Raw genomic sequence first — 56,099 nt, 5'->3', positions numbered from 1 at the left:
ATGTTGCATTGTCACCCATCCCGTAAGATATTTTTTTGGTGTTTTTATTATCTGTTAAATAATTATTTAATGTCCCCGTAGGAGTTTGCTTAACAATTTTTGTAGCAGTATCAGACTTTCCATCTAAATATCCATAAGCAGAAATTTTATTTTTAGCAGTTAGATATTTTCCTGATGGTAAAGAAAATGAATAAGTTCCATCGCTGCTTGTTTGAGTATGATATAAGTTTGAATTTGAACTAGATTGTCCCTTTAATGTTCCCTTTGGAATTGCTGGATCACCAGAAAATCTGATGAATGATCCAGGTCGTGCATGTCCTTTAATGATTTGACTATTTGGATCTTTGTGAACGGATGTTAAATCATTATCAATAGAAATATCTATATCAGGAATGTATGTGAATAATAGTCTTGAATAATTATGAGGTTTAAAAGTATTCTTAAAATCACTGGAAATTGAATGATCAGTACTATCTGCTGTTATTGAACCATTTATATCTGATTTTTTAAATGGAACGTTTACGTTAAAAATATTAGTCCATTCTTTACTAGACTTATCACTTTGATTATCTCTAATCCAAGCATAAATATGTTGAATTTTTGATTCTAATGATCCAGAAGTCATATAAATTAAATCAGTACTTGGATTTGTATTATTTTGTGCATTTAAATCTACTCGATTTGCATTATTTATAATGAATTTAGAATTACTTGCAAAATTTAGTAAGTCGTAGTTTGTACTACCAGAAGCATTTATTTCAAAATTTCCATTGTCATCAATATCAAATGTACTCCCTGAATTTGCGTTGATAATACTTCTTTTTCGTTTCGAGTCTAGATGTGTGTTTAATTTGAAAGTAGCATTATCGCTAACTAAAAATTTAGTGTTTTTAGCTAGTTCAATATTATTATTTAAAGTTCCTTTATCTGTACCATTATCATCAATGATAACGCTTGAATGTTTATCCATTTTAAATTCATTAGGTGTGTTTTTATTACCAGAACTTAAATCTATTGCAGATTGGATACCATTAGGTTTAGTTTTTATGTTTAATTGAGAATTCCTACCTGTTTCCAAATTACCTTGTAATGTTAGTGCAGCTTTTCCATATTCCCCTCCTTTATTTAGACCAATTTCTTCTCCACCAGAAGTTAGATTAACCTTGGAATTATCACCTAATGTTAATTTTCCGTCATAATATAAATAAAAAACTCCAGCATTTTCTGTTGATCCATTATAAGTTGATCCTTCATTGAAATTGATATTTGTTGCCTTAATATTTACTTGGTCTTTAAGAGTTGAATAGTACTTTTTATCAAAAGGTGAAAGATAATTATTAACAGATGTATTATTATTACCATCAAAATTTACTGTATATTTATATGAAGCAGTTAGTTGAGATCCTATGTAATTAACATTTTTAAATGTCATATTACCATTACCATAATTGTTGTTTTCATTTTATGTATAACCATTGGCTTGAAAAGGGCCATAATAATTTTGTCCATACATATTAACGTCATGAATATCCCAATTAATTGAGGACCCTTTTGGGACAGAACTCAAATTTGAAAAACATGTACCTCGAAAATCAATTGTATGATTATTACCATTAAAATCAATTGATCTTAATGGTATAAAATTACCTACTAATGAGCTTGTACTCTTATCATCATTAACAATATCGTTTTCAATATTCACTTTTGTAATAGTTTTATCGTTCATAGCTTCTTTTAATTGAGTTCAATTAGTAACATCTGATTAATAAGAACAGAATGGAAAAAGGGGGGGAGGTAATTATTTGAGATTAATATCAAAAATATTTTTCTGTTTCTTATTTGCATCGTCATATTCTGTTTGTGAGGGAGAATTGATTTCCGCTTCTGATTCAGCAGTTACATATGGTCATATAGGATTTAAAGATATTACACCGAACAATCTGGTGAATCCAGTTAATCCAAATATACCAAATTATGATGATACATTTAAAGATTTTTATTCATCACTATCAAAAGGTCATCAATATATTCAAGTTACCGATAAACGAACAAATGCAAATGGATGGGCTGTATCTGCTAAATTGCATAATGGATTTATAGATAGTGCAGAAGGTAAGCAAGCATTGACTGGTGCTTCAATTAATATTCCAAGTGGAACTGCAACAAATTCTCGTTATAATTCAGAAACTCAAGGTAGCAATAATTTAACTTCTAATAAAAATCTAGAATTAAGTAAAGATAGTGGTAGTCAAACAGTTATGCAAACAAGTAATGATAATAATGGTGTTGGTAAAGGTACATCAACTGATTACTGGGATGCAAAGGATGTCTATTTGAGAATTCCAAGAGATACAGCTAAAAGTGGTAAAACTTATACTACAACAATTGACTGGTCATTAACTGCAGGTGCTTAATAGTATGAATAAAGTAAAAAAAAATAATACCACTTTTTTTAAATTTATTATCTTGTTGTTAGTATCTATTTTTATAATATTTTTTAATAATTTTAATATAAATGCTAATAATTTAAATAATTCTGGTATTGGTTATAGTGTTTCTAAAATATCTACTAATCAAAAAGCAGATAAAAAATCTTCTTTTTATAATTTAAAATTGAAACCTAATAATACAAAAAGAATTTCAGCTAGAGTTTATAATTCAAAAAATAAGTCAATAGTAGTAAATACTAAAATATTAACAACTTTTACAAATGATAATGGTGCAATTGAATATACTAGTTCATTAAAAAAAGGTCAAAAATACGATAAAAGTTTAAAATATAAAGCTAGTGACTATATTAAAATTGATAAAAATGACCAAAAAATAAAAATTCAACCTAAAAGTAGTCGAGTTGTTCATGCAACTGTAACTATGCCTAAAAAAGCAACCGGAGTAATGCTTGGATCTTGGTATTTTAAAAATAGTAATCAAAAAAGTAAAACTAAGAGTAAAGGAGTAAGTATTAATAATGTTTACTCTTACGCTTTAGCGATTAAAATGAGTTCAACTGTTGAACCGATTCAAGTACCAGAATTGCACCTATTAGGTGTTAGTGTAGGTTTAGATAATTATAAAAAAGCTGTCTATGCTCAAATTCAAAATTATCGTCCCAATTTAATGAAAAAATTAAATGTTGATACAACTATTTTTAATAATACAACTGGAGAAAAAGTTCTTACTTCAAGTAAATCTGGAATGTCGATGGCACCAAATTCAAACTTTAAATATGCAACTTATGCTGGGGATTATCAGTTAAAAGCTGGTCAATACACAATGAAATTTCATGCAAGTAATAAAGGAAGAAATTGGTATTGGACTAAAGGATTTACGATTACTGATAAGCAAGCAAAAGATTTGAATAAAAATTCAATTAATGATCCAAAACCACCAATTAGTATTTGGTGGTATGTATTAGGAGTTATTTTATTAATGATTTTTGTTGCACTTATTACATGGTTAATTGTCTACCTAGTAATGAGAAAAAAACGTAAGGAGTAATATAATGCAATTAGCTAAGTATAAAAAAATATTTTTTTTATTGTTTACTCTAAGCATGATTTTATTTTTAAATCAATCTTTGATTGAGGCTGCTGATAAAACTACAACTAATAACATTGGTTTACATGGTTGGGGTGATAATCCAACTGATAAGAAAATGGCTGTTTATAATCGAAAACCAATTTATTTATATCGAAAAGCTAATTTTAATCAAAAAGATAGAATAACTTTTTATAGTAATAAACCAATGATTAATAAACCAATGTTTGTTACATTGAAATATGTTACTTCTTCTAAAAATAATGGTAGATATAAGGTTAGAGATGTAAACCATAAATCAGAGACTTATGGCAAAGTTGGATATATTACTGCTAAGAGTAGTTATGTTAGAAATGTTTATTATAATAAGCTAATTAAGCATAGAATTACAGTAACTTCGGCAAATGGAATCAACAGTTATCAAATTAAAGGATTGCAATCCAAGAATAAGCATTATTGCCAGGGAACAAAATTATCAGTAAAAAAAATCGTTAAGCATAATTTAACGACCAGATTAGTTTTAAAAAATGGTAACTATGTTACTGGTAATAAAAAATTAATTAGTTTTAATCAAAAAGAATATTCTAAAAAAGTTAAAACTAAAAGTAAAATTAATTTATATAAAGATGCTGATTTAAAGTATAAAAAAGCAACTATTAACAAAAATAAATTAATTAAAATTAATAAGACTTTGTATTCTCATGAGAATGATATGGGAATAAAAGGTACCAAACGTTACCAAGTTTCGAATGGTTATATTACTGGTAATAAAAAATTTTTCAATAAAAAGTAGTTCATTATAATGAACTACTTTTTTGCTTTATTGCCGAAAATGATTGAATTATGTAGAATTAAAAGCAGATTTTAAATTGAAGAAAGTGAGTATGTTAATGGAACGAGTTAAAAAGATTATTTTAGGAATTATCTTAGTTAGTTATTTTGTAATTATTCTAGATGATTCAATTATTTTCACAGCAACAGTTAAAATGGCATCAACACTTGATTTATCAAGTGTACAAATTGCGTGGGTTCAAAATTCATATGCTTTATTTTTTGGTGGATTATTGTTACTTGGTGGTCGAGTTGGTGATATGTGGGGTCGAAAAAAAATCTTTGAATTAGGACTGATTATTTTTGGAGTTAGTTCTTTGTTAATTGGATTTTCTTTTGATGGAACTTCGTTAATCATTTTTCGTGCTTTACAAGGAGCAGGAGCAGCAATTGTAGCTCCAACAACATTAGCTTTAATTATGGATAACTTTACTGGTTATGAAAGAACTAAAGCAATTTCTTGGTATGGGTCGATTGTTGGAATCGGTGGAGCTATTTCAATCGTTTTAGGTGGAATATTTGCTGCTAGTAATTGGCGAATTGGATTTTTTATTAATTTTCCGATTTGTTTAATTATTTGGTTCCTTTCTAGAAAATATTTACAAAATAGTGTTACACAAGCAGGTATGTTTGATTGGTGTGGAGCAATTGTTTCAATGATTGCGTTTTTCTTATTAATTTATACCATTGTTGGATCTGATAATTTTTGGTTAACTTTTAGTTTAGCAATTATTTTCTTTATTGTTTTATACTTAATTGAAAGAAAACATCAAAATCCTTTATTACCTTTAAGTCTTTTTAAGAATAAAGTTAGATTAGGAGCTTATCTTGGTAGAATGGGTTTTACTGCTTCTTACATGTCATTTTGGTTTTTTACACCAATGATGTTACAGAATTATCTTCATTTAGGTTCGATAGTTACAGGAATGGCATTTTTACCATTAACAGTTGTAACTTTTATTTTATCTATGCAAGTTCCCAAATTAACTAAAAAATTTAATAATGGAAAAGTTATGTTATTCGGTTTAACCATTTCGTTAATTGGAATGTTTTGGCTAACTTTTTATCAAGATGGATATTGGATTAGTTTATCAATTCCAATGATGGTTTTAGGAATCGGACAAGGTTTAGCACTTGCTCCATTAATGTCTGCAGCTTTATACCAAACTAATCAAAAAGATGCAGGGGCAGCTTCTGGTATGACAAATGTTACTCAACAATTAGGTGGAGCAATTGGAATTTCATTAGTTACGTTTGCGACAAGTCATTTGAGTGATCCTTTACTTAAATTTCAATCAGGGATGAAAGTTATTTTTGCTTTATTAGTATTTTCATTTTTATCAGCGTTAATTTTGGTTTTACCAACATATTTAAAAAAGAGATAAAAACTAATGTTCTTATCTCTTTTTTTTAAATAAAATTAACTAATAAAATATAAATTACAGTTCCAGAAAAGATAGATAATAAAGAATTCCTTTTCAATAGATATGTAATAATGACTATTAATGATGCAATAATTACATAAATTGTATGATAATTTAAATTTAATAACTCATCTTTAACAGCGTAAATAACCAACATTCCCATAATTGCAGCTGGTAAATATTGACCTAATTTTTGAATCAATTTTGAAGGATTACTTTTATAAAATAGAATAAATGGTGTAAATCTGGTAATCATTGTTCCTAAAACGGCAGCAAAAATAGTGATTATTTGTTCAGTGATTGTCATAAGTTTGGTCCTCCTTTTTAAAAGTAATCATTAAAATTACAATAATAATACTAATAAGCATAAATAGATTTTCACCAAAAATAAATAAAGAAGCTAAAGCTAATAAAAAACCAGTATATGAAAATAAATGATTTTTTTCTTTTAAGACTTGTTCTAAGAATAAAACAATGAATAATGCTGCCATGACAAAAGATAGTCCTTCAATTTTAACAGCAATTAAACTACCTAATAGACCACCTAAAAAAGCACCAAAAACCCAATAAAAATAATTTAAAATTGTAACTAATAAATAGATTTTATCCTTATTAAGTTTTTTTGGAGGATCAATGGAATAGTTAATTGAGAAAGTTTCATCACATAAAGCAAAAATCATGAAAAATTTTTTAATTCCTTTTACATTTGAATACTTATTTAACATGGATATTCCATAAAAAATATGTCGAGAATTGATTAGTAGAGTTAAGAAGAAGACAAAAAGTGGATTAAATTTAGTTAATAAAAGATTAGCCACTAAAAATTCAATGGAGCCACCAAAAATACTTGCAGCCATTAAGGTTGGATATAAGAAATTGAATCCTTCTGAGTTCATATAAATTCCATATGTAATACCTAAGAATAAAAAGCCAGTCATAACTGGGATTGTTTTTTGAAATGCAAATTTGAATGTTTTATCAAACATAATAATCACCTCTAAATTTTGAATTATAATAAGCATAAAGTCGATAAGGAATACAATCAATGATAAAATTGTATTCAACACAATTATTTAGGAGGTTTTTATGGATTTAAAATTAACTAATCAATATCCCTTAACTTGGAAACCTAAAATAGATAATTTGAAAAAGCCACTTTATCAATCATTGGTAACAAAAATGGAAGCAGATATAGAAGAAGGATTATTACTACCCCATTCAAAATTGCCACCACAAAGAGAACTTGCATACTATTTAGATGTTAGTTTTTCAACTATTTCTAGGGCATATAAATTAAGCCAACAAAAAGGTTTAACTTATGGAACAATTGGAAAAGGAACTTATATTTCTTCAAATGTTAATCAAAAAAATGCTAATTCAAGAAATAAAAATGAAGAAATTGATGATTTAGGATTTGTTTCTTCATTTGAGGAAACAAATTCATTGTTAAAAAGCACAATTAAAGAAAGTATGAATCAAAATAAGATTGAAGAACTATTAAATTATGAGAGCCCAACAGGTCTTGATAAGCATAAAAAAATTGCGATTAAATATTTAAAAAGAATTGGGATGAATTGTAATTACGAAAATACAATTATTTCCTCTGGAGGATTAAATTCGATTGCTATTGCATTGATTGGTTTGTTTCATTATGAAGATAAAATTATTGTAGATAAATATACCTTTGTTAATTTTATTAATTTATCACAATCATTAGGAATTAAATTAATTCCAGTAGATAGTGATGAGCATGGAATAAAAAGTGAGAAGATTGAACAATTATGTCGGTTATATCAGATTAAAGGAATTTATTTAATGGCTAATTATAATAATCCAACAACTTTTTCGATGTCAAAAAATCGCAAATTAGAAATTGCTGATATTATTAAGAAAAATAATTTAATTTTAATTGAAGATGATTATGCTAATTTTGTTAATGTATTTTCTGATACAAAAAATACATATATTAGTTCACTTGTTCCAGAACAATCAATTTATATTTGTAGCATGTCAAAAACAATTGCTTCTGGATTAAGAGTTTCTTTCATGCGATTTGCTAAACAATTTAAGAATAAATTAGAAAATACGATGTTTAATACTAATGTTAAAACGTCATCATTGAATGTAGATATTGTAACCAGAGCATTAGAAAATGGAATTGCCAATAAAATTATGCTGCAAAAAATAAAAATGGCTAAAGCAGCTAATCAAATATTTGATTCAATTTTCAATTCAAAAGAAAAGATTACAGAAAAGCATTATTTTTTCCGGATAATTCCAGTTACAAATGAAGTTGATAAGAATGATATTGAACAACTATGCTTAAGCAATAATATTAGAGTATTTCATTCAGATAATTTTTTAGTTGGTGAGAAAAGTGATAATGATCAATCATTTCTAAGAATTTCACTTGCTTCATATTCAGATAATGTAAAATTAAGAGATGTATTACGTAAATTGCATGATTTATTGGGAAAAGAAAATTTATTAATCTAAATAATGTGAGGTGGTATTTTGAATCAAAATGAAATTATGAATGTTGCAGCTGATACTGGCTCATTAATGCTTTTAGGTGGAGCTGAATCATTTCGGATTGAAGAAACAGTAGAACATGTCGGAAAATCTTTAGGTTTAGAACTTTCATGTTATGTTACTTTAACGGCTGTTTTTGTTTCAGCGGATGATTTGCCATTAACTAAAGTGGTAAAACCTAAATTATCAGGATTCAATTTACAAACAGTTGATGAAGTTAATTCGATTTCACGTAAATTAGAAAGTAAAGAAATTACTCCAGAAGAATATAAAAAAGAAATAAATAATATTCATCATTACGTTAAAGATTATTCGAAATGGTCACAATATTTAGCCGCTGGATTAGTATCAATGGCTCCCGTGTTTATTAATCAAGTTAAAATGATTGATTATCCGATTATGGCTATTTTTGGGATTTTTGGATTTATGATTTATAAATTTATTTCTAAATATTCTGAAACTCCTTATGTTGCTGAATTTATGGGAGGATTATTGGTGGCTATCTTTTCAATTATTTTAAATCAATTTGAATTAGTTGATCATTATCAATTGATTATGGTAGGAGCATTAATGCCACTAGTTCCTGGGACTGCAATAACAACATCAATTAGGGAAATAGTATCTGGTCATATGCTTTCTGGAATTGTTCGTTCTTTAAATGCAATTATTTCATTGTCTTCAATTGCTGCTGGTGCAATTGTTGGATTAGAAATGATTGAACATCTATTTAATTAAAGGAGGTACATAATGCAAAGTCTATTATTGAGTACAATTTTAGCAATTATTTCAAGTGTTTCCTTTAGTATTATTGCTAACGTTCCTAAACGGGCATTAGTACCAGCAGGAATTACTGGAGCTCTTTCATGGATAGGATACTATCTTATAAATGTTAATTTTCATAGTATTATGATTCCTAATTTGATTGGTGGATTGATTGTTGGAATCGTTGGAATGTATTTTGCAAAAAAAATTAAAGTCCCAGTTATTATGATATATATTGGATCTTTAATTTCTTTAGTGCCTGGTGGAATGGCTTTTTCTTCATTAGTTAGAATTCATCAATCAGGATTGGTGACAACATTTGGTGGTTTATTTAATGCTTTGATTGTAGCTATTGGAATAACTGTTGGTTTGGGAATCTCGACCTTTATTAATAATTTAATAAAATTTAAATTTAGTAAAAATAAGCAGTCTAAGTAGCTATAAGGACTGCTTTTAAAATATAAAAATTGTTATATTTTTAACAATTAGATAAATTATTTATATTTAATCTGGTTCATATATCTTGATTTAATAAGGTAATGTATTACAATATAATTGTGAATAAAAACACAATCTTGATTTGCTAAATTAAATTTAGGAGGAAAAGTTATGAAAGCAGCAGTTGTAAGAGATAATTCAGATGGTTATGTAGATATTAAAGATGTAGAGTTGAGACCTTTAAAACATGGTGAAGCATTAGTAGATGTTGAATACTGTGGTTTATGTCATACTGATTTGCATGTTGCAGCAGGTGATTTTGGAAAAGTTCCAGGTCGTATTATTGGACATGAAGGTGTCGGAAGAGTATCTAAAATTGCTGATGGTGTTACCAATTTAAAAATTGGTGATCGAGTTTCAATTGCATGGTTCTACAAAGGCTGTGGACACTGTGAATACTGTATTAGTGGTAATGAAACACTATGTAGAAATGTTGAAAATTCAGGATTTACAGTTGATGGTGCAATGGCAGAACAAGTAATTGTTGATGCTGATTATGCGGTTAAAGTTCCAGAAGGATTAGATCCAGTTGAAGCAACTTCATTAACTTGTGCTGGTGTAACTTCTTATAAAGCATTAAAGATTGGTGATACTAAACCAGGTCAATGGACTGAAGTTGTAGGTGCCGGTGGACTGGGGAATCTTGCCGTTCAATTAGCACATAATGTATTTGGTTCACACGTTGTAGCAGTTGATGGGAATGAAGATAAATTAAATGCCGCAAAAGAAAATGGTGCAGAATTATTAATTAATCGTCATGATGATGATGTTGATAAACAAATCCAAGAAAAAGTTGGCGGAGTTCATAGTTCAATTGTTACAGCTGTTAATAAAGATGCTTTTTCAACTGCTGTCAATGCATTGAGGCCTGATGGTACGCTTGTAGCTGTTGCTCTTCCTCAAGGTAATATGGAACTTAATATTGCTAAAACAGTTTTAGATGGAATTAAAGTTGCAGGATCACTTGTTGGAACTAGACAAGATTTAGCAGAGACTTTCCAATTTGGTGCAGAAGGTAAAATTAAGCCAATTGTTAAAACATGTAAGTTAGATGAAATTAACGATGTAATTGATTTAATGAAGCAAAATAAGATTGTTGGTCGTGTAGTTGTCGATTTTACTAAATAAATAAAAAGAACGTAATTTTATAAAATTACGTTCTTTTTATTTATTTAGGTTGTACTTAAAAATTAAGAATAAGTACTTTTATACAATAAGTTATGGAGGTATTGTATATGTTATTTTATTATTTTTGGTTTCAACAACTAAATTAATTATATCACAATATCTATTGAATTAATAATAAAATTTATGCTTATTTTTTTATGTTTATTTATATTAATTATTATATTGTGATTATTAAAATTAACTTTAATCAATCAAATATTTTAACAAAATATCATGTTGGTGATATTATAAAGATGTAAAAAGATGGAACGCAGAGGTTGAGTCTTCGGTTCCTAATCATTAATGATTACCTTTTAACCAACAAATTTTTGTTTGAAAGGAAGTTTTTGATTATGTCTAATGAATTACAAAGTCGTCGCAATTATGGTTTGGGTTTTGATCCATTCTTTGGTACTCTACAAGATAATTTCTTTGATTCATTTTTGTCAAAGGAATCAAGTCAAAGTTTGAAAACTGATATCCAAGAAAATGATCAAAATTATGAAGTTCAAGTTGAATTGTCTGGTGTTAAAAAAGATGATATCAATATGAACTACAGTAATGGTGTTTTAAATATTGATGCTAAGAAAGATTCTTTTACTGATCATAGTGATAAAGATGGAAACATGATGCTTTCAGAACGTAATTATGGATCATTAAGTAGAAGCTATCGTTTACCTAATGTTAATTCTGATGAAATTAATGCAAAATTTGAAAATGGTGTTTTGAAAGTTACATTGCCAAAGTTGACCAAATCACAAAATACAAATAATATTGAAATAAATTAGTTTAATTGTTTATTTAAAGAGAGTTATTACAAGTATGTTTTTTGTAATAACCCTCTTTTTTTACTGAATATTGTTTAAGTATTACATATTTACAAAAAGCTATTTTTATTTAAAGTTACTGTTATTCTTTTGTAATTTTCTGTATGGCATAATATGAAACAACGAATGAAAGACATCTAAATTTTACGGAAATAACTAGGAGGAATTTATTATTTTAAAATCAAAAAGTATTAAATCAGTAATTACATTAGGAACAGCTGCATTAGGATTATTCTTAGTAAGTGCAAATGCAGAAGCATCAACAAACCAAGTAACAGTTAAATCAGGAGATACAGTTGCAAAGATTGCTAATGCAAACAATGTTTCAATTGATTCAATTAAAAATGCCAATAATTTAAAAGATATCAACGTAATTTATGTGGGAGAACAATTAAACTTAACTAGTGAAGCTAGTCAAGCACAACCAAGTCAAAATATTCAATCACAAAATACGCAACAAACTAACCAAGTTCAATCAAATTAAACACAAACAAAGTATTCATCAAATGTATCTGGATCAGATAGTTCAGCTAAAGCATGGATTGCAAACCGTGAATCAGGTGGATCATATTCAGCCAGAAATGGACAATATGCAGGTAAGTATCAATTATCATCATCATACTTAAATGGTGACTATTCAGCAGCTAACCAAGAAAAAGTTGCAGATAATTATGTAAATAGTCGTTATGGGTCATGGAGTGCAGCTAAGTCATTTTGGCAAGCTAATGGTTGGTATTAATAAATTAAATAAAAAGATTCATTCTTATTGATTATAGGAATGAATCTTTTTTTGATGTTAAAATAATCTTATAGTTGAAATGTTCATAGAATATTTATTATTACTTTCTTCGATAATTCTAACACCACCATATATAAAACTAGATTCTCTTAAATCGTTTAAAGCGAAGTTGATATCATGTTCAGAATAAACATCTCTGAAGTAAGAAACTACATCTGCCACTTCAATAGATGAATGAGGACAATTATCTATGTATTTTATGCAGGATTCTAGACATTTTTCGTTGATTTTAAACATTTTAGGTTCTCCTATTTTTATATTTAGAGAGTTTTATGTTGAAAATTTATTTTTTAAAATAAAATTAGGATTTTGAACCATTATGGCGTTTTTAATTTTAGATATAAAAAATAGTTTTATATAACTAAAATTAAGTATAACAAATATTATAATAAATTATTATTATTTGAATTATATTTTTTATTTAATTTTAGTTATGCATGTTATTATTACAATAAAGGAGCGTTGCTATATGAATGATACTTTGAGGATAATTGGAGTTATTATTATAACTATCGGTCTTTGTGTATTCTTTTTAGGAAAACAATTTATTTTAATTAGATTGTTTTTTAAAGATCGAAGTATGTTTTCTCAATTATTTTGGGGAGCAATAATTTCTGCAATTGGATTATTTGTTTTATATTGTAGTGGAATATTCAACCAATAAAAAAGAGTCATCATGGGTTAGATAATTGAATCTAACTCATGATGACTTTTTTAATATTTCCATTTTTTATTAACATGATAATTTTTCTTTGTATAATTTATTTCTGGGTATGGAATCTGCATATTTTGATTAATTTTGCTTCTTCCAGTTGCATAATCAAAATCTAAATCAGGTTGAACGTTATATAAGAAACGATTGAAGTGTAACTTTTTATTTGTTGACTCAGCTTGTACTAAGACTCCACGAGCCATTAATTCATTACCACGATAAATAGGGGTTGCTCGATAAACTACTTTATAATTATTTTTTAATGCATTTCGAACTTTATTTTCTGTAATTTGCATTACTCTTTGATTAGAAAATGCAGTCTGTGTAAATAAGTTTTTGGGATTATCAATTGATCCGGTTAATCCGCGATGATAATTTCCATTGTTATCAAGATTGAAACTAAAAGTATAAGCAATTAAATGGCCACGATTGACAGGGAAGACACGAGTTCTATTTATTTTTTTAGGTTGATTAAACCAACCAGTTGGTTTAAAAGTTTGGGATTCTCGCCCTTTGGATTTACCTAAATTTTGTTTAGTTAGGTATGCAGTAGCACCTTTTGCTCGATTTAAATAATCTAATTTTTGATAATTTATATGTGGAACTTTATATTTGAATTCAGGTAATTTGGCATAATCATTATCAATAATTTTATAAGCTTGAGTTTTAGGTCGATATTCTAAATCTGCTAATTTTTTGGTGTTATTATTTTTATTTTGTTCAGTATTTTGAGGTAATAAATCATTGATCCAGACTTTGATATCGTCAAAATTATAGATAACAAAGAAAAGAATAATTATGATAATTGAAATAAATGATTTTCCTTTTGATTTCATGAATGAGAAGTCCTTTCGGGAATATTTTGCAAATACTTATTATAAGGGAATTATTTATTATTTTAAATAAAAAGAATTGACTTAGAGTTAACTTTAAGTTGTAAATTAAAAATAATCAATTGGAAGGGAGGCTTTTTGATGGATGAAAAACATTATTCAATTGGTGAATTTGCAAATATGACAGGATTATCAACGTATACACTTCGATATTATGAGCAAGAAGATTTGATTGTACCACAAAGAGATGAAAACAACCGAAGATATTATACAGTGCTCGATTTGAAATGGATTGGTTTTTTACTTCATCTTAAAGGGACCGGAATGACGATGGAACAAATTGAAGATTATGTTTCTTTAAGAAAACAAGGAGATCAAACAATTGATGAAAGAATTGATCTATTAAAGAATGTTCAAAAAGATAGTTTGGCAAAAATTGAAGAAATGCAGAAAAATTTAAAAGTATTAAGTGACAAAATTAATTGGTATGAAGGTAAAAAAAATAACACGATTAATGATGATTTTGAAACATACCAAAATAGAATTAATCAAGGAGATCAAAAAGATGAATGAAGAATTAAAACAAGGAAATATTTTTGGATTTGGAGCACCAAATGAAGCTTATGCCAAGTTTTTTATAGGAAATAGTTTTTTAAAGACCTTAGTTGCAGATGATGATATTGATGTTTCAGTGGGTAATGTTACTTTTGAACCTGGATGTCGAAATAATTGGCATGTTCATTTTGATTATCAAATTTTACTTGTTACTGGTGGAGAAGGATGGTATCAAGAAGCTGGTAAAGAAGCACGTAAATTAGTTCCAGGAGATGTAGTCGTTACAAAAAGTAATGTAAAACATTGGCATGGTGCTACTAAAAATAGTTGGTTTGAACATATTGCAATTACAAAAGGGAAATCAGAATTTTTAGAACCAGTTAGTGATGATGAATATAATCAATTGGAGGGATAAATATGAAAAAACAAACTGCAGGTTATGATAATTTTAGCGACGTTGCACCTAAATTTGCAGAATTGAATGACGATGTTTTATTTGGAGAAGTTTGGTCCAGAGAAGAACAATTATCATCTAAAGAAAGAAGTCTAATTACTTGTTCAAGTTTATTAACTCAAGGAATGTTACCTCAATTAAAAGCTCATTTTCAGATTGCAAAAGATAATGGGGTTACAAAAGAAGAAATGGTAGAAGTTGTTACACAATTAGCTTTTTATGCAGGTTGGCCTAAAGCATGGGCGGCGATGAATTTAATTAAAGAAATTTATTAATAAAAAGATTATTTCGTTTTCGAAATAATCTTTTTTATATTCTAAAAGTGTTAATAATATCACAAATAAGTACTTGTATATTTAAAATATAATAAAAGAAAGCCTATTTAATGCTTGATTTATTTTATAAATGCGATATGATTAATGTGAAATGTTGAACAATGTTTCGCAGGGCATCTAAAATAATAGGAGGCTTTTATTATGGCAAATGAAGAAAAAGTTTCAAATAATGTAAATCAAAATATTGATGAAATGGTAGATAAAGCAAAAGAAGCTTTAGAAGTTATGAGTCATTTTGATCAAGAAAAAGTAGATCATATCACTCATGCAATGGTAATGGCTGGAGTTAATTACCATCAAGAATTAGCAGAAATGGCCTTTGAAGAAACTGGTCGTGGTGTTGCTGAAGATAAAGCGGTTAAAAATTTGTTTGCAACTGAAGAAATTTGGCATTACATCAGAAAAGATAAAACAGTTGGAATCATTGATGAAGATTCAGAACATGATTTAATTAAAGTAGCTGAGCCACTTGGTGTGATTGCGGGAATTACACCTGTTACTAATCCAACTTCAACAACTTTATTTAAATCAATTATTTCAATGAAGACTAGAAATGCAATTATTTTTTCACTTCATCCACAAGCAATTAAGTCATCAATAAAAGCTGCTCAAGTTATGCAAGATGCCGCTGTGAAAGCTGGAGCACCAAGAGCAGCAATTCAATGGATTACAACTCCAAGTCGTGAAGCAACCAGTTATTTAATTAATAATCCCGGTGTTGATATTACTTTAGCAACTGGAGGTCCTGGATTAGTTAAAGCAGCATATTCTGCTGGTAAACCAGCATTAGGAGTTGGTCCAGGTAATGGTCCGGTCTATATTGAAAAATCAGCTAATATCTCACGTGCTGTAAATGATTTAGTTTTATCAAAAACATTTGATCATGGAATGATTTGTTCAACTGAAAATAGTGCGGTTATTGATAAAGAAATTTATGATGATGTTAAACAAGAATTAATTAAGAATAAAGTATATTTTGTGCCAGAAAATGAAAAACAAAAACTTACAGAAGCAATGTTTGACAGTACTAGATTAAGTGTTAAAGGACCTGTAGCTGGTGCATCAGCACAACAAATTGCAGATATGGCTAAAATTGATATTCCAGAAGATACTCAAGTATTAGCTGTAGAAATGACAGGAATTGGTCCTAAATATCCAATGTCTGGTGAAAAATTATCACCTGTAGTTTCAGTTTACAAAGCACAAAGTAGAGAAAATGCTTTAGAAATTGTTGAAAAATTATTGAACTATGGTGGTCTTGGACATAGTGCTGGAATTCAAACAACTGATGATGATTTAGCAGTTGAATTTGGTAAAGAAGTTAAGGCTTCTCGAGTAATTGTAAATTCACCTTCTGGATTAGGTGGAATTGGAAATCTATATAATAATATGACTCCATCACTAACTCTTGGTACTGGATCATGGGGACAAAATTCAATTTCGCATAATGTAACTGACTATGACCTATTAAATATTAAAACAATTGCTAAAAGAAGGAATAATATGCAGTGGATTAAGCTACCAAAAATATACTTTGAAAAGAATTCAATTAGATATTTAACCGATATGCCAGATGTAACCAAAGCATTTATCGTAACAAGTCCATCAATGGTAACTAATCATTATGTTGATAAAGTTTTAGAAGCTTTAAATCGTAGAGATAATAAAGTTGAATATTATATCTTCGATGATGTTCATGGCGAACCAACAATTGATACAGTAAATGCTGGTGTTTCTGAAATGAATACATTTAAACCTGATACGATTATTGCTTTAGGTGGTGGATCACCATTAGATGCCGCTAAAATGATGTGGTTAATGTATGAAAATCCAGAAATTGATTTCTTTGATGCAAAACAAAAATTCTTGGATATTAGAAAAAGAGCTTATCGTTTTGAAAAAACAAATAAATCACAAATGGTTGCTATTCCAAGTACATCAGGTACTGGTTCAGAAGTTACACCATTCTCAGTTATTAAAGATGATAAGTTAAATATTAAATATCCACTAGCAGATTATTCACTTACACCAGATGTTGCAATTATTGATCCTCAATTTGTAATGAGTGTCCTTAAAGGAACAATTGCTGCTTCAGGATTGGATGCATTGAGCCATGCAATTGAATCATATGTTTCAGTAATGGCAACTGACTATACACGCCCATTATCATTACAAGCGATTAAGATGATTTTTGAAAATTTAACTGCTTCTTATAATGGTGATAAAGTTGCAAAAGAAAAAATGCATACTGCTTCAACAATTGCTGGAATGGCTTTTGCAAATGCATTTTTAGGAATTACTCATTCAATTGCTCATAAGATTGGTGGAGAATTTGATATTACCCATGGAATTGCAATTGCAATTACCTTGCCACATGTTATTAGATATAACTTTGAAAGACCTACAAAGATTGCAACTTGGCCAAAATATGAATCATTTAGAGCTGATAAAGATTATGCAGAAATTGCGCGTTATTTAGGATTGAAAGGCGATACCGATGATGAACTTAAAGAAAGTTTAGTTAAGAAATTCATTGATTTATCTCATTCCGTAGATGTTAAATTAAGCCTTAAAGATCAAGGAGTTAAAAAAGAAGATTTACTTGCAAAAGTTGATCAATTAGGTAAACTTGCTTACTCTGACCAATGTACTGTTGCTAATCCAAAAGAACCACTAATTAATGATTTGAAACAAATGATTTTAGATGAGTATGAAGGAACTGAGTCAAAATAAAGTGAAAAAGCAGTCAGATATTTCTGGCTGTTTTTTTATTGAAAATAAAGTGATGAGTGTTATTATAAAACGTGTGAAATATTTAACAATTGTAATATTCTTGGAAGGGGTTTTACTATGAATAATATTAATGAAATGGTTAAAAATGCTAAAGAAGCATTGAAAGTAATGCATGATTTTACTCAAGAAAAAGTTGATAAAATTACTAAAGCAATGGTAGATGCTGGATATAATAATAGTGAACTCTTAGCAAAAGAAGCTTTTGAAGAAACTGGTCGTGGAGTAGAAACTGATAAAGCAACTAAAAATAAATTTGCAACTGAAAATGTTTGGAATTCAATTAAAAATAATAAAACGGTTGGAATTATTAATGATGATAAAGAGCAAGGCTTAACTGAAATTGCTGAACCTATGGGTGTAATTGCTGGAATCGTACCAGTAACTAATCCAACTTCAACAACAATGTTTAAAGCTATTTTGGCAATGAAGACCAGAAATTCAATTATTTTTTCTTTTCATCCACAAGCTAATCAATCATCAATTAAAGCAGCTCAAATTATGCAAGATGCTGCAGTGAAAGCTGGTGCACCAAAAGATAGTATTCAATGGATTGAGAAACCAAGTATTGATGCTACTAATGATTTAATTAATAATGATGGAGTAGATATTACACTTGCAACTGGGGGTCCTGGCTTAGTTTCATCTGCGTACTCTTCTGGAAAACCTGCCCTAGGTGTTGGTCCAGGTAATGGTCCTGTATATATCGAAAAAACTGCTGATCTTGATCAAGCGGTTAAGGATTTAGTATTTTCTAAAACATTTGATAATGGGATGATTTGTTCAACTGAAAATAGTGCAGTTATTGATGATTCAATTTATCAAGAAATAGTCGAAAAATTGAAAAATAATCATGTCTATTTTGTCCCAGAAGATGAAAAAGAAAAAGTAACTAAAGCAATGTTTGATGATCAAAGATTAAGTGTTAAAGGACCAATTGCAGGAGCAAGTGCTCAAAAGATTGCTGATTTAGCTGAAATTGAAATTCCAACTGGAACAAAAGTTTTGGCAATAGAGATGAATGGAATTGGAGCAAAATATCCAATGTCTGGTGAAAAATTATGTCCGGTTATTTCTGTTTATCGAGCAAGTTCAAAAGAGGATGCATTTGATAAAGTTAATCAATTATTGAACTATGGTGGATTAGGTCATACTGCAGCAATTCAAACTAAAGATGATGACGTAGTTACTGAATATGGGATGAAAGAACCTGCTACAAGAATTATTGTTAATGCACCTTCTGGTCTTGGTGGTGTTGGTGATTTGTATAATAATTTAAAACCATCATTAACCCTCGGAACTGGAACTTGGGGGAAAAATTCATTTTCTCATAATTTAAGTGATTCTGATTTATTAAATATTAAAATAATTGCTAGAAGAAAATAATCTTTTTTATAATCGAATAAATGGTAGAATAAAGTTAATCTAAGAAAGAGGGTTAACATAATGTTACTCGATGTAAAATTAATAAATGGTGATTTTCAGGCAATTGATGTTCGTGACTACGATATGGTTAGACATGTAGTTGATGAAGAAAATGGTAATTATTATATAATTGTTAATCCTAAAACAGATGAATTGTTAGAAATTGTTGAGCAATCTGGAAATGCGTTCAATGAATTAAAAGATGAAGTTGATGGATAATAAAAAAGTTGAAGAATTATTCTTCAACTTTTTTATTTTATTGATTATAAATAACTGCTGATTCAAAGAATTTCTTTTTAGCAAGTGAAATGTTACCAGTAATTGATAAATCATCTCCGGATTTTTCTTCTAATTGAATATAATCATCAATATTTCCAACATTTAGATAATTATTAAAGGTTGATTTAAATTGTTCTTTGATTTTATCTAATTCAATTTGATTAATCATTGAACTGTTGATAACAATTTTATCAGGTCTAATGAAAAGAGTTGATTGAATAATTGATTGAGCTAAATAATTAGCAATAGCTTTCCAAACTGGGTTTAGCATTGAAATTTCGGTTGATGGTTTATCAAATCTAGCTTTAAATGATGGATCTGCAACCAAACCTTCTAAACAATCTCCCTGATATAAACAAGTTCCAGAAAAATCTTGATCATATGAATCTTTTTTTGGATAAATATGGCCAATTTCAGAACTTCCGTTGTATCCAACAAACTTACCATTATTAATGATACCTGCACCAATCCCATTTCCAATTGAGTAATAAACAAGTGAATAAATGGGCTTGTTTGAAAAAACAGATTCAATATATTTTCCGTAAGCTTCACTATTAACATCAGTGGTAAAAGTCATTGGTACATTTAAATAGTAACTTAGGGTACCAAGTAAATTAATATTTGACCATCCTTCTCTAGTTGTATCAAGTAAATAACCATATTTTGGAGAAGCAGTTCTTAGTTCAATTGGACCAAATGAAGAAAATCCAACGGCTTTTAAGTCATCGAATTGATTAAAATACTTAATTATTTCATTAAAAGTTTGTGATGGACTTGTTAATGGAATTTGAAATTTATCTTTTAAATTCATTTTAAAGTCACTAATTGCACAAATAACATTATCATTTTTGAACTCGATACTACCTAATAACATGACGACAACCACCCTTCTTTTATTAAAGAAAGCATAGCACTTTGTGGTAGCGCTTACAAGAAAAATGACATTTTATTTCTTTTTACTTGAAAGCGTTATCATAAAAGCCTATACTAACTTCAAAGTTAAATTAAATTAGCTTTAGGGAGGAATTGACTATGTTATTAGGTAGTATTGAAGCAGGTGGAACAAAATTTGTTTGTGCGGTTGGAGATGAAAATTATAATATTAAAGATATTATAAAAATTCCAACAACTACACCAGCAGAAACTTTAAAAAAATGTGTTGATTATTTTAAGCAGTTTCCAGAAATGGCAGCTCTCTCAATTTCATCTTTTGGACCAATTGAAATTAGAAAAGATGCTGATAAATATGGTTATATTGCCGATACTCCTAAAAAGAATTGGAGCAATACTAACTTTTTAGGTGTTATGAAAGATAACTTTGATATTCCTATGTATTGGACATCTGACGTAAATGGATCGGCTTATGGAGAATATATGAATTCAATTGCTAATCATAATCCAACTAGATCTCTAGTTTACTTTACTTTTGGAACTGGAGTCGGAGCCGGTATTGTAAATAATGGAGAATTTATTGGTTATGAAGGGCACCCTGAAGTAGGACATGTTAAATTAAAGAGAGCTAAAAATGATGAATATTTTGAAGGGATTTGTCCTTATCACAAAGATTGTCTAGAAGGATTAGCTTCTGGTCCAACTTTTGAAAAGCGAGTTGGTAAAAATGGAAAAGATGTTCCAATAACTGATCCAGTTTGGGATATTATGGCTTATTATATTGCTCAAGCAGTTATTCAGGCCACTTTATTTATTAGACCAGAAAAGGTAGTCTTGGGTGGTGGAGTTATTTCAGAACCATTCTTAGATAAGATAAGAGAGCAGTTTGATAAATTGTTTAATCATTATCTTGAAGTTGATGATTTAAAACATTACATTGTAATGCCAACAGTTGAAGATAATGGTTCAGCAACCCTTGGTAACTTTGCTTTAGCAATTAAACAATATTACAAAGAAAATATTGTAAAACTATAAAATGAGGTAATAAAATGACTAACTTAAATTTCAATACATCAGCACTAGATGGATTTGTAAAAGAAAATGAAATAAATGAAATTAAACCATTTGTAGAAACTGCTAATGATTTATTGATAAATGGAACTGGAGTCAGCAGTGAAATGCGTCAATGGGTCGACCTTCCTCAAGATTATGATAAAAAAGAATTTGCTGATATTAAAGATGCAGCTCAAAAAATTCGTAAAGATTCTGATGTTTTAGTGGTCATTGGAATTGGTGGATCATATTTGGGTGCTAAGATGGCAATTGATTTTCTTAAAGGTAGTTATTTCAATAATTTATCTAAAGACAAAAGAAATGCACCACAGATCTTCTTTACTGGAAATTCAATCAGTGGTTCAGATATGTCTGAGTTAATTGAAATGCTTGATGGACAAGACTTTTCGATTAATGTTATTTCAAAATCAGGAACTACAACTGAACCATCAATTGCATTCCGTATTTTTAGAGAATTATTAGTTAAAAAATATGGTGAAAATGAAGCAAACCAAAGAACTTATGTAACAACTGATGCTAATAAAGGATCATTAAGAAAAGAAGTTAAGGAAAATAATTTCCAATCATTTGTAATTCCTGATGGAGTAGGTGGAAGATACTCTGTATTAACACCGGTTGGATTGCTACCAATTGCAGTAGCTGGAGTAAATATTGATGAATTAATGGATGGAGCAAATCAAGCTCGAATTAATTATCAAAAAGCTAGTTTTGAAGATAACGAAGCACTTCAATACGCAGCTTATCGTAATGTTTTATATCGTAAGGGATATACTAATGAAATTTTTGAAAACTATGAACCTTCATTAAGATTCTTGTCAGAATGGTTAAAACAATTGACTGGTGAAACCGAAGGAAAAGATAACAAGGGGATTTATACAAGTTCAGCTAATTTCTCGACTGATTTACATTCATTAGGTCAATACATTCAACAAGGGATGAGAAACTTAATGGAAACAGTGGTTAATATTCAAAAACCAGAAGCTGATCAAGTTGTTCCAAATAAAGATAATAATGATGATGGAATTCAATATTTAGAAGGAAGAAATTTAAATTATATTAATGAAAAAGCACGTGAAAGTGTTGTGTTGGCTCATAAAGAAGGTGGAGTTCCTAACATGTTAATTAATGTGGAAGACCAAACTCCATCAAGTCTTGGATATTTAATTTACTTCTTTGAATATGCAATTGCAGTTTCTGGATATTTAAATGGAATTAATCCATTTAATCAACCAGGAGTAGAAGATTATAAGAGTAATATGTTTGCTTTACTTGGGAAACCAGGTTATGAAGATTTAAAGAAAAAATTAGAAAATAAAAATAATTAGAGCAAGATACTTGTAATTATATTTTATGGATATATACTCTAGTCGTATAAAATATTAATATGTATTTTATACAAAAGGGGGAGTTTTATATGAAGAGTTTAAATATGAATCGTTTTATGGTTATGGGTTTAAGTACAGCCTTATTTGTAGGAGGATTGGGAGCTGTTAATAATAATGTACATGCTAAGACAGCTAGCTCAACTACTACTAGTACAAAAGCGGTGAAAACTTCACTACCTAGTGCATCTGCTAAATATTGGAATAAGTATCGTAAGGTACAAGTAACAAAAAATACTCCTGTTTTTAAGTATACACAAGCAGATCCAGCTTATAAGTCCGGTACAGTAAAATCTGGAACAATTAAGAAGGGAACCAAAGTATATATTTCAAATAAAATGAGAAAGAATGCTGATACATCATTCCCATGGGTTTTAAAAGGTGGTAAATATAAAACTACCAGTAAAGTTGTTTACAATGTAAATAATACTAAAAATAATTGGTTTAAATTAGCTAAGTAAAATTAAAACGGAAACTTTTATTTAGTTTCCGTTTTTTATTTAAAGCAAATAACTGGATATTTAAAAAAATAGCGTTATTATGAAGATATAAAAATTTATTAGGAGGTTTTATTATGAGTGAAGATAAAAAAGATTTCTTAAATAAAGCAAAAGGTGCTGTAAATGATGTTGCAGATAAGGCCAAAGATGCAACTGAAAAAGCAAAAGATAGTATTAAAGATACAGCAGACAAAGCAAAAGATAAATTAAATAAAGATTAGTGAAAAAGCAATCGGTGGATTGCTTTTTTTATTTGATAAAAAATCTTAATCTCTATTATTAAATATCTTTGATATAATCTACTTGATAAATTTATTTAAGATAAACAATAAGGAGTATTAATGAAACTACAATTTTTTATTCAATTTGTTATAACGATGGCAATTGTTTACGCAATCATGTATTTTAGTCCATTTTCATTCTGGTCAAATGTTATTTTAGCAGGTCTTCTAGGAGCCTTGTCTAGTCGAGTAACTAATTTAATTATGATAATGATAAATAAGCATAAAAAATAAAAACTTACTGATTAGGTTCAGTAAGTTTTTTTGATAGCTTTAGTTCTCATAACCATTTGAATGTTGTTGTTTCCAGTTCCAAGCAGTTTTAATGATTTCTTCAATATCGTCATATTGAGGATTCCATCCAAGAACGTTTCTAGCTTTATCACTAGAAGCAATTAAGGTGCTTGGATCACCAGCACGTCGTGGAGCCATTACAGCTGGAATTTCTTTACCAGTAACTTTTCTAGCAGCATCTAACATTTCTTTGTTAGAGAATCCATTTGATGAGCCAAGATTAAATGCATCACTATCATTACCTTTAGAAAGATATTTAAGAGCTAAAATATGGGCATCAACTAAATCGATAACGTGGACATAGTCACGAATATTAGTACCATCTTTAGTTGGATAATCATCACCAAAGATTGAAAGTTGATCACGTTCACCAGCAGCAACTTGTAAAATAATTGGAATTAAGTGAGTTTCTGGATTGTGATCTTCACCAATTGATCCATTATCTTTAGCACCAGCTACATTAAAGTAACGTAATGAAACAAATTTGATTCCATAGGCTAAATCAGCCCAATGCATAATTTTTTCCATTGCTAATTTGCTTTCGCCATAAGGGTTGGTTGGAACTTGTGGATCAGTTTCTTTAATTGGAATTTGTTTAGGTTCACCATAAGTTGCAGCAGTAGATGAAAATACAATCTTTTTAACGTTATGATCATTCATTATTTCAAGTAATTTAATCATTCCACCAGTATTATTATCAAAATACTTTAAAGGATCCTTCATAGATTCAGGTACTACAGAAAATGCAGCAAAATGAATTACTCCTTCGATATCTTCTTTATCAAAAACTGAATTCATAAACTTTTCATCGCGAATATCACCTTCGTAAAAGTGTGCCTTTTTATTAATTGAAGCACGATGACCAGTTATCAAATTATCAATTACTGTTACATCATAGCCATTTTCGATTAAACGATCTACTGCATGTGAGCCGATGTAACCAGCTCCACCTAATACTAAAACTGTCATTAAAAGTCCTCCGATAAGTTTTACTTTTGTTAATTAAATATATGTAAATTTTTGAATCATACTTATTAATACTATCATATTTAATGTTTTTTTATATAATATTTAATATTTTTTATAGTAAATATTATATTAAATTTATATTTATTTAACAAAGATAATTGACATTGCTAGTTTAAACAATTAAATTTAGTGATGGAAAGTATTATTTTTATAAAACTGTTGAAATTTTTGAATTTGGAGATGATCTCTTTGAACTGGCAAAATAACTATCAAATGTGGAAGAAACAAGATAATTTAGAATTAACACTACAAAAAGAATTAGATAATATGACTAATGATAAAGAAGCATTAGAAGATGCCTTTTATCAACCAATGAATTTTGGAACTGCTGGAATGCGTGGTCTTTTAGGACCTGGTATTAATCGAATTAATATTTATACAGTTCGTCAAGCAACTGAGGGACTAGCTAATTTAATGGAAACTATTTCTGATGAAGATAAAAGTCGCGGGGTGGCAATTAGTTTTGATTCTAGACATCGTTCAAAAGAATTAGCTCATGAAGCAGCTCGAGTTTTAGGAGCACATAATATTAAATCATATGTATTTGAAAGTCTAAGACCAACTCCTGAACTTTCTTTTGCAGTGAGACATTTACATACTTATGCAGGAATTATGATTACAGCAAGTCATAATCCTAAGCAATATAATGGATATAAGATTTATGGTGAAGATGGTGGACAAATGCCACCTAAAGAATCTGATATTATTACTTCTTATATCCGTAAGACAACTGACTTATTTTCCATTAAAGTAGCAGATGAAAAGCAATTGTTAAATGATAAAGTAGAAACAATTATTGGAGATGATGTTGATCAAGCTTATTTAGCAAAAGTTAAGGAAGTTACCATTAATCGCGATTTAGTAAATGAAGCTGGAAAAAATATGAAATTAGTTTTCACTCCATTACATGGTACTGGTAAGATGTTAGGTGAAAAAGCTTTAACTAATGCTGGCTTTAAAAACTTTAGCTTAGTTAAAGAACAAGCTGAACCAGATCCAGAATTTTCAACAGTTAAATTTCCTAATCCAGAATCTCCTGAAGCATTTAAAATGGCAATTGATTTGGGTAAAAAAGAAAATGCAGATGTTTTAATTGCAGTTGATCCAGATGCTGACCGTTTAGGAACCGCAGTGCGCCAACCAAATGGTGAATATATATTATTAACTGGAAATCAAATTGCAGCAGTTTTACTTCACTATATTTTGCAAGCTAACCAAGATGCTGGAACACTTCCTAAAAATGCTGCAGTTGTAAAATCAATTGTATCCAGTGATTTTGCTACAGAAGTTGCTAAATCATATGGTGTAGAAATGATTAATGTATTAACCGGATTTAAATACATTGCTGAACAAATTGAACATTTTGAATCAACTGGTGAACATACTTATATGTTTGGATTTGAAGAAAGTTATGGTTACTTAATTAAACCATTTGTTCATGATAAAGATGCTATTCAAACAACTGTTTTATTAGCAGAAGTAGCTGCTTATTATAAACAACAAGGTAAAAATCTTTATGATGGACTTCAAGAACTATTTGCTAAATATGGTTACTTTAGCGAAAATACAACTTCTGAAGAATTTGATGGAGTTGGTGGAAATGAAAAGATAGCTGCTTTAATGAATAAATTTAGAAATGAAAAGCCAACTGATTTTGCTGGATACTCAGTTAAGTCAACTGAAGATTTTGAAAGTCAAATTGAAACATTTTCTGATGGTAGTACAAAAGAAATCTCATTACCAAAAGCTAATGTATTAAAATATCATTTATCTGATGGAAGTTGGATTGCAGTTAGACCTTCAGGAACTGAACCTAAAATTAAATTTTATATTGCAACTAGAGGTAAAAGTTCTGATGAATCAAATGAAAAATTAATAAAATTTGATAAAGCAATGAAAGATTTTATTAAATAATTTTATAAAAAGTGTGCGATATAGAAATATATCGTGCGCTTTTTATTTGCTCTTTTATTTTTCAACTAATACGATTGAGTTAGAAATATTTAACGTTGAGGAGTTTATAATGAGCAAAAAAGATTCGTTAGCTTTCTATTTTTTCGGACATAAAGTAAAGATATATGCATTTTATAATATTGTATCTAATGTTAATGATATTATTTTAGCGCTATTTTTTATTATTGGCAGTGTTTATTTTTTTAATGATAAAACCATTTTCAATGGAACAATTTGTTTTTTGTTAGGTAGTATTCAACTTCTAATAAAGCCATTAATTTCAATAACGAAAGATATTCATATTAATTTTTTAATTAGAAAAGATAAAAGAAAAGGGTAATGTGTAATTACTTGCTTATTTATTTTATGGTGCTACAACATAAGTAACAACTAGTTATTAGCTATTTAATAAAAAAGGAAGTCTTAAAATGGTTTTAAATACTAGAAAAATTTTATTAATTATAAGTTCTTTATTATCCACATTATTGGTTGGATTAAATATTATATATGCTAATGTGAAAAATGATGAATCAGTTTCTAAACAAGAAACGACATTAGATCATACATTAAAAAGTAGTGGCTATGATTTTTATTTATCAGATAGCAAAGATGACTATCCTTATACATTAGCTAAAAATATGCCTGATGGAAATAAATTAAAATTTTATAACTCAAAAATTGTTAATAAAGCAATTAATAATAAAACTAAATTTGAAGTTATGAAAATTGATGATTATAAAAATGGAATATCTTACGAAGTTAGAGATCATGCCGGAAATATTCAAGGATGGACTAATTTTAATTCAATTAGGGATGAAAATATTAATAAAAAACAATTAAAAAATTTTATTAATGCAGAGATTAAATTTGTTGATGGAAATAAGAATATAAAAGTTTCTTATTTATATAAATTAGCTAATCAACTAAAGGGCAATAATAAGCAACTAGCACTTGAATCAATTAAAGAAGCAATTCCTTATAAACAAAGCCATTCATTACTAGAAATACCAACTTTGTTGCAAGGATTAGTTTAAAATTATTATTATAAATTTTTCGCTTAATGATATAGTAAATATAAATACTATTTCTGTAGGAGAAAAATATGACTCACAAAGTTAAATTAAATCTTTCCATCATTTTCACATTATGTTTTCTTACATTCATTCCTAGTACAGTTAATGCTAAAACTTTTAATCAAAATATGATTAAAAGTACAATAAAAAAAGATATGAAGAATGTTGGTGGTAGTTGGGCTGTTCAAGTTAATAATGTAGAAACTCCAATGCAAAATGTTTCAGTTCAAAATACTAAAATTAAAAGATATCGATCTGCCAGTACGATTAAGGTTTATATTATGTTAGCAACTTATTATCAGGTACAAAATAAAACAATCAAGTTAACTCCAGTTATTAAGCAAAATTTAGCGCGTATGATTAAATATTCTGATAATAATGCGGCTAATTATTTGATTCGAAAAAACGGTGGATTTTCTAAAATAAATAAAATTAGTCATAAATTTGGTTTTAAGCATACTTCATTAAAAAGATTTATGCTTAATAATAAAGCTTTAGCTAATGGAATTGATAATTATACTACGCCTCAAGATTTATCATTATTTTTAAAAAAAGTTTATCATAAAGAACTTTTAGGTAAAACTTATGATAATAAAATGTTGTATCTATTAAATCATTGTCAAAATCATTCAAAGTTACCTAGATATATTAAAAATACTAAAGTTTTTAATAAAACTGGAGAATTACCAGTTAAAGGTGTACAAAATGATGCGGCTATATTTAAAACAAAATATCATGTTTATAGTGTGGTTGTAATGTCACAAAAAGGTAACCAATATTATCAATATCATGCAATGAATCAACTTGGAAAACATCTTCATAAAATTATCAAATAATAAAAAGCTAGAACATTAATGTTCTAGCTTTTTATTTTAGTATTAGTAATTGCTTCAATGAATCCTTTAGCAATCTTATCCATATTTTTATTTAATTTTTTAAAATCACTTCGATTAGTAATGAATCCAGATTCTACTAAACTGTAATCAATTTTACGATGTCTTAAAACATTGCAATTTCTGAGGTTAGTTCTAAAACTATAACCATTATACGCACGATTTAAACCAACGTTTTGTTTAATAACTTTAGCTAATCTTTTATCACGTGGAGTTGGTTTCTTTTTTTGAATAATTACATGTCAACCGGTACCATATGGTGCATCTAAGTGAAACATAATTACAGATGTATTTTTTTTAATTTTATATGATCCTTTATGATATACCAAAGTATCTTTTACAATATTATGCTTTGGATTATAAAATTTAATGTTTTTATTAGGAAGTTTGTTAGCGTATTTTTTTAACTTAGGTAACATTTTCTTACGTAAAAAAGTAGCTTCACTTGTTCCATTTCCTTTAGCACCAGAATCTCCAGCACCATGTCCCATCACTAATAAATATTCATGGTTTGATGTATTTTTTGCTGAAATATTATTTGAAAATCCACCAACTAAAATTAAAGATAATAGTGTGATTAAAAACAACAATCTTCTTTTCATTATATGTATATCTCCTTTTATGAACTCTTTTTATCATAGCATAAAAGGATACATAAGATTTGTTTAGTTATTTTATCCAACCATAATTTTCATTATCAATTAAACTTTTTTTCATATTTGAGACATATGGATTTCCATTAACTGAAAATCTTAATTTAGCATTGGTCCAGTCACCTTTATCGGATACACCAATTCTACTTGATTCATCAATTTTTGCTGGAAGATGATTATCTGAATTAATACATAAATTACCACTATTAATAATTTGATAATTCATTTTTTTATCTTGAATATTTAAAGCTTCCATCAGTTTTCCTGGACCATTAGTTAAGTCATATCCGTGCTTTAAACGATTTTGTTCCATAATATCTTTACCAATAGTTGGTTCAATAGCTCTTATTAAAATTCCTTCAGGGGTTTCTTTTGCTTGAGTCACAATATCTAAAAGATATCTTCCATGAATTGAATAAATATAAATAGCACCAGGGTTACTATAAAGAGGTTCATTTGATGGAGTTCTTTTTCCATTATATACGTGAGCAGCAGAGTCTTTATGACCTAGGTAAGCCTCAGTTTCAACAATGATTCCACCAACTAATCCTTGTGCTGATTTATAGGTTAAAGTCATTCCTAGTAATTTTTTTGCGATATTTTCAGTTTTATCATTTGAATAAAAAATAGATTCTTCCATAGTATTATCCTTTTAGTTTTTTTACTTTATTATGATGTTTATTTTCATTAAATACAAAAATTAAGGATGATTCATTATATTAAGTCCTTAATAATTATGGCAAAAGCAACAAGACAATATGATTTAATTAATTTACCTAAAAAGAATGTAGTTCAAAATATCTTTATCGGATCAAAATACTTCTACGCTGTCCAACTAAACAGTAAAACTGATTTATATATTTCTAGAACTTTAAAACCAACTGGAAATAGTCAAACGGTTGATTTTAGTAATGCAGAAGTTATGACACTTAAAAATTTTGGACACTCACAAACCCTAGCTTATTTTTCTCACAATGGAATCCCTTACTTTTGGGTAGGTACTAAAAAAAGAGATACACCCATTAGTGGAATATATTGGTCAACACAATTAGCTCGAATTCAATTCATTCCTGGTAAAATCTATAACGGAAATACAGAGGTTCCTCGTTTATCATCAATTAATTGTGCCACTAAAAGTGGTAATTCATTAGGAACTTTAAAAAGATTTGATGCCGCTTTATCATCAAACAAAGAAAAGCTATTAATTGCGACAACAATGACTAATAATCAAACTTATTTTACTCTTTATGATAATAAAAAATTAAATAATGCTCTAGATAACGCTACTACTGCAAGTAAATATTTAGCTTTATCTAATGCATCAGCTAGAAACTGTGTTATTAAAGATCACCCAATTTCATTATCACAATCATCAATTCAAGGATTTGCTTTATCAGATGGTGATGCAATTTATGTATCTAGTGATATTAAAAAGTCACCAGCAAGTGCTGCTAGACCAACCATTACTAAATATTATTGGAGCGGTAGCAGAAAACAAATTAGCTTAACTGGAGCTTTTAACTCAGCTAATGCTACTCAAGTAGAAACTGAAGCACCGTATATTTATGGATCACAAATACTATTCAGTATGTCTTACCATAAAAATGATAATTATGGTAATGAATACACTTACGGAAATAAAGTTTATGGCTTTAGTAAAAGTTTATTAAAATAAATAAAAAAGGTATGCTAATTAGCATACCTTTTTTTATGGTTCCTTTAATAAAAGACTAAAGTATCCATATCTAGGACTTGATTTAGGATAACTTAATACTCCTATTTGATAATTTTTATATGATTTTTTGTTTAAATCCAAATGCTTTAAATTATGATGAATTAATGTTTTTACATAATTTTTATAACTAATCTTATTTGAAATTAATTTATGATAATATTTCTGGTCATAATTAGAAGAAATTTTAGAATTAAAATAAGTTCGTAAAACATAAGTTCTATTTCCAGCTATTTCATCCATGTATTCATAATAAGGATTATCAGAAGCAAGGCTAGAAAGAGAATAAACATTTGTCTCTCCCATGTTAACTAAATACTGCAAATCTGAATTTACTTTAGCTCCCGGAAAAATACTGCGAATAGTTTTATTTAATTTAGTTTTAGAACTTTGATAAGCAACTAAATTTTTATCCCAAGTCCAACCCATTTTATTACCATTTAGAGTAGATAAATGATAATAAGTATTATATTGTTTAGTTTTTTTATTGTATAGTTTCTCTTTAGCATCAGCATAAAAAGCATTTCCATCATAAGAAGAACCATTCTTAATCTGATATTTTATACCTAAATTTTTAGAAAAAAAATTTCCACCTTGTTGAAAAAATAACTTAGTTTTAATATTAGATCGATTAATTATTTTGTATCTTTTATATCTAACATTTGATTTTTTGGGATTAATTAATTTTAAACTATTCCCATTTAAATCACTATTTTTTTTAATACGCGGAAATTCATTTTTAATACTAGCTTCCGCATGATTACTGAAGAAATAAGTACTCCCTACACTAATCAAACCAGCTAACATCGCTACTTTTAGTATTTTTTTTAATTGCATAAATTCATCTCCTTTTGAATTTAGTATAACAAGAAAAGAAACATTTGTTACGGAAAAAATACAACTGTCATCAAAAAAATTCACAAATGAAAAACGTGTGAAACATGCATGGTTAAAGGGGCAATTTTTCTCCTATTTTCTTTTCACAAACTTTATCCAAGCAAAAGACCGCTAAACGTTGATTTAGCGGTCTTTTATCCTTCAACTTCGGATAAGCTATATTATGTTAACTATAAAACATAATATAACTTATAGTCCATAAATCATATCATAAAAATCATCAGTAAATTCAGGATTTTGGTGATCCATCGATGGTTTATTAGTATCTAAAGAATTAATTTGTTCCATTTCTTTATTTGTTAATTCAAAATCAAATATATCAATATTTTCCTCTAAACGTTTAGGATTTGTTGATTTAACAACAGTAACAATATCATTTTGCATAATCCAACGTAAAATAACTTGTGCAACAGATTTATTATGATTTTTTCCTATATTACTTAATAATTCATTTTTAAAAATATTATTGCGTCCTTGTGCAAGAGGAGCCCAAGCTTCCATTTGAACATCAAATTTAGGAATAAAATCACTGGCTACTTTTTGTTGTGTTAAGGGATTATATTCAATTTGATTTATAACTGGCTTTGGCCAGTTTCTTAATTTAACTTCACGCATAAATTCAACAAATTTTGCTGGATAAAAATTAGAAATACCCAATGATTTAATTTTTCCTTCATTTTTTGCTTCTACTAATGCTTTGTATGATCCATAGATATCACCATAAGGTTGATGAATTAAATATAAATCAATATAATCTTGATTTAATTGATTTAATGAATCTTCAATAGCATTTTTAGTTGCTTCGTACCCATATTCATTAAAAATAACTTTAGTAGTTAAAAATAAATCTTCTCGTTTAACTAAACCATTAGAAATGGCTTCATTAATTCCTTCTCCAGTTTCTTTTTCATTTCCGTAAGCTCTAGCAGTATCAATTGCGCGATAACCTGCTTTAATAGCGTTAATAACAGTTTCTTTAGTTTCATTTTGTGGTATTTGGAATACACCTAAACCTAATTGTGGCATTTTAATACCATTATTTAATTCTTTATATTGCATTATATTTTATCCTTTATTATTAATAATTTATTTTAGATATTTTAAAAAATGGTTGGCACCATACCACCATCAACTCTTAAAGCTTCACCAGAAAATGATGATGCATATGGGCTTGAAACAAAAGTAGCAAATCGTCCAATTTCTTCAGGTCTAACAAATCTTTGAATTTGGGAAAGTGGACGATGATTTTTCATAAAATCTTTTTCCCAATCTTCTTTAGGTAAATTTGTATCTTTATACATATCATAAAGCATATTAGAAACACCTTCAGTCAAAGTGGATCCAGGCATAATGGTATTTACTGTAACCTGAGTTCCTTTAGTTAGTTTAGATAAACTTTTAGCTAAAGATAAATTCATTGATTTAGTCATACTGTATTGAGGCATTTCACCTGAAGGCATAATTGCTTCTTCACTAGCAATAAAAATAATACGTCCGAAATTTTTATTTAGCATCTTTGGTAAATAAAATTTAGATAATTCGTTTCCAGTCAAAACATTAGTTTTAAAGAAATTCATCCAAGTATCATTATCAATATCAAAATAATTCATTGGTTTAAAAATTCCCATATTATTAATTAAAATATCAACATTTTCAAATTTAGAAAGTAATTTAGCTTGATCATCTTTATTTAAAATATCAGCTGTTCCATCATAAAAATTAACATCTGGATAATTATTACTTAATTCATTAATAACATCATTAACTTGATCTCTATTTCTACCATTTATAATGACATTTACTTTTTCTTTTGCCAGTTCAATTGCAATTGCTTTTCCAATTCCTTTAGTTGACCCAGTAACTAACGCAAGTTTTCCTTCTAAGTCCATTTTCATTATTTTGAACACTCCTTTTTAACAAGATGATATTATCATATCACTTATTTTTAATAAGTAAAGTGCTTTTTATAATTTTAAAAACTATTTGTAAATATATTTATTCAATTGTAATTATTAACTAATAATATCTTTTTATCGTATAATTCCATCTTATTTTGGATTTAGTATAACGGAAAAGTTAACAATATAAAAATACCCATTAACCGCTATGGCAATGGGTATTTGTTTTTAGCTTTGAATTGTTGGATTTTGTTAACTAACTAATTTTACGTTTTGCTCTTTTCATCTTTATATAATTAAATAAAGTAATAATGTAAAAAATATCATATAACATTATAAAAAATTTGGCTATCAAGCTATTTCCTAAAAAATTAGAACAATTAAATAAAATAAAGATAAGTATTAATTTAGAAATCATGTTTTTATCCATCAATTTATCTTTAATTAAACTAAAATTACTTTTCATTTTATTCATCTCCATTTGTTTACTTGGTTATAACTCCAATTTTTTAGAATAGCAAAAATAATAGCTTGATTTTAGAATTAATTACGATTAATTCTTGTTCTTTTTAAATTATTAGATGATTTTAAAAAGTAAAAAATAATAGTTAAAAGTATAAAAATAAATCCTAAAATTAATGACCATCCTGCTATCCCATGAGGAACATTATGTGAAATGATAGGATTTATTGACCAAAAGTTACCAATACTTATAGCGTGGGTTATTGTATATATAAATAATCCCCAGGATAATATGATTCCTATTAACGATAAATAATAAGTTTTTTTCATTGAGACATCCTCTTGTCAATGTTTCTTTCATCTTTAATGGTTTTTCTGTTAATTAGATTGTTCAATCTTCTAGAAAGGTTACTAATAAAAAAATTAACGCTGAAATAAAAAGTCGACGTCCTGGTGATCCTGATATGTTAGTTGCTGATAGTGAAAAAGCAAAAGAAATTTTATTTAAGAAAGAGTTTTATTATTGGGGAAAATAATTATCAACAATTAATCAAATAAATGTTACAAATAGAGAATTAATATATAATGCTGTCCCTGGTCAATATGAAGTAATGAAAGAAAAAGATATTTTAGATATCTATTATGAAATCAAAGAATTAACTAATGTATATGCAATTTAAAAGAGACCTTCTACGTAATGTAGAGGCCTCTTTGTTCTTAATTTTCTTTCTTATCATATCCAAATAAAATAATTAAGATACTTATACTTATGAAAAAACTTTTTAATCCAATGGCTAGTAAACTTGCTAAAGCCAATTTATTTGAAAATAATTGAGTTAAATTGTTCATGATATCGGAGTCTAAAGAAATTCTAATGTTAAATTCTACTAAAAAGATAGCTAGAAATGAAAGTATAACTTTTATTTTATGTTTGTATATTTTTTTCCAATCCTTAAAAGTCAACAACCATATGAACATAGATAAATTTAAAAATAAAATAATAAATCGACTTTTTATATTAAAAGGATTAATTATAGTTAAATGTAAAACTAAAATCAGAAATGTATTTGCAAAATAGGAAATTCTATTGATATAACTGAATTTTTTATCAACTTTTGAGTTATTTTCATATTTATTTATTAGTTCTTTATCATCATATAATAAATAGTCTAATGATACGTTAAATAACTCAGCTATTGTAATGATTGTTTGTATATCTGGTAATGTCCGTCCATTTTCCCAACTGGAAACAGTCTTTCTAGAAACGTATAATTTATTACCTAATTCTTCTTGACTTAATTTATTTTCGTTCCTCAGTGTTAATAGTTTATTTTTAAATTGCATTCTTTCATGTTCCTTTATTTTTATAGTAATCATTATACTATAAAAATAAATGAGGTGGATTTAAGATTATGATTCAATTAACGAGAGGATTTTGGGAAGATTTTTGGAATAAATACATTATTTGAAAAATAATATATTAGTAAATAATGCTTATTTAGGACGTTATTTTTTTGGTAAGAAGATGTACCAATCGTTGATATATCATAGTCTAGTTAGAATAGACCTAAAATGTATATATTTTATTTTTAATACATGATAAGTTATAGATATCTTTACAGGAAATGGAGGTTTTCAATAAAATGTTGATTGATTTTACTAAACTAAAAAATGCAATTAATAATACAAATATTGTTTTTGGAATGACATTTATATTAATAATATTATTATCGTTTTTATTTAGTAATTTTTTTAATTTATCTTCTTTATACGCAAGAATTTTTCTTATAATATTTTATATTGCAAATGTAATAAGAGAATATTTTTGGCCAAGAAAGTAAGTTAATTAGATTTATAAATTAATTAAGGTGGTTAATATGAAAAAAATTTTTAGTTCCTTTAGTAATAGTGTCATAATATTTTTTGATATATTAACAGTGATACTAGGATTTATTGCATTGTTTTATATTTTGACACAGGGGATAAGTACTTTAGGGATAGCAAAGTCAGTATTTGAATTTATTCTTATTGCTTTTTTTATTCTAGGAAGCTTAAATTCCCTTATTAAAATCTTTAATTTGAAATAAATAAGTTACTAATTTATTAATAACATTTTTTAAGACAAGCGATTGAGTTAGTTTGTTATTTTTTATATATGATAAGGTATTAAGCTATCATACATATGAGGCCTCGAAACTGATTAAGTAAAATTTAATTAATTAATTGATTGATTTTCAATTTCAATATGAAGTTATTATTCAATTAATTTAGTTGTTAGATACATTTATATTATTCAGAAATATTTAAAAAAGGGGACTAATTTATTATGCACAACAATAAAAAATACTGGATTAAAACTTGTACTTTAATTTTTTTATTGATAATTTATACTTTATTAATAATCATCAATGAAAAATTAACCTTTTTATGGTTTATTTTGTTATTATTTTCATGGAATTTTTCATTAGTATTTATCAATAATCATTATAAAAAATAAAATATATTAATTTAATACTTACGATTAAAAAAGAGATTAACTTTATAGTTATTCTCTTTTTTATTTTTTCAACATACTACTTATAGTTTGCATTACATTATTTTTTTAACTATCCTTTTCGTAGAGGTGATGATTTAATGAGTACTAAAGATTTAGTTACGCAAGTTCAAAATAATAATCAACAAATTAAAGATAAACAAAATAAAGTAAATATGGATAATGATAATAATTTTTGTAATGACTTATTTAATACAATTAATAAAAAATTACAATCAATATTAGATCAAGATAAATATGTGGATAGTTTAGTTGTTAATTTTGATGATTTAAACCAATCAATTTATACTAAAGAAGATTTTGTAAATAGATTTGATGATAAAAAATATCCATTCGAAAAAAAGTATGCTGGAATTATCATGAATAAAAAAATGAGTGAAATTGAAAAGAAGTTATCAAACAATGATGTAAAAGCTATTATAAATAGAGATAATTTAAATATAAAATTTGTTGTTAACTTGATTAAAAATTAAAAAACTTAAAAAATAAAAATAGTCAATTAATTTCTTACATTACAAGAATTAATTGACTATTTTTTTGATAATTTAGTTTAAAATATCATTTAAATTAACTTCTTTTAAATGATTAATTACTTTATTATCAATGTTATTTAATATTTTTTCTTCGTGATCAATAATAGTTTCAATATTTTTTTTATCAAATTTTATATTTGTTGCATCATAGTTTTTGTATAAAGAAAATAGATTTAAATTTCCTTCAACTGAAAAAAATATGTCATATAAAGATATTTCAGAAGCAGATTTAGCAAGATGCAATCCACCATCAATTCCAGCTTTTGTAATTAGTAATTCACTTTTTTTTAACATAGCAATTAATTTTTTGATTGTAGGAATGGGGATTGCTAAGTTATTTGAAATATCTTTAATTGATATATAATCGCAATCTTCTAATTTAGAACCTACTTCAATATATGAAAGGATTGCAATTGATTGTGAAAATGCTTTTGAATAAGCCATTTTATTGAACCTTCTTTCCTTAATTTCTTTTTTTTCTAGGAAAAAAGAAAGAAATTAAAATCATAAAAAAGACAAAAGGAGTTGCGTATTTGTAAATCTTAATAAAACTAGATTTAAATTGTTTTTTTGAATTATGTTTTATTTTATTTATTACACTATTAATTTTATTTTCTTGTTTATTAATAGTGTTGTTTACTTTATTAGCAATAATTTTATAAGCTTTATTTCTAACGGAAATAGGTAATTTATTTATTTCTTTATTTATCAAGATGTTTCTTTTTGTTTTATTTATTTTAAAGTTGGCATTATTTGTATTTTTGGTTTCATTAATTTGTTTTTTTACATTATAAAATAAATTTCGTTTTTGATTTGATGATATTTTTAATGTATTAATTTCATTTTTTGCATAAAAAATAGAATCAATTTTTGCGGTTTCAATATTGTTATTCAAAGCAGTAATAAAAATAGATGCTGCTAAAGCAAATCCAACTAATCGCATAACTAATATAACAGGTTGTGATGAATTTAGTAATTCACCTTTGAAATCTGCAGCAGCAAGAGCCTGCATCGCACCTACGATTATACCATAGCCAGCACCTAGGAATGCACAAGCAATACTAACACTAATATAGTTATTCATATCTATATTCCAATATAGAATATAAGCTGTCCCCATACTTAAAGTTCCTAATATTATTGGTAACTTTCCACCAGTTTTATTAACTAACATCGAAGAAAATGGTGATAATATACAAATCAAAACTGAAGCAGGGGTAACTAATAAGGCTGCTATTAAATCAGATTTATTTTGAATTCTGACAAAATAAGTTGGCAATACAACTAAGACTCCGACAAAGAATACCGTACTGATTAGAATAGATAAAGAAGCACCATTAAATTGTCGATAAGTAAATAATTTCATTGGTATCATTGGATGATCAATTGAATTTTCATACCAAATGAATATAAATAGAGAAACTAAACTTGTTATAAATAATGAAATTATTAATAAACTATTCCAATGCCACTTATTACCTTGAATTAAACCTAAAGTTAAACTGATTAAAATTACAAAGCTTAAAATACTTCCTAAAATATCGATTTTTACTTTGTTTATTTGTTCTTTAAAGTTAAGACTAATAAAACATATTATCAATGTAATTATAATGATTGGAATATTAATTATAAAAACCCATCGCCAATTTAAATATTCTGACAATACACCACCAATAGTAGGACCAAGAGCTCCGGCAAGACCTTGTGTCATTGCAAGAAGTGCGATCACTAAAGGTCTTTTTTTATCGGAAACAGTTGAAATACCAATTATCATTGATAATGGAAATATAAAAGCAACACCTAAAGCTTGAATACCTCGTCCTAAAATTAAAATATTAATATTTGTTGAAATAGCAGCTATAATTGCACCAAATAAAAAGATTAAAAGACCAATGATAAACGATTTATGAATTCCAATTCTTTCTGATAATCTTCCGAAAGGAATGGTTAGTGAAGCAAATAAAATAGTGTATATATTAATTGCCCAAGTCATAGTACCTAAGTTAGTATGTAATCCATTTTGAATTTCTGGTAAAACAATATTCATAATTGTTTCATTTAGAAGACTTACAAATGTTCCTAAACACATTGCAAATACTATTAGTATTTTTTTATTCTTACTCATTTATTAAACTCCAAAAAATTTATTTTAAAATGATCCTTAAAAATAATATTAAACATCAATTTAATGTAAAAAGTATATATCTTATATACTTTTTATTCAATGCTTAATTTTAAAAGGATAATTAAGTGTCTACGAACTATAGCATCAAATTATATACTAATTTATTAAGATATATGGTAGGTTAATAACCAAAGTAAAAGTTATTTTGGAGGTTTTATGTTAATTGATATATTTCTTTCGATTTTTGAATTTTTAGGTGCATTATTTGAATTTAAAGATTTAAGGAAAGAAAGACCTAATTGGAATAATTGGCTGATTATTCCTTACTTTTTACTAAGAATCATTTTATTTATTTTTGTTCTAGTGTTTTTGATTGTATGTATATTTTATGTTTTAAAGTTATTCAAATAATTAAAACTATATTTAGAGGAGCTAGTATTTATCATGTTTGAAACTATAAAGAATTCTAAAATACATAATGTTAGAACTATATTTAGTTTATTTATTATATTAATTGGTACTATATATGGATTTTCAAATTATCATGTAAGTTGGTTTACATTTTTTGTTGTTGGATTATTAGCACTAATTTTGCAGTTTGATATTTCTACTATTAAAAATTTGTTTTTTAAAATGAAAAAGAAATCTTTTAAGTACATTCTTTTGACAGTTCTTTTTGCATTTATTTTTTCAACAGTTTTTACATTACTTGGTAAATTATTAGGTCAAACAATTTCTGCGAATACGGTTATAACTAAGTTAGAAGATGTAGATTTTATACGTAAAATTATTGCTCTATTGAAAATGATAATTTCATTATCTGGCGAAGAAATTATTGTGGCAGCTGCATTTTTTCCAATTTTGAAATATAGTTCCTTTAAATTTAATAAAAAAGCTTCTTATTTTATAGCAATAGTAGTTAGTTGTTTATTTTTTGGATTATTACATTTTCGAGCTTATAATTGGAATCTTTATCAAATGTTTATTGTTATCGGATTAAACAGAATTTGGTTTGAATATGCTTGGATTAAAACAAATAGTATATTTGGTGGAATAATAGCGCATATTATGTATGATTTTATACTTATGTTACCAATTATTTTTATGTGAATTGAGATATAAAATTATAAGAAAAGAGGTAAAAAATTATGAATAGTATTTTTCTGATTATATTCAGTGTTTTATTGTTAATTTTATCGTTATTTGATGGAGTAAATGAGAAAAAAACGAAAAATTTAAAAATGCAATTTGGTCAACAAATTGCAAGAAGTGAAGGAATACATAGTCTAAGATTATTTGAGTTTTATCAAAAAGTAATAAATAATAATTTTTATATATTATATGGGTTTATTTTAGGATTGATTTTATTTATGAATTTTATTGAAGGATTAACTAATCATATTTTCATAATAATTTTAGGATTAATCTTATTTGGTTTTGTATTTTATTTAATTAATTTTATAAGATTAAAAAAAACATATTCAGATGAACCTTGGTATGAAGAGATAGATAATAAATTAATTAATGTTATTTTTATAAGGAGAATTTTACAGTTAATATTTATTTTTCTTGGGACTATTTATATTAGATTTATTGTTGTTATAAATAATTAATAAGGAGTTAAAATAATGCCAAAATTTTTAAATAATACTAATTTAAAAATAATTGCGATGATTTGTATGGTTTTAGATCATACGCCGTATATTATTTGGAGTGATGCTGTAAATGAAAATTGGTTATCAGGTAATTATTTATCTGATAGTATGCATTTTATTGGAAGAATAGCATTTCCAGTTTTTGCTTTCTGTATTTCTGAAGGATACCGACATACCCATGATATTAAATCATATCTAAAAAGGTTAGGAATCTTAGCGATTGTTAGTTTGATTCCGTTTATATTAGTCTTTAGAGAAATTGGATTAGATACAATTTTTACATTACTATTTGGACTTTGTGCTTTATATTTTTCCGATATGGTTGACTCTAAGTGGAAAAAGGGATTAATTATTTTTGGATTTGTGGTCCTTTCAATTTTTTCTTTATCTGATTATGGTGATAGTGGAGCAGTTATTGGAATCTATTTATTTGCCAAAGTAAAAAAACAACATTTAAGAATTGTTGCAGGAGTTCTAGGATTATTTTGTTTAGATATTTTAAACTTTTTAATTTTTATTCCTAAATTTTCATTTATGGATAATTTACAAGAATTTCTAGTTTTATTTTTTGCAATCGTCCCATTTATATTAATTGCTAATTGTTATAATGGAGAAAAGGGAGCGAATATTGGTAAGTCATTCTATGTATTTTATCCAACTCATTTAATAATTTTAGCGATTATTCATTATGTTATTACATATGCATTTTAAAAAAAAAACAACTGAAAAAGTTTCAGTTGTTTTTAATTTGAATAAATAAAAAGCCACTCGAATTGGAGTGACTAATTAACATATTATTCAATTATTAAAATTGGCGAAATATTAGTTACAGGATTACCCATTTCATCTTTGGACATTTCAATTCCACCATCAATAAATTCTTTTTTCCTTAAGTTATTTAAAGATCGATAAATCTGATCTATAGAATATTGATTCTTTAAAGCAGAAACAATATCACTTACCTGTATGGAGATTTCATCTTCACTATTGTTACTATTTATAAACTTCATGCAGTCATTTTCACAATTAGTATTTTGAATATTTTCCATTTTAGGTCACCTCTTTTATTTGGTTCAACCTTATTATATACCAAAAAGAAATAAGTAATTATAAATTAAGTACTTTTAAAATTGATACTTTTTTAAGTAAGTTAAATAATTTTTTCGACGATCATTTTTTGAATTAGTAATACCACCAAAGTTAATCCAGGTTCCTTTTTTTATTCCAATTTGTTTTAATGTTTTGTTGATAAAGATTTTCTTGATACTGTTTCCCATGAATAATTTAAAATATAGTGTTGGAGAAGTTGAAGTAGTTAAAACATAACTTTGTTTAATGTTGGTTAATTCACCATGAATTCCCCAACTATTAACAGTGTGACTTAGTCCTTCTCCTTCCTTCATAACTTTATCAATAAATCCTTTTAACATACCAGGAATTGAATTCCACCAAATGGGAGTTATAAAAATTACTTTACTACAAGATTTTAATAAATTTAAGTATTTAATTACTAATTCATCATGAGTTTGACCATCATGAAAAAGTCGTAATTCTTCTTGATCATAAATTGGATTAAAATTTTCAGCATATAAATCAATTAAATCATAAGCTTGATTTGATTTATTTAAATTATTTTCCACTTCTTTTAAAATGGCATGATTAAAACTACCTGTATAGGGATGACAGTAGATAATTAATGTTTTATTCATTTTTATTTAACTCCTCATGATTAATAAATTGATAGAAAGTTTTATTTAAAAATTCCTGATTTTTGGTAACGATGTTGTTTCTTAATAACATTCCATATCCTTGAATAAAAGACCAAACTTGGATAAACAAAGTTTCTTCATCAATGTTTAAATGATTGTTATAAACGATATTATGAATATAATTTTTTACTAACTCTAAAAGTTTGAAGTTATATTGATCAGTGTATTTGATATTAGATTGATCAAAAAATAGAAAATCAATTAGATATGGTTCTTTAGTAAAATAATCAAGTAAATTATTACCTAAGTTTAGTAGCTTTTTGACATCATCATCTGTATTTGGTTGGTTTAATTGATTGAATAAATCTTCTGATAGTTTTTCTGCAGTAGCTAAAAACAATTCATTTTTATTTTTAAAATGTTTGTAAAAAGCTCCAGTTGTTAAATTCAGTTGATTGGAAAGTACCAAGTTCCAGATTTATCTGAAATTGTTTGAAAATTAAAATTTAGTAGTGAAAGACCGATAAAAATAATTACTAATGATATAACAAATAAAATAAGTGCTATGTAAATAACTTTATAATTAAATGACTTCATTTTTTTTAACTCCTTTTTTATTTAAATAATTAAATGAATTTTTAAATAGATTGTTTGATATTTTTATACATGGAATCAGTAATTCCCAAACAATAAGACTAATTGAAATTGATAAGATTCCTAAACCAAATTCAAATAAAAAGATGCCAAAACCATTTAGAGAAAGGGAAACAAAACTTCCAAACATTAACCAAATTGAATTTAATAAAAATGCAAAACTGATGGCAAATAATGTAAATAAAAATGCGATAATGAGAACAGAAATTGTGAATAATAATGATACGATAATTAGTCCAAGACTTAATAAAATAGGAAACCAGACTGGAGAACCTATCCAAAAAATAAGTTTATTTGAAAGATTATGTTTAGGTTTAGTTACATTAATTGTTTCACTGTTTTCATTAGTTATTTTATTAAATACATCAATTGGTGTTCCAATTCTAGAAAATACTTCATCTTCAGGAGTACCTTCTTCAAGTAGGTCATCAATATATTCTGAATAATAGGTTAAATAATTTTCATAGTTATTAATATTATGATCTTTTAGTAATTTTTCTAATTTATATAAGAATTCATTTTTTTTCATCATCAATATCCTCCTTGATAAATTTAATAATGCCATCAACTTCTGACCAATGAGTTAAGAAATTCTCAATTTCTAACTTACCTTGGTCAGTAATGCTGTAGTATTTTCTAATTCGATTATTATGAATTACATTTTTTTGAATAATTTGTTTTTTAGTAAGTAATCTTTTTAAGATGGTGTATAGAGTTGATTCTGAAATTTTTATTAAAGGATCTAAGGTTTTAATTATTTTATAACCATAGGAATCTTCTTTGTTGATACATGATAATACACAAATATCAAGTAACCCTTTTTTTATTTGACTGTTCATATAAAAATGCCTCCTTAAATGACATACTATTTTATGCGAGGTATTAAGTCAATAGGTAATTAAACATGTCTCTGATAAATAGACACAAAAATTATTGAAAATATTCAATAATTGAGTATTGTAGTTAGTGAAGAAATTTATATGTAAATTGAATTATAATTTTAAAGGAGGAATATAATAATGATTAAAATAATTAAACGAGCTTCTGAATTATTTTTATATTCCTTTGCAATCTTTTTAATTATCATGATTTTTTTAGTATTAACTAATATTATTAATTTTCAAATTAATTGGTATTTTTTAATTATTATTTGGCTTATTATTTATTTAGGCTTAATAGGTTATTGTATTTACATATCGAAAAAGAAAAATTAATTACTTAATGAATTAATATCAAAAAGGAATCAACTATTTTGGTTAGTTGATTCCTTTTTTAGAGAATAAAAAGCAAGTTATTTTTTATTGATTATTAAATTTATACTTTATAAAGTATTGATATAAAAGCATTGTCGGGTTCTGTCGGGTGATTTTCGTGTAATTGCCGTGTTTAATTTTTGATAGTAATGGTAAATTTTAGTCACATTATAAATAAAGGAGATCGGATAGTATGACGCAAAATAAAATAGCTTCATTAAGAAAAGAAAAAGGATGGACTCAAGAAGAGTTATCTGAAAAAAGTGAGGTTAATGTAAGAACAATTCAACGATTGGAATCGGGTGAAGATGGAAGTTTAGATACATTAAAATCAGTTGCAAATGCTTTTCAAATTCGAATAAGTGATTTGTTTGTTTCACTAGATGAAACAGATAAGTCAAAACAAATTATAGATGAAAGTAGAAAACAGCAAAATCAAATCGCAAAGTATAAATTTTTTAAAAATTTATATAGAGTTCTGGCTGTTATATTTTTTATTATATTTATGCTAGTCACAGGAGAATATGTATCAGGAGTTCAAAGTTCTAATGAATTATTTTTAAATATTCTTTATTTTGGATGGTTAATTTTATGGCCAATAGGATTTCTTGTTATATATATTATTCGTATATTCTTTGTAGAAAAATATTTATATAATAAATATCCAGTTTATGATTCAATATCTACTAATAAATCTAAAAATAATACTAGTGATGAATATCGATTAATTAAGTTTATTAGTATTTTATTTTTTATAATATTAATAATTCTAATTTTTAAATTAATAAAATAATATTTTATAATTACAGTTTGTTTTTCATAATATTTATCTTCTTTAATTCACTAAATTTTATTCTTGTAAATTTATTCATTAGTTTTATGATGAAAGTAATTAGATATCGAGGAGAATTATTATGAGTAAAATGATGAATGCAATTGGATACAAAGAATATTTACCTATTAGTGATCAAAATAGTTTATTTGATTTTGAAACAGAAAAACCACAACTTAAAGAACATGATTTATTAGTTAAAGTAGAAGCTACTTCAGTTAATCCTGTAGATATTTTTACAAGAAAAGGTCAAAAAGACGTTCTTTTGAATCCTAAAGTAATTGGATATGATGCTTATGGCACAGTAATGGAAGTAGGCTCAAAGACTGATTTATTTAATTTAGGTGATAAAGTATTTTACGCTGGTGCCTATGATCGACCAGGTAGTAATAGTGAGTACCAATCAGTCGATGAAAGAATTGTAGGTCATGCTCCAAAAAAATTAAGTATTGAAGAAAGTGCAGCAATGCCACTTACTGCATTGACTGCATGGGAATCTTTATTTGAACAAATGAATATCGATATTAATGATGAAAATAATGCTAATAAATCAATTTTAATTATTAATGGTGCAGGAGGAGTTGGTTCAATTGCAACACAACTAGCTCACTTGGCTGGACTAAAAGTAATTGCTACTGCTGGTAATGATTCAACTAAAGAGTGGGAATTAGAACATGGCGTTGATTTTGTAGTTGATTATCATAATGATCTTGAAAAACAAATTCATGATTTAGGTTATGATTATGTTGATTATATTTTGGAATTGGTCAATTTAGATTATTATTGGTCAACAATCACTAATTTAATTGCCCCATTTGGGAAAATTGTTTCCACAACTGGATCAGGTAGTAACTTAGATTTTAGTTCTTTAAAAAATAAGATGGTTAGTTTTGGATGGGAATGGATGTATACAAAATCATGGTTTCAATCATCTAAAATGATTACCCAACACCAAATCTTAGATGAAGTAAGTAATTTATTGGACGATGGAAAAATAAAAAGTACATTAACAAAGACTTTTAAACCAATTAATGCAAAAAATTTACGTCAATCAACTGAATTAGTAGAAAATAATCATATGATTGGTAAAGTAGTTATTAAAAATTAAATGCAATAAAGTGATAGAATTGTATTATAGGTTCTTAATGTTATAGCATAGTGAACTTATAATTTGTTAAAAGGAGATAATAACTCCAATAAATATGATTTTTTATTGAGTTTTTTGTGATTTAATATGGATAAAGAATTAAAATTTCAAGGATACAAAAATTTACAAGATGATTACTATGAATTTAGTTTTAAAAAGGATGAATCATTTACTTGGGAAGCAGGTCAATACACTCATTTAACATTACCAACACGTAATGTTAGTGGTAAACAAAACCGTGCTTTTTCAATGACATCTTTACCTTCTGATGAAGAAGTGGTTTTTTGTACAAGAACTGGATCAGAAATTAGTAGTTTTAAAAAAGAATTATTTAGTTTAGAAAAGGGTGAAGTTGTTTCATCTGATGATGCTCAAGGTAAATTTACTTTACCTGATGATAATGATGAACAACCTTTAATATTTGTCGTTGGTGGTGTTGGTATTACACCAATCCATGCTTTAGTTGAAGAATTAATCAAACGAGAATATAGTGGCGAAATTACATTATTATATTCATCAAGAGATTTTTACTTTTTCAAAGATTTCTTCGAAAAATGTGAAACTAGTTTGTTGAATTTTAAGTTTATTAAAGTACAACATTCAAATGAAGTTAAAGAAGAAGCAAGTAAATTAGTTGATAAATACAGTAATGAAGGTCTTTACTTCATGTCAGGTTCACCAAAATTTGTTGAGGGCATGGATAGCTACATTAAAGATCTTGGTATTAATGAAGATCGATTAAAAGAAGATACTTTATTTGGATATTAAAAAAAGATCTTAATAATTTAAGATCTTTAACAGAGTTCTACAAGTTAGATTATTGTCTATCTTGTAGAACTTTTTTATTAATAAACAGTATCTTCGGTTAATAACTTATTAGATTTTTTTCGATTACATTTCCAACAAAGAGTTTGTAAATTTTCTTCGACTGAAGTGCCACCTTTGGAGATTGGAATTATATGGTCAATTTCTAATAATAATAAACTTTGTTGTTCAATTGAAGCTCCACAATTTTGACAAGTGTAGTTGTCTCTTTCTTTGATATGATTTCTTAATTTATTTGTCATTAGAGATCTTTGAATAGCAGAAGTTTTATTATGAGTTATTTTATCTGATAAATATTGTGAAATAGCTTCAATTGTTTCAGAGTTGAATTTGATTTTAGTTTTTTGAGAGCTATTACCACCAGCACTAATATATTCAAAAGAGTAAGTGGCATAGATAATATTAATTTGCGGGCGATTAATTCCTATTTGTGCAAATAATCTATTTTTATAATATTTACTAATGAATTTAGGAGGATTGAAATTATTTTCTAATTGATTTTGTCTTTGATTTAAATTATCAATTGTATTTTCAATTTTAGAAATATTTTGACCAATTTCTTGCAATTGTGTGATGTTTGATTTAGTTGGAGTGATTTTAAAATATTTACATAAATATTTAATGGGTTCTTTTGAAGCTTTTCTAACAATTTGGAGGGATGTGGAATAAGTGTTTTCAGAATTAGAAGAGATATTTTTGTCTCGCTTATAATTATGAGTGCTAGTGTTTTCAAATGATGCTAAATAAGAATAATCTTTTTCTTTAGGAATAAAATTACTATTATTTGGAATTTCCTTAGCGTATTGTGCAATTTCATTATAATCTTGGATGGTATTATAGATTGATTTTTTGTGTTCTAAAAATTCTTTGCTATTAAAATATTCCTTCATTTTATGATTTCTAATTATTCTATATATTGAATAAATTATTAAAATAGGAATGAATATTGGCCAAATGTAATAGCCTAACCAAATTAAACCAATTATATAAACAATAAAATTAATGCTAGAATTATAATCTTCTGATTCATCTTCATCATTTTGTGTTTTTTTCATTTTATGTAATTTAATGAGTTTGTAGATAATATAAATTACAAAAAATAAAATAAGTAGTGGCCAAATATAGTAGCCTAACCAAATTAAACCGATTATATAAATAACAAAGTTACATCCTGAATTATAGTTTTCAGGGGTATCTTCCATATCGGTGCTCCTTAAAAAAATATATACAATAAAATTATACGCTACCACAATCACTTATTAAATGATTATTTTTACAAATGATATAATAAAGTTGTAAGTTATTTATTAAAATAACGCTAATTAAAAGGAGATTTATAAATGAATAAACTAAAAAAGTATCTATCAATTGTATTACTAACTTTTTCATTTTTGATTATATTTAGTGTTCAAAAAATTAGTGCTGGTACACCTACTCCACATAATGGGTTATTTTTCAGTAAAACAATACCTTATTATGTACAAGCTTCTTCAAATAAATATAAAAATATTTGGAGTGATGCACTTAAAGGCTTTGATAACAATGGTGCTATTAAGTTTAAAAAAAGTAGTCGAAAGAATGCCTATTTATTATTAAGTAGTAGATCATTTAAAGCAAAATCTTTAAAAACACCTAGATCTATTTATTTAAATTCTAGAGATATAAGTGCCTCATCTATTTTTTTAAATAGAACGAATATAAATAAATATAATTATACTCATGATGAATTAGTAGGTATCGCTATGAGTGGAATAGCTTATGGAGTGGGACTAGATTATAATAGTAATCCAAATAGTATTTTATATAATAAGCAAACAAATAAATTGATTAATACTAAATTATCAGATAGCGATAAAGAAGGATTAATTAAAACTTACGGAAGTTCTAATTAATGATTTACCAATTGGTAAATCATTTTTTTATTTAATTTTATTTTGATATTCACTTTCAATAATATGAGTCATTTCCAAAGGACTGAGGTTACAATCATCAGACAACCACTTTTTGATAATTGATGTAATACCAGCTCTAAAAAAGGCTGAATGATAGTCTAAATATTGATTATTAAATAATTTTTTAGCTAGTTCTTTATTATAATTTGCAATAGAAAAGTGTAAATCTAAATCTAATTTAAAATATGTTTTGTAAAGATTTTTATTATCTTTTATATGAGTAAAAAGTTTAAAAAAACTAGCTGATTCATTTTGAAAACTAAGTTCATATTCATATAAGTCTGATATTTCATGGATCATATTATCTTGAATTTTTTCGATTAAATCATAAATATCAATAAAGTTAGCATAAAAAGTTGATCTATTAACTTTTGCTAATTTACAAATTTCAGTAATAGAAATTTTATTAAAAGGTTTTTGTTGTAATAAAGCAATAAATGAATCTTCTAATTGCATTATTGACCTTTTTTTTGCCCAATTATTTTCTGTATTTGCCATAATAACACCTCTTTTATTTATTAATCCAACAATTGTTAATTTATTGATGATTGTTTACGATTATAAATCACAATAAAATAAATTTATAGCTTAGATAGAAAGAAGGAGATAAAATGGCGAAATCAAAATTAATAAAAGTTAATCATAGGATAGCAGAAAAGTTAGTTAGTATTAATAATAAAATCAAATATAAAGTATTAGGTGGATATAATAAAATAGAAGATAAGTTTGTGGATCAATATTTAACTAAAGATGATGAAAGTATTAAAGATGCAAAAAATAGAATGAAATTAGAAAATAAAAGAAAAATGGAAGAATGATTAAATGATTTTTAGGAGTTCTCTCAACAAAGACTAGAAATACTTATTGAAAAGCATTTCTAGTTTTTATTTAGTTTAAAAAGGTTAAATAAATTGTATTTATAGTAATCAGGTGTATAATTGTATTTGTAAATGAAAACGCTTACGAAAAAGGAGGATACAATCATGAATCTTTTTGCTATCTTAATTGGATTATGTCCAATGATTGGTTGGGGTTTATTTCCAACCATTTCATCTAAATTTGGTGGAAAACCAATAAACGGAGTATTTGGAGCCGCATTTGGTAGTTTAATTTTTGCTATTATTTTAGTACTAGTTGCTAAAATTCCATTGCCTGGAGGCTTTGCATTCTTCCTAGCTGTTCTTTCAGGATTCAGTTGGGGAATTGGTTCAATTATGCAATTTAAAGGATTTAAATTAGTTGGATCATCTCGAGTAATGCCAGTTTCTACTGCGTTTCAATTAATTTTAACTTCTTGTTGGGGAGTATTTGTTCTAGGTAACTGGACAGGTACAACTGGTAAAATTATTGGTTTTATTGCTCTAATTGCTATTATTATTGGTGCAACTTTAACTAGTTGGACAGAAAATAAAGAAGAAAGTGATAGTGGTAAGTTAAAGAAAGCAATTATGTATCAATTCATTGGTGCATTAGGATTCTTGGTTTATTCAGCATTACCACAATTAGTAACAATGCCATCAGTACAAAAATTGGTACCTAATATGGGATCAATGAGTGGGATGCAAGCATTCTTACCCCAAGCATTGGGAATGGTAATATTTGTAATTGTTTATAATTTAATGAATTTAAAAGATGGAAATATTTTTGCAGAAAAAGTTTCATACTTACAAATTTTTGCAGGTCTATCACAAGGTTTTGGTATGTTAATGTACTTAATTTCAGCTCAACCAGACATGAATGGTTTGGCTACTGCTTTCATTATTGGACAAATGGCTGTTATTGTTTCAACATTAACAGGTATTTATGTACTTAAACAAAGAAAGACACCAAAAGAATTGGCTCTTACATTTGCTGGTTTGATTATCATAGTACTTGGTGCTTCTGTAACAGTATTTATTTAATAATTATTTAAAGGATATTCTTTTTCAGAGAATATCTTTTTTTATAATGATTGACAAAAAATACGAATTATCTATAATAATAAACAAAGATTAAATATATAATGATAAACAAAAAGATCAGGAGAGTAGTAATTGTTCGATATTTCAGAAAGTTTGCGGTTGATGTGAGCAAATAGATTCGATGATTATGAATATGGCCTGTTAATTGGCAGTATTGATATTCAAATACTGATGGGGTGGCAACCATTATTCATTGCACGCGTTAGTTTATTAAATGACGTTATGAAGGGTAATTGTGTAAATAATTATTAAAATGGAATGGTACCGTGGGAAAAGACCCGCTTCTAGTTTAAATAACTAGAGGCGGGTCTTTTTGTTTATTTTAATATTTTTAATTAATTAAAAAGGAGTGATTCAAATGACAAAAAAAGTAGCAATTATAACTGGTAGTGGTAAAGGAATTGGGTCTGCAATTGCAAAACAATTAGCCAGTGAAAATTACTTAGTAGCAATTGCAGATATTGATGAAATTGCAGCTGAAAAAGTAAAAGATGAAATTAACGAGAAAAATGAAAATAGTGCAATTGCATATAAAATAGATGTTGCAAATCGTAATCAAGTATTTTCATTAGTTGATAAAGTTATTAATGATTTTGGTCATTTAGATGTTTTTATTAATAATGCTGGTATTGCTTATATTAATAGTATTGTTGATAGTGATCCTGTACAAGTTGAACGGCTTTTAGATGTTAATTTAAAAGGAACATTTTGGGGAATTCAAGCAGCTGCTAAGCAATTTCAAATACAAGGAAATGGTGGGAAAATAATTAACGCTGCTTCGTTAGCTTCTGTCGAAGGATCTGCTTTACAAGGATCATATTCAGCTTCTAAATTTGCAATTAGAGGATTGGGACAATCAGCTGCTAAAGAATTAGCTAAAGATAATATTACGGTTAATGCATACGATCCTGGAATTGTTATAACTCAATTGCGTGATTATATTGATGAACGAACTGCTAAATTAAAAAATACCACTCCAGAAAAACAGCGTCAGAGTGTAATTGATGAAATAGCATTAAAAAAACCTGCAACACCACAAGACGTAGCTAATGTAGTTTCATTTTTTGCATCAGAAAAAGCTAATTATATTACGGGACAATCAATTTTAATTGATGGTGGAATGAGATTTCATTAAAAAATAAAAGGAGATAATTCAATGAAAAAAAGTATAAAAATATTGATTAGCATAATTGTGATTGTAGGAATTGGTGGGTTAACTTTTGTTATTCATAATCATTCTGTTCAACAAAAAAATCAAGAAATTACGATTGGAACAATTGGTTCAGATGCCAAAATTTGGAATTATATTGCTAAATTACCAGAAACAAAAAAAGAAAATTTAAAATTAAATGTACAAAGTTATACAGATGGAGTATCACTTAATACAGCTACTGCACAAGGAAAAGTAGATGTAAATGCGTTTCAATCTTATGCATATTTTTTAGCTTACAATAATCAAAATAAAGAAAATAAATTATCATTATTAGGAACTACTTATTTAGAACCACTTGGAATTTATTCTAAAAAATATCAAAAAATAAATGAAATCCCTGATGGGTCTACTATTGCAATCGCAAATAATCCGGCAAATACTGCTAGAGGATTAAAATTACTTGAAAAAGTCGGTTTAATTACTTTGAAACATAATTTTGGGAACTTATCTGGAACGAATGATATTTTGAAGAATCCACGTCATTTAAAATTTAAAGAAATAGATGACACAACTGGACCAAGAGTAATTAGTGATAAAACAATTGCAGCAGCTCTAATTAGTAATACGATTGCTTTAGAAGGTCACTTGAATGTTTTAACAGATTCAATTGCACATGAACAAGTTGATCAATCAACTAAAGATAATGTAAATATATTGGCGACTGCTTCAAGTAGTAAGCAAAAAGTTAAATATAAAAAATTAGTTAGTTTATATCATAATAAAAAAGTTCAAAATTATATTAAAAAGGAATTTGATGGAACCAAAATTGAAGTAAATAAATCTTCCAATTATTTAAGAAAATAAAAAAGCTATGATAATTTATCATAGCTTTTTTATTGCTTTATTTATTTTATATTAAAATAGTGAAATTATTTTTTGAATTAATCCGGTTTCTAACATGACGAAAATTCCAATTAAAATGTAAATTATTTGACTGATGGGGCCGCCCCATTTTTCAAAGATTTTATGAATAATAGGGATCTTACAAACGTAAGTGGCTAATACTAATGAAATAAATGTTAGTATAATAAAGTAAACAATAGTAATTAAAATATTATTTAAATTCATTGTTGCTAAGACTGGAATGTAAACTGAAAGGTTATCTGATCCACAACTAGCAAAGTAAATTAATATTACTGCTAAAATGCCTTTTTTGCTATTTGTATTTTTATTATCTTCATTATTTTCTCCTTTAATTCCCATATAAATAGGAATTAACCCTAGTAATCCAATGCTCCACTCTGGAATTATATTTTGAATAAATTGTCCTAGAAGGGCACTTATTATAAAAATAATAATCATACCTAATTCATATCCAAATAAAGTATTTTTAAAACTGAATTTTTGTAATAAAAATAATAATACGACAAAAAAATCTAAGTTTACGCCAATAAATAACATTGTTATTAACGGTAAATTTTCCATAGGTGCCTCTTTTCACATATCTATTATATAACATATGTTATCATTGACATATAAAGGAGTCAATTTAAATGAATACTAATGAAGAACAAAATTTTAAAAATGAAATGGAAGCAGTTTTTAAATTATTAAGTAATCACATAAGATTAAACATTTTAATTATGTTAGAAAATAAGCAATTTAGTGTGAATGAAATTGTTGAAGCTTTAGGTATCCCACAATCACAGATTTCACATCAATTAGCAATTTTAAAAAAACATCAATTAGTTAGTTCACAAAAAATAGGTAAAAAAAATTTTTATAAATTAGATGATCCACATATTTTGAACGTAATTGAATCAACTGCAAATCATGTTAAGCATGTTTTACAAGGTAAAAGTCATAGTGAAGTATAAAATAGTATAATTAGAAAGAAGACAATACATTGAAAAAAAATAGTTTGTACCAATATGGAACATTAGCACTTTTAGTACCAGGACTTTTTAAAGGAACTGCAAGCTTGAACGATATTTTAAATCATGGAGATACTGGAATTGGAACAGGTGAGGGCCTTGATGGTGAGTTAATAATTATTAATGGAACTACTTATCAAGTCAATGGTGATGGGGATGTTAATAAATTAAATGATAATTTTAAATTACCATTTGCAGATGTTCATTATGCTGATTTCAATAATTTATTTACAGTTAATAATGAGACTTCTGCAAGTCAATTATATGAACAAATTTTAAAAAGTAATAAAACAAACAATATATTTATTGCTGTAAAAATTCATGGAATTTTTTCATTTATGAAAACAAGAGCAGTAAAAAAACAAGAAGAACCATATACGACTTTAGAAAATTCTGCCAAAGATCAAAGTATTTTTACAAAAAATAATGTTGAGGGGACTATTATTGGTTATTATGCTCCTGAATTATTTAATGGACCTGCAGTAGGTGGGTTTCATACTCATTTTTTGGCTGATGATTTATCGATGGGTGGACATATTTTAGATTTTAAAATGGAAAGTGGATATGTTAATGGACAAAAACTTTATAAACTTGAACAAGACTTGCCAAAAGATGAAGAGTATTTAAACCATGATTTTTCTAATGATGATATTGAAGATGCGATTGGAAAAGCTGAAAAATAAAAAAGCATGAAGTGAAGTGACCCCCAAAAGTTGGACAGAAAAATCTGACTTTTGGGGGTCTTTTTGTGGTTAAATATAATTTTGAATTAAAGATAAAAATTGTTTTAGAATATTTAGAAAAAGGACACAGCTCTAACTATTTATGTAAGAAATATAATATCAAACGAAGTGGGACAATTTTGTATTGGGTAAAACTGTATCAAACCTATGGTTTGAGTGGAATTAAACCAATGACAAATCATATAATATATCCTGGTGAGTTCAAACAAAAAGTGCTGCATTGGATGCACACTAACCACAGTTCGTATCCAGAAACAGCACTTCAATTTAAAATAGCTAGCCCTAGTGTTATCTTCA

Annotated in this window: 69 protein-coding genes, 3 pseudogenes and 1 other annotated feature (1 of these 73 running past the window's edge); of the genes and pseudogenes, 44 read left to right on the top strand and 28 right to left on the bottom strand. The window is 26.9% G+C overall.

Going from position 1 to position 56,099, the window contains the following annotated elements:
- Together GSH19_RS04920 and GSH19_RS04915 are read right to left on the bottom strand one after the other, a co-directional pair.
- A protein-coding gene (locus GSH19_RS04920; protein WP_237026991.1) for a WxL domain-containing protein crosses the window boundary here: on the bottom strand, positions 1 to 1,432 show its 5' portion. 827 nt of this gene lie to the left of the window's left edge; 1,432 of the gene's 2,259 nt are visible here — the first part of the coding sequence; its start codon is at positions 1,430 to 1,432; the stop codon falls past the left edge of the window.
- A 30-nt stretch (positions 1,433 to 1,462) separates the two neighbouring features.
- A pseudogene (locus tag GSH19_RS04915) lies at positions 1,463 to 1,729 on the bottom strand (pectate lyase-like adhesive domain-containing protein); the annotation flags it as partial.
- A 73-nt stretch (positions 1,730 to 1,802) separates the two neighbouring features.
- On the opposite strand from GSH19_RS04915, the gene GSH19_RS04910 reads away from it, so the two are divergent.
- From GSH19_RS04910 to GSH19_RS04895, 4 genes are all read left to right on the top strand, one after another.
- Positions 1,803 to 2,414: a WxL domain-containing protein gene (locus GSH19_RS04910; RefSeq protein ID WP_237026988.1), complete on the top strand. Its 612-nt coding sequence runs from the start codon at positions 1,803 to 1,805 to the stop codon at positions 2,412 to 2,414.
- Positions 2,415 to 2,418: 4 nt separating this feature from the next.
- The gene (locus tag GSH19_RS04905; RefSeq protein WP_237026987.1) at positions 2,419 to 3,498 is read left to right on the top strand and encodes a DUF916 and DUF3324 domain-containing protein; all 1,080 of its coding nucleotides are present in this window, start codon (positions 2,419 to 2,421) and stop codon (positions 3,496 to 3,498) included.
- A 4-nt stretch (positions 3,499 to 3,502) separates the two neighbouring features.
- Positions 3,503 to 4,330, top strand: a complete 828-nt coding sequence (locus GSH19_RS04900) for a DUF5776 domain-containing protein (RefSeq protein ID WP_237026986.1) — start codon at positions 3,503 to 3,505, stop codon at positions 4,328 to 4,330.
- A 97-nt stretch (positions 4,331 to 4,427) separates the two neighbouring features.
- Positions 4,428 to 5,753 (top strand): MFS transporter, encoded by a 1,326-nt coding sequence (locus GSH19_RS04895; RefSeq protein ID WP_237026984.1) that lies wholly within the window; start codon positions 4,428 to 4,430, stop codon positions 5,751 to 5,753.
- Between the two features lie 25 nt (positions 5,754 to 5,778).
- Here GSH19_RS04895 and GSH19_RS04890 read toward each other — a convergent pair whose 3' ends face one another.
- Positions 5,779 to 6,099 carry a branched-chain amino acid transporter permease gene (locus tag GSH19_RS04890; protein ID WP_237026983.1) on the bottom strand — a complete coding sequence of 107 codons (321 nt, stop codon included), beginning with the start codon at positions 6,097 to 6,099 and terminating at the stop codon, positions 5,779 to 5,781.
- Positions 6,086 to 6,778, bottom strand: a complete 693-nt coding sequence (locus GSH19_RS04885; protein ID WP_237026982.1) for an AzlC family ABC transporter permease — start codon at positions 6,776 to 6,778, stop codon at positions 6,086 to 6,088. The genes GSH19_RS04890 and GSH19_RS04885 overlap by 14 nt, the downstream gene beginning before the upstream one ends.
- A 100-nt stretch (positions 6,779 to 6,878) precedes the next feature.
- Here GSH19_RS04885 and GSH19_RS04880 point away from each other — a divergent pair, with 100 nt between their 5' ends.
- From GSH19_RS04880 to GSH19_RS04860, 5 genes are all read left to right on the top strand, one after another.
- Complete coding sequence (locus GSH19_RS04880) at positions 6,879 to 8,288, top strand: PLP-dependent aminotransferase family protein (protein WP_237026981.1); 1,410 nt, start codon at positions 6,879 to 6,881, stop codon at positions 8,286 to 8,288.
- 18 nt (positions 8,289 to 8,306) lie between these two features.
- Positions 8,307 to 9,059, top strand: coding sequence for a threonine/serine exporter ThrE family protein (locus tag GSH19_RS04875; RefSeq protein WP_237026980.1), 753 nt, complete (start codon positions 8,307 to 8,309; stop codon positions 9,057 to 9,059).
- 12 nt (positions 9,060 to 9,071) lie between these two features.
- Complete coding sequence (locus GSH19_RS04870; RefSeq protein WP_237026979.1) at positions 9,072 to 9,524, top strand: threonine/serine exporter family protein; 453 nt, start codon at positions 9,072 to 9,074, stop codon at positions 9,522 to 9,524.
- Between the two features lie 171 nt (positions 9,525 to 9,695).
- Positions 9,696 to 10,712 (top strand): alcohol dehydrogenase AdhP, encoded by a 1,017-nt coding sequence (gene adhP / locus GSH19_RS04865; RefSeq protein WP_237026978.1) that lies wholly within the window; start codon positions 9,696 to 9,698, stop codon positions 10,710 to 10,712.
- 392 nt (positions 10,713 to 11,104) lie between these two features.
- Positions 11,105 to 11,539 carry an Hsp20/alpha crystallin family protein gene (locus tag GSH19_RS04860; protein ID WP_237026977.1) on the top strand — a complete coding sequence of 145 codons (435 nt, stop codon included), beginning with the start codon at positions 11,105 to 11,107 and terminating at the stop codon, positions 11,537 to 11,539.
- A 195-nt stretch (positions 11,540 to 11,734) separates the two neighbouring features.
- On the opposite strand, the gene GSH19_RS07270 is transcribed toward GSH19_RS04860, so the two are convergent.
- Positions 11,735 to 11,929, bottom strand: a complete 195-nt coding sequence (locus GSH19_RS07270) for a hypothetical protein (protein WP_370636159.1) — start codon at positions 11,927 to 11,929, stop codon at positions 11,735 to 11,737.
- On the opposite strand from GSH19_RS07270, the gene GSH19_RS07265 reads away from it, so the two are divergent.
- Positions 11,883 to 12,062, top strand: coding sequence for a LysM peptidoglycan-binding domain-containing protein (locus GSH19_RS07265; protein ID WP_370636161.1), 180 nt, complete (start codon positions 11,883 to 11,885; stop codon positions 12,060 to 12,062). The genes GSH19_RS07270 and GSH19_RS07265 overlap by 47 nt on opposite strands.
- Positions 12,063 to 12,317, top strand: a pseudogene (locus tag GSH19_RS07260) (hypothetical protein); the annotation flags it as partial.
- 57 nt (positions 12,318 to 12,374) lie between these two features.
- Here GSH19_RS07260 and GSH19_RS04850 read toward each other — a convergent pair.
- Positions 12,375 to 12,539, bottom strand: a complete 165-nt coding sequence (locus GSH19_RS04850; RefSeq protein WP_237026976.1) for a hypothetical protein — start codon at positions 12,537 to 12,539, stop codon at positions 12,375 to 12,377.
- A gap of 307 nt (positions 12,540 to 12,846) precedes the next feature.
- On the opposite strand from GSH19_RS04850, the gene GSH19_RS04845 reads away from it, so the two are divergent.
- Positions 12,847 to 13,041: a hypothetical protein gene (locus tag GSH19_RS04845; protein ID WP_237026975.1), complete on the top strand. Its 195-nt coding sequence runs from the start codon at positions 12,847 to 12,849 to the stop codon at positions 13,039 to 13,041.
- A gap of 50 nt (positions 13,042 to 13,091) precedes the next feature.
- On the opposite strand, the gene GSH19_RS04840 is transcribed toward GSH19_RS04845, so the two are convergent.
- Positions 13,092 to 13,925 carry a DNA/RNA non-specific endonuclease gene (locus GSH19_RS04840; RefSeq protein ID WP_237026974.1) on the bottom strand — a complete coding sequence of 278 codons (834 nt, stop codon included), beginning with the start codon at positions 13,923 to 13,925 and terminating at the stop codon, positions 13,092 to 13,094.
- A gap of 138 nt (positions 13,926 to 14,063) precedes the next feature.
- On the opposite strand from GSH19_RS04840, the gene GSH19_RS04835 reads away from it, so the two are divergent.
- The 6 genes and pseudogenes from GSH19_RS04835 to GSH19_RS04810 all read left to right on the top strand — a co-directional run bounded on the left by GSH19_RS04835 (position 14,064) and on the right by GSH19_RS04810 (position 19,700).
- On the top strand, positions 14,064 to 14,495 hold the full coding sequence (locus GSH19_RS04835; RefSeq protein WP_237026973.1) for a MerR family transcriptional regulator: 432 nt from the start codon (positions 14,064 to 14,066) through the stop codon (positions 14,493 to 14,495).
- A complete protein-coding gene (locus GSH19_RS04830; RefSeq protein ID WP_237026972.1) occupies positions 14,488 to 14,892 on the top strand; it encodes a cupin domain-containing protein in 405 nt (134 codons plus the stop codon). Before GSH19_RS04835 ends, GSH19_RS04830 begins: the two co-directional genes overlap by 8 nt.
- A gap of 2 nt (positions 14,893 to 14,894) precedes the next feature.
- Positions 14,895 to 15,206 (top strand): carboxymuconolactone decarboxylase family protein, encoded by a 312-nt coding sequence (locus GSH19_RS04825; protein ID WP_237026971.1) that lies wholly within the window; start codon positions 14,895 to 14,897, stop codon positions 15,204 to 15,206.
- A 201-nt stretch (positions 15,207 to 15,407) separates the two neighbouring features.
- The gene (adhE, locus tag GSH19_RS04820) at positions 15,408 to 17,999 is read left to right on the top strand and encodes a bifunctional acetaldehyde-CoA/alcohol dehydrogenase (RefSeq protein ID WP_237026970.1); all 2,592 of its coding nucleotides are present in this window, start codon (positions 15,408 to 15,410) and stop codon (positions 17,997 to 17,999) included.
- Between the two features lie 117 nt (positions 18,000 to 18,116).
- Positions 18,117 to 19,439, top strand: a pseudogene (locus tag GSH19_RS04815) (aldehyde dehydrogenase family protein); the annotation flags it as partial.
- Between the two features lie 63 nt (positions 19,440 to 19,502).
- Positions 19,503 to 19,700 carry a hypothetical protein gene (locus tag GSH19_RS04810; protein ID WP_237026969.1) on the top strand — a complete coding sequence of 66 codons (198 nt, stop codon included), beginning with the start codon at positions 19,503 to 19,505 and terminating at the stop codon, positions 19,698 to 19,700.
- A gap of 37 nt (positions 19,701 to 19,737) precedes the next feature.
- Here the strand turns inward: GSH19_RS04810 and GSH19_RS04805 are convergent, their stop codons facing one another.
- On the bottom strand, positions 19,738 to 20,634 hold the full coding sequence (locus GSH19_RS04805; RefSeq protein WP_237026968.1) for an ROK family protein: 897 nt from the start codon (positions 20,632 to 20,634) through the stop codon (positions 19,738 to 19,740).
- 158 nt (positions 20,635 to 20,792) lie between these two features.
- On the opposite strand from GSH19_RS04805, the gene GSH19_RS04800 reads away from it, so the two are divergent.
- From GSH19_RS04800 to GSH19_RS04780, 5 genes are all read left to right on the top strand, one after another.
- Entirely contained in the window at positions 20,793 to 21,686 is an 894-nt protein-coding gene (locus tag GSH19_RS04800; RefSeq protein WP_237026967.1) for an ROK family protein, read from the top strand.
- 14 nt (positions 21,687 to 21,700) lie between these two features.
- The gene (locus GSH19_RS04795; protein ID WP_237026966.1) at positions 21,701 to 23,050 is read left to right on the top strand and encodes a glucose-6-phosphate isomerase; all 1,350 of its coding nucleotides are present in this window, start codon (positions 21,701 to 21,703) and stop codon (positions 23,048 to 23,050) included.
- Between the two features lie 89 nt (positions 23,051 to 23,139).
- Complete coding sequence (locus GSH19_RS04790; protein ID WP_237026965.1) at positions 23,140 to 23,568, top strand: hypothetical protein; 429 nt, start codon at positions 23,140 to 23,142, stop codon at positions 23,566 to 23,568.
- A gap of 113 nt (positions 23,569 to 23,681) precedes the next feature.
- Positions 23,682 to 23,828 (top strand): hypothetical protein, encoded by a 147-nt coding sequence (locus GSH19_RS04785; protein ID WP_237026964.1) that lies wholly within the window; start codon positions 23,682 to 23,684, stop codon positions 23,826 to 23,828.
- Between the two features lie 120 nt (positions 23,829 to 23,948).
- On the top strand, positions 23,949 to 24,122 hold the full coding sequence (locus tag GSH19_RS04780; protein ID WP_237026963.1) for a hypothetical protein: 174 nt from the start codon (positions 23,949 to 23,951) through the stop codon (positions 24,120 to 24,122).
- 39 nt (positions 24,123 to 24,161) lie between these two features.
- On the opposite strand, the gene galE is transcribed toward GSH19_RS04780, so the two are convergent.
- Positions 24,162 to 25,151 (bottom strand): UDP-glucose 4-epimerase GalE, encoded by a 990-nt coding sequence (gene galE / locus GSH19_RS04775; protein WP_237026962.1) that lies wholly within the window; start codon positions 25,149 to 25,151, stop codon positions 24,162 to 24,164.
- 249 nt (positions 25,152 to 25,400) lie between these two features.
- Between galE and GSH19_RS04770 the strand changes: the two genes are divergently transcribed.
- The 4 genes from GSH19_RS04770 (at position 25,401) to GSH19_RS04755 (ending at position 29,073) form a co-directional block, all read left to right on the top strand.
- Positions 25,401 to 27,125 (top strand): phospho-sugar mutase, encoded by a 1,725-nt coding sequence (locus tag GSH19_RS04770; RefSeq protein ID WP_237026961.1) that lies wholly within the window; start codon positions 25,401 to 25,403, stop codon positions 27,123 to 27,125.
- Between the two features lie 109 nt (positions 27,126 to 27,234).
- Entirely contained in the window at positions 27,235 to 27,504 is a 270-nt protein-coding gene (locus GSH19_RS04765) for a YrhK family protein (RefSeq protein WP_237026960.1), read from the top strand.
- Positions 27,505 to 27,592: 88 nt separating this feature from the next.
- Entirely contained in the window at positions 27,593 to 28,198 is a 606-nt protein-coding gene (locus GSH19_RS04760; RefSeq protein ID WP_237026959.1) for a hypothetical protein, read from the top strand.
- A 68-nt stretch (positions 28,199 to 28,266) separates the two neighbouring features.
- On the top strand, positions 28,267 to 29,073 hold the full coding sequence (locus GSH19_RS04755; RefSeq protein ID WP_237026958.1) for a serine hydrolase: 807 nt from the start codon (positions 28,267 to 28,269) through the stop codon (positions 29,071 to 29,073).
- Between the two features lie 23 nt (positions 29,074 to 29,096).
- On the opposite strand, the gene GSH19_RS07255 is transcribed toward GSH19_RS04755, so the two are convergent.
- The 3 genes from GSH19_RS07255 to GSH19_RS04745 all read right to left on the bottom strand — a co-directional run bounded on the left by GSH19_RS07255 (position 29,097) and on the right by GSH19_RS04745 (position 30,423).
- Positions 29,097 to 29,363 (bottom strand): N-acetylmuramoyl-L-alanine amidase, encoded by a 267-nt coding sequence (locus tag GSH19_RS07255; RefSeq protein WP_370636160.1) that lies wholly within the window; start codon positions 29,361 to 29,363, stop codon positions 29,097 to 29,099.
- A gap of 9 nt (positions 29,364 to 29,372) precedes the next feature.
- Positions 29,373 to 29,732: a hypothetical protein gene (locus tag GSH19_RS07250; RefSeq protein WP_370636157.1), complete on the bottom strand. Its 360-nt coding sequence runs from the start codon at positions 29,730 to 29,732 to the stop codon at positions 29,373 to 29,375.
- A 67-nt stretch (positions 29,733 to 29,799) separates the two neighbouring features.
- Positions 29,800 to 30,423, bottom strand: coding sequence for a DNA-3-methyladenine glycosylase (locus GSH19_RS04745; protein ID WP_237026957.1), 624 nt, complete (start codon positions 30,421 to 30,423; stop codon positions 29,800 to 29,802).
- A 96-nt stretch (positions 30,424 to 30,519) separates the two neighbouring features.
- Between GSH19_RS04745 and GSH19_RS04740 the strand changes: the two genes are divergently transcribed.
- Positions 30,520 to 31,458 (top strand): helveticin J family class III bacteriocin, encoded by a 939-nt coding sequence (locus GSH19_RS04740; protein WP_237026956.1) that lies wholly within the window; start codon positions 30,520 to 30,522, stop codon positions 31,456 to 31,458.
- Between the two features lie 33 nt (positions 31,459 to 31,491).
- Here the strand turns inward: GSH19_RS04740 and GSH19_RS04735 are convergent, their stop codons facing one another.
- From GSH19_RS04735 to GSH19_RS04710, 5 genes are all read right to left on the bottom strand, one after another.
- On the bottom strand, positions 31,492 to 32,352 hold the full coding sequence (locus GSH19_RS04735) for a hypothetical protein (RefSeq protein WP_237026955.1): 861 nt from the start codon (positions 32,350 to 32,352) through the stop codon (positions 31,492 to 31,494).
- Between the two features lie 249 nt (positions 32,353 to 32,601).
- A complete protein-coding gene (locus GSH19_RS04730) occupies positions 32,602 to 33,471 on the bottom strand; it encodes an aldo/keto reductase (protein WP_237026954.1) in 870 nt (289 codons plus the stop codon).
- Positions 33,472 to 33,512: 41 nt separating this feature from the next.
- Positions 33,513 to 34,307 (bottom strand): SDR family NAD(P)-dependent oxidoreductase, encoded by a 795-nt coding sequence (locus GSH19_RS04725; protein WP_237026953.1) that lies wholly within the window; start codon positions 34,305 to 34,307, stop codon positions 33,513 to 33,515.
- 546 nt (positions 34,308 to 34,853) lie between these two features.
- A complete protein-coding gene (locus GSH19_RS04720; RefSeq protein WP_237026952.1) occupies positions 34,854 to 35,102 on the bottom strand; it encodes a hypothetical protein in 249 nt (82 codons plus the stop codon).
- Positions 35,103 to 35,489: 387 nt separating this feature from the next.
- Positions 35,490 to 36,116 (bottom strand): helix-turn-helix transcriptional regulator, encoded by a 627-nt coding sequence (locus GSH19_RS04710; protein WP_237026951.1) that lies wholly within the window; start codon positions 36,114 to 36,116, stop codon positions 35,490 to 35,492.
- 1,290 nt (positions 36,117 to 37,406) lie between these two features.
- On the opposite strand from GSH19_RS04710, the gene GSH19_RS04705 reads away from it, so the two are divergent.
- On the top strand, positions 37,407 to 37,799 hold the full coding sequence (locus GSH19_RS04705) for a hypothetical protein (RefSeq protein WP_237026950.1): 393 nt from the start codon (positions 37,407 to 37,409) through the stop codon (positions 37,797 to 37,799).
- Between the two features lie 72 nt (positions 37,800 to 37,871).
- On the opposite strand, the gene GSH19_RS04700 is transcribed toward GSH19_RS04705, so the two are convergent.
- Positions 37,872 to 38,303, bottom strand: a complete 432-nt coding sequence (locus GSH19_RS04700) for an Rrf2 family transcriptional regulator (protein ID WP_237026949.1) — start codon at positions 38,301 to 38,303, stop codon at positions 37,872 to 37,874.
- Between the two features lie 19 nt (positions 38,304 to 38,322).
- Positions 38,323 to 39,984 (bottom strand): MFS transporter, encoded by a 1,662-nt coding sequence (locus GSH19_RS04695; protein ID WP_237026948.1) that lies wholly within the window; start codon positions 39,982 to 39,984, stop codon positions 38,323 to 38,325.
- Between the two features lie 444 nt (positions 39,985 to 40,428).
- Between GSH19_RS04695 and GSH19_RS04690 the strand changes: the two genes are divergently transcribed.
- Genes GSH19_RS04690 through GSH19_RS04680 form a run of 3 tightly spaced genes read left to right on the top strand, consistent with a single transcriptional unit; the run spans position 40,429 to position 42,350 of the window.
- Positions 40,429 to 41,094 (top strand): CPBP family intramembrane glutamic endopeptidase, encoded by a 666-nt coding sequence (locus GSH19_RS04690; protein ID WP_237026947.1) that lies wholly within the window; start codon positions 40,429 to 40,431, stop codon positions 41,092 to 41,094.
- A 38-nt stretch (positions 41,095 to 41,132) separates the two neighbouring features.
- Complete coding sequence (locus GSH19_RS04685) at positions 41,133 to 41,597, top strand: hypothetical protein (protein ID WP_237026946.1); 465 nt, start codon at positions 41,133 to 41,135, stop codon at positions 41,595 to 41,597.
- Between the two features lie 15 nt (positions 41,598 to 41,612).
- The gene (locus tag GSH19_RS04680) at positions 41,613 to 42,350 is read left to right on the top strand and encodes a TraX family protein (protein WP_237026945.1); all 738 of its coding nucleotides are present in this window, start codon (positions 41,613 to 41,615) and stop codon (positions 42,348 to 42,350) included.
- Positions 42,351 to 42,433: 83 nt separating this feature from the next.
- Here the strand turns inward: GSH19_RS04680 and GSH19_RS04675 are convergent, their stop codons facing one another.
- The 6 genes from GSH19_RS04675 to GSH19_RS04650 form a co-directional block, all read right to left on the bottom strand.
- Positions 42,434 to 42,688, bottom strand: coding sequence for a hypothetical protein (locus GSH19_RS04675; RefSeq protein WP_237026944.1), 255 nt, complete (start codon positions 42,686 to 42,688; stop codon positions 42,434 to 42,436).
- A gap of 75 nt (positions 42,689 to 42,763) precedes the next feature.
- Positions 42,764 to 43,348: an NAD(P)H-dependent oxidoreductase gene (locus GSH19_RS04670; protein WP_237026943.1), complete on the bottom strand. Its 585-nt coding sequence runs from the start codon at positions 43,346 to 43,348 to the stop codon at positions 42,764 to 42,766.
- A complete protein-coding gene (locus GSH19_RS04665) occupies positions 43,341 to 43,817 on the bottom strand; it encodes a TetR/AcrR family transcriptional regulator (RefSeq protein WP_237026942.1) in 477 nt (158 codons plus the stop codon). The genes GSH19_RS04670 and GSH19_RS04665 overlap by 8 nt, the downstream gene beginning before the upstream one ends.
- Positions 43,796 to 43,945 (bottom strand): hypothetical protein, encoded by a 150-nt coding sequence (locus GSH19_RS04660; protein WP_237026941.1) that lies wholly within the window; start codon positions 43,943 to 43,945, stop codon positions 43,796 to 43,798. Before GSH19_RS04660 ends, GSH19_RS04665 begins: the two co-directional genes overlap by 22 nt.
- Positions 43,932 to 44,531 (bottom strand): DUF1700 domain-containing protein, encoded by a 600-nt coding sequence (locus GSH19_RS04655; RefSeq protein WP_237026940.1) that lies wholly within the window; start codon positions 44,529 to 44,531, stop codon positions 43,932 to 43,934. The genes GSH19_RS04660 and GSH19_RS04655 overlap by 14 nt, the downstream gene beginning before the upstream one ends.
- A complete protein-coding gene (locus GSH19_RS04650; RefSeq protein ID WP_237026939.1) occupies positions 44,518 to 44,841 on the bottom strand; it encodes a PadR family transcriptional regulator in 324 nt (107 codons plus the stop codon). Before GSH19_RS04650 ends, GSH19_RS04655 begins: the two co-directional genes overlap by 14 nt.
- 180 nt (positions 44,842 to 45,021) lie before the next feature.
- On the opposite strand from GSH19_RS04650, the gene GSH19_RS04645 reads away from it, so the two are divergent.
- The 4 genes from GSH19_RS04645 to GSH19_RS04630 all read left to right on the top strand — a co-directional run bounded on the left by GSH19_RS04645 (position 45,022) and on the right by GSH19_RS04630 (position 48,002).
- Positions 45,022 to 45,216: a hypothetical protein gene (locus tag GSH19_RS04645; protein WP_237026938.1), complete on the top strand. Its 195-nt coding sequence runs from the start codon at positions 45,022 to 45,024 to the stop codon at positions 45,214 to 45,216.
- Between the two features lie 232 nt (positions 45,217 to 45,448).
- Positions 45,449 to 46,048, top strand: a complete 600-nt coding sequence (locus GSH19_RS04640) for a helix-turn-helix domain-containing protein (RefSeq protein ID WP_237026937.1) — start codon at positions 45,449 to 45,451, stop codon at positions 46,046 to 46,048.
- 121 nt (positions 46,049 to 46,169) lie between these two features.
- Positions 46,170 to 47,195, top strand: a complete 1,026-nt coding sequence (locus GSH19_RS04635) for a zinc-binding alcohol dehydrogenase family protein (RefSeq protein ID WP_237026936.1) — start codon at positions 46,170 to 46,172, stop codon at positions 47,193 to 47,195.
- A 126-nt stretch (positions 47,196 to 47,321) separates the two neighbouring features.
- Entirely contained in the window at positions 47,322 to 48,002 is a 681-nt protein-coding gene (locus GSH19_RS04630) for an FAD-dependent oxidoreductase (RefSeq protein WP_237026935.1), read from the top strand.
- Positions 48,003 to 48,079: 77 nt separating this feature from the next.
- Here GSH19_RS04630 and GSH19_RS04625 read toward each other — a convergent pair whose 3' ends face one another.
- Complete coding sequence (locus tag GSH19_RS04625; protein WP_237026934.1) at positions 48,080 to 49,261, bottom strand: HNH endonuclease; 1,182 nt, start codon at positions 49,259 to 49,261, stop codon at positions 48,080 to 48,082.
- Between the two features lie 138 nt (positions 49,262 to 49,399).
- On the opposite strand from GSH19_RS04625, the gene GSH19_RS04620 reads away from it, so the two are divergent.
- The gene (locus GSH19_RS04620; RefSeq protein WP_237026933.1) at positions 49,400 to 49,951 is read left to right on the top strand and encodes a hypothetical protein; all 552 of its coding nucleotides are present in this window, start codon (positions 49,400 to 49,402) and stop codon (positions 49,949 to 49,951) included.
- Between the two features lie 27 nt (positions 49,952 to 49,978).
- On the opposite strand, the gene GSH19_RS04615 is transcribed toward GSH19_RS04620, so the two are convergent.
- Positions 49,979 to 50,509, bottom strand: a complete 531-nt coding sequence (locus GSH19_RS04615; RefSeq protein ID WP_237026932.1) for a TetR/AcrR family transcriptional regulator — start codon at positions 50,507 to 50,509, stop codon at positions 49,979 to 49,981.
- A gap of 113 nt (positions 50,510 to 50,622) precedes the next feature.
- On the opposite strand from GSH19_RS04615, the gene GSH19_RS04610 reads away from it, so the two are divergent.
- From GSH19_RS04610 to GSH19_RS04595, 4 genes are all read left to right on the top strand, one after another.
- Positions 50,623 to 50,829 (top strand): hypothetical protein, encoded by a 207-nt coding sequence (locus GSH19_RS04610; RefSeq protein ID WP_237026931.1) that lies wholly within the window; start codon positions 50,623 to 50,625, stop codon positions 50,827 to 50,829.
- A gap of 165 nt (positions 50,830 to 50,994) precedes the next feature.
- Positions 50,995 to 51,912, top strand: coding sequence for a ribose/proton symporter RbsU (gene rbsU / locus GSH19_RS04605; RefSeq protein ID WP_237026930.1), 918 nt, complete (start codon positions 50,995 to 50,997; stop codon positions 51,910 to 51,912).
- Between the two features lie 104 nt (positions 51,913 to 52,016).
- Positions 52,017 to 52,261, top strand: a binding site (T-box leader).
- Positions 52,262 to 52,330: 69 nt separating this feature from the next.
- A complete protein-coding gene (locus tag GSH19_RS04600) occupies positions 52,331 to 53,107 on the top strand; it encodes an acetoin reductase (protein ID WP_237026929.1) in 777 nt (258 codons plus the stop codon).
- Between the two features lie 21 nt (positions 53,108 to 53,128).
- Positions 53,129 to 53,989, top strand: a complete 861-nt coding sequence (locus tag GSH19_RS04595) for a MetQ/NlpA family ABC transporter substrate-binding protein (RefSeq protein WP_237026928.1) — start codon at positions 53,129 to 53,131, stop codon at positions 53,987 to 53,989.
- 51 nt (positions 53,990 to 54,040) lie between these two features.
- Here GSH19_RS04595 and GSH19_RS04590 read toward each other — a convergent pair whose 3' ends face one another.
- A complete protein-coding gene (locus GSH19_RS04590) occupies positions 54,041 to 54,610 on the bottom strand; it encodes a cadmium resistance transporter (RefSeq protein WP_237026927.1) in 570 nt (189 codons plus the stop codon).
- Between the two features lie 68 nt (positions 54,611 to 54,678).
- Between GSH19_RS04590 and GSH19_RS04585 the strand changes: the two genes are divergently transcribed.
- From GSH19_RS04585 to GSH19_RS04575, 3 genes are all read left to right on the top strand, one after another.
- Positions 54,679 to 55,002 carry a helix-turn-helix transcriptional regulator gene (locus tag GSH19_RS04585; RefSeq protein ID WP_237026926.1) on the top strand — a complete coding sequence of 108 codons (324 nt, stop codon included), beginning with the start codon at positions 54,679 to 54,681 and terminating at the stop codon, positions 55,000 to 55,002.
- A gap of 29 nt (positions 55,003 to 55,031) precedes the next feature.
- Positions 55,032 to 55,742: an acetolactate decarboxylase gene (gene budA / locus GSH19_RS04580; RefSeq protein WP_237026925.1), complete on the top strand. Its 711-nt coding sequence runs from the start codon at positions 55,032 to 55,034 to the stop codon at positions 55,740 to 55,742.
- A gap of 65 nt (positions 55,743 to 55,807) precedes the next feature.
- Positions 55,808 to 56,099 (top strand): transposase (locus tag GSH19_RS04575; protein ID WP_237026924.1); only part of this gene is annotated, 292 nt, incomplete at its 3' end.

The sequence above is a fragment of the Lactobacillus sp. S2-2 genome, from assembly GCF_021698855.1.
Classification (GTDB): domain Bacteria; phylum Bacillota; class Bacilli; order Lactobacillales; family Lactobacillaceae; genus Fructilactobacillus.
This window is presented reverse-complemented; position numbering and strand designations above follow the sequence as displayed.

Bases quoted from the DNA above. Each gene is read 5' to 3' on its own strand.
- GSH19_RS04905 (WP_237026987.1), top strand. From the start codon at position 2,419: ATGAATAAAGTAAAAAAAAATAATACCACTTTTTTTAAATTTATTATC.
- GSH19_RS04900 (WP_237026986.1), top strand. From the start codon at position 3,503: ATGCAATTAGCTAAGTATAAAAAAATATTTTTTTTATTGTTTACTCTA.
- GSH19_RS04895 (WP_237026984.1), top strand. From the start codon at position 4,428: ATGGAACGAGTTAAAAAGATTATTTTAGGAATTATCTTAGTTAGTTAT.
- GSH19_RS04890 (WP_237026983.1), bottom strand. From the start codon at position 6,099: ATGACAATCACTGAACAAATAATCACTATTTTTGCTGCCGTTTTAGGA.
- GSH19_RS04885 (WP_237026982.1), bottom strand. From the start codon at position 6,778: ATGTTTGATAAAACATTCAAATTTGCATTTCAAAAAACAATCCCAGTT.
- GSH19_RS04880 (WP_237026981.1), top strand. From the start codon at position 6,879: ATGGATTTAAAATTAACTAATCAATATCCCTTAACTTGGAAACCTAAA.
- GSH19_RS04870 (WP_237026979.1), top strand. From the start codon at position 9,072: ATGCAAAGTCTATTATTGAGTACAATTTTAGCAATTATTTCAAGTGTT.
- adhP (WP_237026978.1), top strand. From the start codon at position 9,696: ATGAAAGCAGCAGTTGTAAGAGATAATTCAGATGGTTATGTAGATATT.
- GSH19_RS04860 (WP_237026977.1), top strand. From the start codon at position 11,105: ATGTCTAATGAATTACAAAGTCGTCGCAATTATGGTTTGGGTTTTGAT.
- GSH19_RS04845 (WP_237026975.1), top strand. From the start codon at position 12,847: ATGAATGATACTTTGAGGATAATTGGAGTTATTATTATAACTATCGGT.
- GSH19_RS04840 (WP_237026974.1), bottom strand. From the start codon at position 13,925: ATGAAATCAAAAGGAAAATCATTTATTTCAATTATCATAATTATTCTT.
- GSH19_RS04835 (WP_237026973.1), top strand. From the start codon at position 14,064: ATGGATGAAAAACATTATTCAATTGGTGAATTTGCAAATATGACAGGA.
- GSH19_RS04830 (WP_237026972.1), top strand. From the start codon at position 14,488: ATGAATGAAGAATTAAAACAAGGAAATATTTTTGGATTTGGAGCACCA.
- GSH19_RS04825 (WP_237026971.1), top strand. From the start codon at position 14,895: ATGAAAAAACAAACTGCAGGTTATGATAATTTTAGCGACGTTGCACCT.
- adhE (WP_237026970.1), top strand. From the start codon at position 15,408: ATGGCAAATGAAGAAAAAGTTTCAAATAATGTAAATCAAAATATTGAT.
- GSH19_RS04810 (WP_237026969.1), top strand. From the start codon at position 19,503: ATGTTACTCGATGTAAAATTAATAAATGGTGATTTTCAGGCAATTGAT.
- GSH19_RS04805 (WP_237026968.1), bottom strand. From the start codon at position 20,634: ATGTTATTAGGTAGTATCGAGTTCAAAAATGATAATGTTATTTGTGCA.
- GSH19_RS04800 (WP_237026967.1), top strand. From the start codon at position 20,793: ATGTTATTAGGTAGTATTGAAGCAGGTGGAACAAAATTTGTTTGTGCG.
- GSH19_RS04795 (WP_237026966.1), top strand. From the start codon at position 21,701: ATGACTAACTTAAATTTCAATACATCAGCACTAGATGGATTTGTAAAA.
- GSH19_RS04790 (WP_237026965.1), top strand. From the start codon at position 23,140: ATGAAGAGTTTAAATATGAATCGTTTTATGGTTATGGGTTTAAGTACA.
- GSH19_RS04785 (WP_237026964.1), top strand. From the start codon at position 23,682: ATGAGTGAAGATAAAAAAGATTTCTTAAATAAAGCAAAAGGTGCTGTA.
- GSH19_RS04780 (WP_237026963.1), top strand. From the start codon at position 23,949: ATGAAACTACAATTTTTTATTCAATTTGTTATAACGATGGCAATTGTT.
- galE (WP_237026962.1), bottom strand. From the start codon at position 25,151: ATGACAGTTTTAGTATTAGGTGGAGCTGGTTACATCGGCTCACATGCA.
- GSH19_RS04765 (WP_237026960.1), top strand. From the start codon at position 27,235: ATGAGCAAAAAAGATTCGTTAGCTTTCTATTTTTTCGGACATAAAGTA.
- GSH19_RS04760 (WP_237026959.1), top strand. From the start codon at position 27,593: ATGGTTTTAAATACTAGAAAAATTTTATTAATTATAAGTTCTTTATTA.
- GSH19_RS04755 (WP_237026958.1), top strand. From the start codon at position 28,267: ATGACTCACAAAGTTAAATTAAATCTTTCCATCATTTTCACATTATGT.
- GSH19_RS07250 (WP_370636157.1), bottom strand. From the start codon at position 29,732: ATGAAAAGAAGATTGTTGTTTTTAATCACACTATTATCTTTAATTTTA.
- GSH19_RS04745 (WP_237026957.1), bottom strand. From the start codon at position 30,423: ATGGAAGAATCTATTTTTTATTCAAATGATAAAACTGAAAATATCGCA.
- GSH19_RS04740 (WP_237026956.1), top strand. From the start codon at position 30,520: ATGGCAAAAGCAACAAGACAATATGATTTAATTAATTTACCTAAAAAG.
- GSH19_RS04735 (WP_237026955.1), bottom strand. From the start codon at position 32,352: ATGCAATTAAAAAAAATACTAAAAGTAGCGATGTTAGCTGGTTTGATT.
- GSH19_RS04730 (WP_237026954.1), bottom strand. From the start codon at position 33,471: ATGCAATATAAAGAATTAAATAATGGTATTAAAATGCCACAATTAGGT.
- GSH19_RS04725 (WP_237026953.1), bottom strand. From the start codon at position 34,307: ATGAAAATGGACTTAGAAGGAAAACTTGCGTTAGTTACTGGGTCAACT.
- GSH19_RS04720 (WP_237026952.1), bottom strand. From the start codon at position 35,102: ATGAAAAAAACTTATTATTTATCGTTAATAGGAATCATATTATCCTGG.
- GSH19_RS04710 (WP_237026951.1), bottom strand. From the start codon at position 36,116: ATGCAATTTAAAAATAAACTATTAACACTGAGGAACGAAAATAAATTA.
- GSH19_RS04705 (WP_237026950.1), top strand. From the start codon at position 37,407: ATGAGTACTAAAGATTTAGTTACGCAAGTTCAAAATAATAATCAACAA.
- GSH19_RS04700 (WP_237026949.1), bottom strand. From the start codon at position 38,303: ATGGCTTATTCAAAAGCATTTTCACAATCAATTGCAATCCTTTCATAT.
- GSH19_RS04695 (WP_237026948.1), bottom strand. From the start codon at position 39,984: ATGAGTAAGAATAAAAAAATACTAATAGTATTTGCAATGTGTTTAGGA.
- GSH19_RS04690 (WP_237026947.1), top strand. From the start codon at position 40,429: ATGTTTGAAACTATAAAGAATTCTAAAATACATAATGTTAGAACTATA.
- GSH19_RS04685 (WP_237026946.1), top strand. From the start codon at position 41,133: ATGAATAGTATTTTTCTGATTATATTCAGTGTTTTATTGTTAATTTTA.
- GSH19_RS04680 (WP_237026945.1), top strand. From the start codon at position 41,613: ATGCCAAAATTTTTAAATAATACTAATTTAAAAATAATTGCGATGATT.
- GSH19_RS04675 (WP_237026944.1), bottom strand. From the start codon at position 42,688: ATGGAAAATATTCAAAATACTAATTGTGAAAATGACTGCATGAAGTTT.
- GSH19_RS04670 (WP_237026943.1), bottom strand. From the start codon at position 43,348: ATGAATAAAACATTAATTATCTACTGTCATCCCTATACAGGTAGTTTT.
- GSH19_RS04660 (WP_237026941.1), bottom strand. From the start codon at position 43,945: ATGAAGTCATTTAATTATAAAGTTATTTACATAGCACTTATTTTATTT.
- GSH19_RS04655 (WP_237026940.1), bottom strand. From the start codon at position 44,531: ATGAAAAAAAATGAATTCTTATATAAATTAGAAAAATTACTAAAAGAT.
- GSH19_RS04650 (WP_237026939.1), bottom strand. From the start codon at position 44,841: ATGAACAGTCAAATAAAAAAAGGGTTACTTGATATTTGTGTATTATCA.
- GSH19_RS04645 (WP_237026938.1), top strand. From the start codon at position 45,022: ATGATTAAAATAATTAAACGAGCTTCTGAATTATTTTTATATTCCTTT.
- GSH19_RS04640 (WP_237026937.1), top strand. From the start codon at position 45,449: ATGACGCAAAATAAAATAGCTTCATTAAGAAAAGAAAAAGGATGGACT.
- GSH19_RS04635 (WP_237026936.1), top strand. From the start codon at position 46,170: ATGAGTAAAATGATGAATGCAATTGGATACAAAGAATATTTACCTATT.
- GSH19_RS04630 (WP_237026935.1), top strand. From the start codon at position 47,322: ATGGATAAAGAATTAAAATTTCAAGGATACAAAAATTTACAAGATGAT.
- GSH19_RS04625 (WP_237026934.1), bottom strand. From the start codon at position 49,261: ATGGAAGATACCCCTGAAAACTATAATTCAGGATGTAACTTTGTTATT.
- GSH19_RS04620 (WP_237026933.1), top strand. From the start codon at position 49,400: ATGAATAAACTAAAAAAGTATCTATCAATTGTATTACTAACTTTTTCA.
- GSH19_RS04615 (WP_237026932.1), bottom strand. From the start codon at position 50,509: ATGGCAAATACAGAAAATAATTGGGCAAAAAAAAGGTCAATAATGCAA.
- GSH19_RS04610 (WP_237026931.1), top strand. From the start codon at position 50,623: ATGGCGAAATCAAAATTAATAAAAGTTAATCATAGGATAGCAGAAAAG.
- rbsU (WP_237026930.1), top strand. From the start codon at position 50,995: ATGAATCTTTTTGCTATCTTAATTGGATTATGTCCAATGATTGGTTGG.
- GSH19_RS04600 (WP_237026929.1), top strand. From the start codon at position 52,331: ATGACAAAAAAAGTAGCAATTATAACTGGTAGTGGTAAAGGAATTGGG.
- GSH19_RS04595 (WP_237026928.1), top strand. From the start codon at position 53,129: ATGAAAAAAAGTATAAAAATATTGATTAGCATAATTGTGATTGTAGGA.
- GSH19_RS04590 (WP_237026927.1), bottom strand. From the start codon at position 54,610: ATGGAAAATTTACCGTTAATAACAATGTTATTTATTGGCGTAAACTTA.
- GSH19_RS04585 (WP_237026926.1), top strand. From the start codon at position 54,679: ATGAATACTAATGAAGAACAAAATTTTAAAAATGAAATGGAAGCAGTT.